The sequence below is a fragment of the Mucilaginibacter sp. P4_E8 genome (genome assembly GCF_056401495.1).
Genome location: NZ_JBFUJG010000013.1, coordinates 57,672 through 115,342 on the forward strand (window position 1 = coordinate 57,672; position 57,671 = coordinate 115,342).

The window sequence follows — 57,671 nt, forward strand, 5'->3', positions numbered from 1 at the left end:
CTGATGCAAAAATATCCTGCGATGAAGCTTTATCTCCATAAAAATTAGCATTCGCGGTTTTATCAATAGCTAAGTTGGAGCCGTTGATAGTGATACCGGCAAATAATCCGCGGCTGCGTGAGTAAGAGTAAACCTCGGCCTGTAGTTTATAATCGGTACTTGCTGTTGAGCTGCGACCAACCGGGCCTGCAGCGGCAGATATATCACCACCAATGGTGAAATCGCCATTTTTAACCTTGGTTAACACACCTTTATGGTGGAATACCAGTATCAGATCAACAGATTGTACACCTATCTGCAAGCCAAAGCTACCTCCTGTTAGGGTTACAAAAACAGGATCGCTCCATTTGCCATTGGCTAATTTTACCATGGCAACACCTCTGCCTCGTTTACCACCAATACCAAAACCGGCATTGATCAGTTTAGGGATAATAACAATTCCTTCGCTCTGCTCCATCAGCTGATGCGGGATGGTTTCTTTCATTTTGCTGAACTCCTTTAATACGTTTGCCGCATTATGAACGCGTTCCGTCTCCTTATCCGGAGACTTGGCCGATATCAGCACGAAGAAAAGGCTTAATATCAGCGGGAACTTCAAAAATTTTAATGTTTTCATGGGGTCAATCTTTAAATTACGATTTATAGTATGTTGTTAATATAATCAACTCCAAAAATGTATACTTGTTTTTATATATCATGTAATTCAGATATCATATTATTTTTTCGTCTGAACCGGGATTGCAAATCAAATCCCAAAACCAGACTTACGAAGTTTTAAAAACTTCGTAAGTCTTACGGATAATCTGCACATCCTAATATCTATCTTTGCAAAATAATGAACACACCGGGTAAGCAACAGGTATTTTCCATCAATGGCGCAGATGATTTTAATTCAACAGCCCTGCAAATTTTTCAGCACCAGGCAAAAAACTGTACTGTTTACAAGCAGTTTATTTCAGGCTTAAATATTGATATATCCACGGTCAGATCAATTGAAAAGATACCTTTTTTACCAATAGAGTTTTTTAAGTCGCACCGGGTACTCAGCACTAATCAACCGGCCCAGGTAACATTTACCAGCTCAGGCACTACTGGCGTAACAACCAGCAGCCATTTTGTTACAGATAAAACCTGGTATGAGGATAGTTTCCGTAATGCTTTTAACTTGTTTTATGGCGATATTAGGGATTATACCGTACTGGCCCTGCTGCCCTCCTACCTGGAGCGCGAAGGCTCGTCATTGATTTACATGGTTGATGACCTGATCAAACAATCTGAAAACCCGGATAGCGGATTCTTTTTATATAATCACGATGAGCTGTATCATCAGCTTAAAAAACAGCAGGATGCCAAAAAGCCTACACTTTTAATTGGTGTTACCTTTGGTTTACTCGATTTTATAGAAAACTACAAGGTAAATTTCCCCGAACTGATTGTGATGGAAACCGGCGGTATGAAGGGCCGGCGCAAAGAAATGATCCGCGAAGAACTGCATACCGTTTTATGTAACGGCTTCGGTGTTAATGCCATTCACTCCGAATATGGGATGACTGAGCTGCTATCACAGGCTTATTCAACAGGTGTGGGAATTTTTATATGCCCGCCCTGGATGAAAATCATCATCCGCGATACTAACGACCCCATCAGCACGTTACCAGATGGCAAAACAGGCGGTATCAATGTAATCGATCTGGCCAACATCAACTCCTGTTCGTTCATTTCAACGCAGGACCTGGGTAAAACCTTTGCTAATGGCTCATTTGAGGTTTTAGGCAGGTTTGACCAGTCGGACATTAGAGGGTGTAATTTGCTGATTGCTTAAAACTTATAGGCAACTGAAGTATTATTATTATTTTTGTACGCATCATAAATGCTGAAAACATGATTGAGAAATTTTTGAACGAGGAACAAGATCCTAAAACAGTAGAAAAAGTTTATTCCCGTTTAGTCGACCTGCTTTCTTCTGGTGAAGAGATCATTTATATAGCGGTTCAGAAAAAGCCATTGGTAAACTTATTTCCTGACTGTATAGCCATAACAAACAAACGCATATTGTTTTTTACACCGGCCAATCTGGGCTTATCCATCAAGTTTGTTGATTTTGTTTGGAAAGATATTGTTGACGTACATACCAAGGAAGAAATTATAGGTGCCGTATTTAGCGTAAAAACTACCAACGGAGCCGAAATGGCTGTGGATTACCTGCCTAAAATTCAGGGCCGCAAGCTATACCAATACGCGCAGGAACGCAAGGAAGTAGAGCGTGAAGCCCGCCGTCAGCGCGACCTGGAGCAAAAACGTGCCGAGTCGGGTTCTATACAGTTTGATAACCCGGCTGCTGCCCATGCGGCAACAGCACAGCAAACTTATGCCGCGCCTGCCCCGGTAGCCGTTCAGCAACCCGCACCTCCACCAACTCCAACTCCTCCTCCCATAGTGCATGAAGCGCCAAAGCCTGATGAGCTTACAGAGAAATTAAAAAAACTTAAAACACTGTTTGATAACGGCCTGATATCGCAGGAAGAATACAACCATAAAAAACTTGACCTCCTGAGTGACTTATAACAGTCATTAGGTCATTATAAAAAAGGGCGATGGATTTGAGATTCATCGCCCTTTTTTGTCATTAAATCATTGGCTATTGAGCTATTCAATGACTTAATGTCCAATGACTTTAAATAAGTCTTTCATCAAAATTAAAAGATTCTTTATTAATGATTCTTATGTTTTTAGCCTCGGGATGCAACGGATTAAGTACATAATTATACTCTGCCGGTACAACTGCCGATGGTACTTTCATTAACAAATGCTCTTGTTTTTTTAAAAAAGCATCGCCCATTTCCCTTAATGCAACAGGGCCGGATACATCCTGCCAATTATGAGGCAGTAAGGCGGTATCCAATAGGGTTATACTATGATCAAGAACTTCAATTTCGGTAAGGCAAAAATTTTCAGGGATAATTAAGGGGGATAAATGCACCAACACTTCCAGTACAGCCAGCGCTCTTGATGATGCCAGGTAAAGCATAGGCTTGCCTTCACTATTCCAGCGGCCGCCATATAGGCGGGCGCCTGTGCCACTTAGGTCATTAGCATAATGGCAATTAACAATACGGTATAGTATCATCAGGCAAAAATACCATGTTCAATGCGGCCCAATTCCTTAAAAACCATATCAAAACCGGCAGAAGTATCAAGGATAGTAACCGGGGCCTCGCCTTTAAAAACATGGCTGGGTGTTTTTATCCATATTTTAAATTTATCCATGGAGCCAAAAACTTCATCGCCGCGGGTGTAAAGACGTGCAAGCTCAACAGCCTTTTCGGCATATTCAGTTTTAATAATGGCATCATCATCATAACGCTGCAAAGTGCGCTCAGATATGTGCAATATATTGGCCAGCTCCTGTATATTTAAAGATATTTTTTTAGCCAGGGAAAGTAAAACACTTTTAGGAAAACCTTTACGAGCCAGGTTTATGATGTCAAAATCAGTAGAAAGCTTAACAGATTTTGCGCCACCCAGTAAATTATAAAACGAAGGCACAGCACCCTGCACTGCATAAGCCATCATTGGCTCATTAAGTTCAGTTTTAGTATTTTGCTTTGATTTATACGACATATATACAAATATAATTACCATTTGTCGTATTTACAAATATTTACACAATAAAAAAGCGATGCAGTTTTCGGCTACATCGCTTTAATACCATCAAACAATTAATGACTACTCAGCAACTATTAAAAAATAGTTCTTCTTACCTTTTTGTACCACCAGGAATTTGTTGTTGATCAGTGCATCAGCCGAATACACATCATCAGCGGTAGCAATTTTTACTTTGTTAATAGCTGCACCACCACCCTGTATCATCTTTTTAGCTTCGCCTTTTGAAGGAAAAACCGCGGTTTTGGCTGCCAGCAGATCGGCAACATTAATCCCCTCCTGCAGTTCGGCTAAAGCTACAGTAAAGTTGGGTACACCGGCAAATAAAGCCATCACTTCAGCATCGTTCAGTTCACTTAAAAACTCAATACCAATGTTACCAAACAAAAACTCAGACGATTTAATAGCCTTTTCGTATTCAGCCTCACCATGTACACGTATGGTAATATCTTTTGCCAGTGCTTTTTGCAATACGCGCGTATGCGGCGCTGCATCATGCTCCACTTCTAATGCTTCAATAAATTCTTTATCAAACAAAGTAAATATTCGAATGTAGGCCTTAGCATCAACATCAGTAGTATTTAACCAAAACTGGTAAAACTGGTATGGCGATGTACGTTTGGGATCAAGCCAGATGTTACCACCCTCGCTTTTGCCAAATTTAGAACCGTCGGCCTTTTTGATAAGCTGGGTAGTTAGGGCATAGGCCGTACCACCATCTTTACGGCGGATAAGCTCGGTACCGGTAACAATGTTACCCCACTGGTCGCTTCCACCCATTTGCAACATGCACTGCTTGTTTTTCCATAAGTAGTAAAAGTCATAGCCTTGTACCAACTGATAGCTAAATTCAGTGAATGACATTCCGGTATCGCCACCGATACGGTTTTTTACCGAATCTTTGGCCATCATATAGTTAACAGTAATGTGCTTACCTACATCACGTATAAAATTCAGGAATGAAAAATCCTTAAACCAATCATAATTATTAACCATTTCGGCACTGTTGGCGCCGCAATCAAAGTTTAAAAACTTTTCCAGTTGGCTCTGGATGCCTTGTAAGTTGTGCTGCAAAGCGTCTTCAGATAATAAGTTACGCTCCTGTGATTTACCCGACGGATCGCCAACCATGCCCGTGGCACCGCCAACCAGTGCAAATGGTTTATGGCCCGCGCGCTGAAAATGTATCAGCGTCATGATCTGGGCAAGGCTGCCTACGTGTAATGAATCGGCAGTAGGATCAAAACCTATATAGCCTGCAACCATACCTTTATTTAACAGGTCTTCGGTTTCGGGCATTATATCATGCAGCATACCCCGCCAGCGTAATTCTTCAACAAAGTTCATATTAAGTGTTGTTTCAAAAGCTGCAAATATAAAAGAATAATTGGCTGGGCAGATAGTTGAATAATGGTGATAATGCATTAACCACAGGTAAAATCTATTTCAAATAATTACTTATTTTTTGTAACTTGATCAAAACAGGGTATTTTGCAGAACACCGCCTATGAATTTTTTATCGCATTATTATTTTGATCGCCACAGCAACAACTGTTACCATATATTAGGTACCGTACTGCCTGATCTTTTAAAGAATGCCGATAAAAATATTATCCTGCACCCCGAAAAGCTACAACATACAGATAGCAACATCAACTCCATTATAGCGGGCTGGAACAAACACCTGGCGGTTGACCGCTATTTCCATTCATCTGATTTTTTTACAGTCCATTCGCACGAGTTAAAAAAAAAACTACTGCCAGCTATTGAGGGTTCGCCTGTAAAGCCATTCTTTTTGGGGCATATAGCCCTTGAGCTCATTATTGATAACCTGCTGCTCACCACCAGTAAAATACAGGTGGATGATTTTTACGCGCATTTATCGGGCTGTAAAACAGCAGTGATCAGTGAGTTTTTAACCTTTTCAGGCTTAAAGGACGGTACCCGGTTCTTTAAGTTTTATGAAGATTTTAAACGCAGCCAATACCTGCACACCTACGCCGAAACCCACCAGATAGCTTACGCCCTGAAACGCATTTGTATGCGGATATGGCAAAACCCCTTTACCCCACAACATGAAGCACAAATGAATGAGGTGCTGGGTAATTATCGTACCCTTCTGTTTCCAGATTTCATGTCGATTTTTGAGGAGATTGACAATAAACTGATTGATATTTAGTGTGATGATTATGTAAAGCGCAGGTTAAAAACGCGTAATGAAGCGTTCTTTTTCCTTTGAAGAAAGGTTAAAATCAGGACAAACTGGTCTATTTCCCTCAAAAAGGCTTAAATATCAGCAATTAACATTAAAATATTCTTTTTCAAATAAATTAATATACCTACCTTTGCAGTCCCAATTAACAAATTGGGAAAAGGAGAAAATTTATTTAATGGCAAAAAAACAAGAAGCAGAAAAAGAATTAAAAGCGAAAGAGGCTGAACTGGGTACAGTTACCGCATCTGGCGAAAAAGAAACGATTGAATCAGAAGCTGATTCAATATCTATCGAAGAGATCAAATCAAAAATTGCATTAACACCAAGTACCGATTTTGACTGGGATGCTGATGACAAAAAATTTGGTAACTATAGCGATAGCGACCGTGAGAAATTCGAGAAAATGTATGATGGAACTTTCAGCTCTATCACCAAAGGCGAAATCATCACCGGTACCGTTGTTAATGTTAACAACAAAGATGTGGTACTGAACGTAGGATTTAAATCTGACGGTTTAGTTTCAGTATCAGAATTCCGTGATACACCTGATCTGAAGATCGGTGACACAGTTGATGTATTTGTTGAATCGCAGGAAGATGCTAACGGTCAGTTAGTACTTTCACGTAAACGTGCAAAAACTCAAAAATCATGGGAGCGCATTAATTCAGCACTTGATAATGATGAGATCATCACTGGTTTTGTTAAGAGCAGAACTAAAGGTGGTTTAATTGTTGATATAATGGGCGTTGAAGCCTTCTTACCTGGTTCACAGATCGATATTAAACCTATCAGGGATTACGATGTGTACGTAGGTAAAACAATGGAATTCAAAGTTGTTAAGATCAACCACGAGTTTAAAAACGTAGTGGTATCGCACAAAGTGCTGATCGAAGACGATTTAGAAAACCAAAAAACAGAAATTGTTGCCCGTCTGGAAAAAGGACAGGTATTGGAAGGAACTGTTAAAAACATTACTGACTTTGGTGTATTTATTGACCTTGGTGGTGTTGACGGTTTATTACACATTACTGATATTTCATGGGGTCGTATTGAGCATCCACGCGAAATTTTGGCATTGGATCAAAAGATCAACGTTGTTGTTCTTGACTTTGATGACGAGAAGAAACGTATTGCTCTGGGCTTAAAACAATTAACTCCACATCCTTGGCAAAGCCTTGACGAAGGTATCGTTGTAGGATCTAAAGTTAAAGGACGTATTGTTACTGTTGCTGATTATGGTGCATTCCTTGAAATCATCCCTGGTGTTGAAGGTTTGATCCACGTATCAGAAATGTCATGGTCACAAAACCTGCGCAACCCTCAGGAATTCCTGAAAGTTGGTGACGAGATTGAAGCACAAGTGTTAACACTTGACCGCGACGAGCGCAAAATGTCATTAGGTGTTAAACAATTAACTCCTGATCCATGGCAAAATGCCGGCGAGAAATACGCTATCGGCACTCAGCACATCGCTACAGTTAAAAACATGACCAACTTTGGTGTATTTGTTGAACTGGAAGACGGTATTGACGGCTTGATCCACATCTCTGACCTTTCATGGTCTAAAAAAGTAAATCACCCTAATGAATTCACTAAAGTTGGTGAAAAATTAGACGTGGTTGTTTTAGAACTTGATATCGAGAACCGTAAATTAAGCTTAGGCCACAAACAGCTTGAAGAAAACCCTTGGGATACTTTTGAAACCATCTTCACTATTGATTCAGTACATGAAGGTACCGTTATTAAAGTAACCGACAAAGGTGCTATCGTAGCTTTACCTTATGGTGTTGAAGGCTTTGCGCCAACCAAACACCTGGTTAAAGAAGACGGAAAAGCTTTAAAAGCCGAAGAGTCTGCTGAATTCAAGATCATTGAATTTAACAAAGAAAACAAACGTATAGTTATTTCACACTCACGTATATGGGAAGAAGCTCGTGCTGACGCTCGCGTACAGGAATTTGAAAACCGCAAAAAAGAAGCAAAATCTGCAAGCAACGCGGTTAAAAAAGTGAAAGAATCAGTTGAAAAATCAACTTTAGGTGATCTTAGCGTATTGGCTCAATTAAAAGAGCAAATGGAAGGTGCTGAAAACAAAGCCCGCAAGGCAACAGCAGCTCCTGCAGCTAAAAAATCAGAATCTGAAGAAGAAGAAGCATAAGCTTTAAACTGACGTCAATATTCTCACAAGCCCTTCCGATTAATCGGAAGGGCTTTTTTTATGCCTCACCCTGCCCTCTCCAAAGGAGAGGATTCAACTTGTATATTTGTACAATGACTGGAGAAACAAACCTCAATACCTTACTAAAAAACATGACGCCCATACTCAATGCGGGTGATTATGTTTACTGTACCGTACCTGCTACTAATTCGGTTGACACCGCCGATATCTTAGGCCTTTTCAAAGAAAAAGAAGGCCTTACCGTAATCCTTAAAAAAGAAGTAGCCGACCAACTCCATTTGGAATACAGTTATATAGCTGCCTGGATAACCCTAACTATACATTCATCATTAGCAGCAACCGGGTTAACGGCTGCCTTTGCTACCGCATTGGCTCAGGAAAACATAAGTTGTAATGTGGTTGCCGCTTATTACCATGACCATATTTTTGTAGCCCGGAAGGATGCGGATAAGGCTATGGAAGCACTTAAAAGATTATCAAACCAATAAATATCACTTAAAGTATATAAGATTTAAACCCATATTTTTTAAAAGTCTCCCCTATCGGCGGAGATTTAGAGAGGGCTTTTCAAAACTATTTACYATTTTTGCCCAAATCCACCCATACGATGCAAAATCTTACACTGCTCGACGGACAGAAGTTTCAGATCACCATACAACGTTTATGTCGCCAGTTGATTGAAAACCATAACGATTTTTCAGGATCGGTATTAATTGGTATCCAGCCCCGTGGCATTTACCTGGCCAGGCGTGTAGCCGAAGAATTACGGAAGATACTCCCCGGCAAAACCATTCTGCACGGCGACCTTGATATCACCTTTTACCGCGACGATTTCCGCAGACAGGGATCGCCGCTGGTTCCTAATCAAACCAAAATAGATTTTATTATTGAAGGTAAAAAAGTGATCATGATGGATGATGTGCTTTGGACCGGTCGCACCATACGCGCTGCTATGGATGCCATGCAAGCCTTTGGTCGCCCGGAAAAGATAGAGTTGCTGGCCCTGGTAGATCGTAGGTACTCGCGCCACATACCGGTATCAGCCGACTATGTAGGTATCGAGGTGGATTCCATAGCATCGCAAAAAGTAGTAGTAAGCTGGAAAGATACAGATGGCGAAGATAAGATAGTGCTGGTATCAGAATAATTTCGGAATTCGGATTTTCGATTTCGGATTTTAGAATAACCGATGATTTATAACCATGGATAAAATAGAGTTAAAACGCAGAACACAAAAATTTGCGGTTGACGTAATAAAGTTCATTGAAGAACTTCCACGTAAACATTCACTCGATGTTTTATCCAAACAATTATTAAGAAGTTCAACATCAATTGGAGCAAATTACAGATCGGCTTGCAGGGGAAAATCAACTGCTGATTTTATAAATAAAATAATTATAGTTGAAGAAGAAGCTGATGAATCAATCTATTGGTTAGAGTTAATTGAGCAATCAGCTCTCACAAACTCAAACAGTTTATCATCGCTGAAAAAAGAAGCAAATGAACTTACAGCTATATTTACCGCAATAGGCAAAACTGCAAAAGAGAAACAACGAATTAATAAATCAGAAATAACGAAATAAATAATTCCGAAATCGAATATCCGAAATCCGAAATAAAAAAGATATGGCAGGACTAAGCACAAGGCACTTATTAGGCATAAAAGATTTAAACAGGACAGATATTGAACTGATATTTGAAACTGCCGATAMTTTTAAATCCGTTTTAAACCGGCCGATAAAGAAAGTGCCTTCGCTGCGCGATGTAACTATTGCCAACATATTTTTCGAAAACTCCACCCGTACCCGCCTGTMATTTGAGCTGGCCGAAAAACGACTCTCGGCCGATGTGGTAAACTTTGCGGCTTCCTCATCATCGGTAAGCAAAGGCGAAACGCTGATAGATACGGTAAACAACATTTTGGCCATGAAGGTAGATATGGTGGTGATGCGTCACCCCTACGCCGGGGCTGGCATCTTCCTTTCTAAGCATGTAAAAGCCCAGATCGTTAACGCCGGCGATGGTGCGCATGAACACCCCACCCAAGCCCTGCTCGATGCCTTTTCCATTCGTGAAAAATATGGCGATGTAGCAGGTAAAAAGGTAGTGATCGTAGGCGATATACTGCACTCACGCGTTGCGCTGTCAAACATACTTTGTTTGAAACAATTAGGCGCCGAAGTGATGGTTTGCGGACCAACTACCCTGATCCCTAAATACATTGGCTCTCTGGGTGTAAAAGTAGAACATAACCTTATCAAAGCACTTAACTGGTGCGATGTGGCCAACATGCTGCGCATCCAACTGGAGCGCCAGGACATTAAATATTTCCCTTCCCTTAGGGAATACACCATGCTTTTCGGTCTTAATAAAACTATCCTTGATTCTCTGGATAAGGAGATCACCGTAATGCACCCCGGCCCAATTAACCGCGGTGTGGAGATCACCAGCGATGTAGCCGACAGTAAACAATCCATCATACTTGACCAGGTTGAAAATGGCGTGGCTATAAGGATGGCAGTACTATACTTGCTTGCCGGACAAACGCCGTAAGGGTGTTCAATTTCATTTGTCGTATATGACGAGCGCTGTTATTGCCGTTGTTATAAATAAGCATGACAAAGAAATGCTACCCCTTGTCATCCTGAGGAACGAAGAATCTATTTGTACGCGTTGAATGCCGCAGAATAGATGCTTCACCATGTTCAGCATGACAAACATTATTTTATAAATAATGAAATGCTTAACTTGAAATCAAATTTATTCGCGCCGATGAAGTTTAACCATTCCCATTACTTATACATTATACTCATTATTGTATTTTGCTCATCCACCACCTTTGCCCAAAGCCGCCAGCAGCTTAAAACAGATTCAGTATTCGCACTTGTTCAAAAGTTTTTTAATGCTAAACAAGCCGATTCGCTTTATGCGCTGGGAGGCGACCGTTTCAGGAAAGCATTCAGCCCCGGGGCATTCCGGTCGGTTGCTGATCAACAGCTTTTCCCGTTAAATGATATTAAGGGCTCATCGCTCATCAGTTTTGTTAATAATAATGTAGCTACCTATAAGCTGATATTTGAGGCAGTAACCCTGCAATTGCAAATGGGCCTTGATCAAAATAACAAACTGGATATGTTTCTTTTTCAGCCGTTTAAACAGGTAACTGCGGATAAGATTTCGCAAGCTGCTACGTCAAACAAGCTTTTAACCCCAATGGATAAAGAGATCGAAGCGGTTGTGCGGCCCTATATTCAAAAGGCCAATACCGTTGGTTTAAGCATTGGTGTTTTAAAAGATGATAAGATCACTACCTATAACTATGGCGAAACGATAAGAGGGAATAGTAAGTTACCTACTCCAAATACCATTTTCGAGATCGGCTCCATCACCAAAACATTTACCGCTGCACTTTTGGCTTATTATGTAAACGAAGGTAAAGTAAAGCTAACCGATCCCATCATCAAATATCTGCCCGATTCTGTCACAGCAAATAAGGCGCTAAGCGCGGTCACCTTGTTAACCTTAAGCAACCATACGTCAGGTTTAGACAGGATGCCAAACAACCTTGATATTAAACCCAGTGATGAGCCTAACCCTTATAAAACCTACAACAAGCAGCTGCTTTTTGCCTATTTAAAAACATGTAAGCTTAACAACAAGCCCGGCGAAAGATATGATTACTCTAATTTAGGGATGGGTTTGCTGGGTACTATATTATCGCAGATAAGCGGCAAAACGTTCGATCAGATGGTGGCCGACGTGATATGCAAGCCCTTAATGATGCAAAGTACCGCACAGCACTTAAGCGTAGCAAGGCAGGCTAACTTTGCAAGTGTTTACAACGAGACCGGCAACGTTACACCTGCCTGGGATTTTGACGTATTAGCCCCCTGCGGGGCCCTGCATTCGTCTGTAAATGATTTATTGATATATGCCAAGGCCAACATGGTTTCTGTCAATAATAAGCTCGGAAAGGCCTTTGAGCTCACTCACCAGATAACCTTTACCAAAGATGCAAAAATGGGCCTGGCCTGGCACATTATCCTGGTTGATGGTGTGGAGTATTATTTCCACAACGGCGGCACCTATGGCAGCAGCAGTTTTTTAGCTTTTAATACTCAAAAGAACCTGGCAGTGATTGTGCTGTCAAACGCTGCAGAAAGTACCGACGCTATTGGGACTGGCATTTTGAAAAAGTTGCAGTAGATTTTGTCTGAACCTTGATTTCCGGGATTAAGGGATTGACATGATTTTTCTTACCGTTGCCTGTGTCCTCACAGGCAACTATACCAATGTCTGTGAGGACACAGACGTTGGAAAAAAATAAAAAAAAGCTGTCATGCTGAGCCTGTCGAAGCATGGTGGGCAGGCCTCTGCGCGCGATCCTTCGACAAGCTCAGGATGACAGGCCTGCTTTACCCCTTAAAACATTACATCCCACTCTGCTGGCGCAAAGCGGGATGTAAACGTCAATAAATCAGTCAACGAATTAACTCAATCCAACCCTATCAACTAATTATTATCTTTCACAGTTGATCCGTCCCTTATCTCATCGGTAGCAACTTTTACCAGTTTGTCATCGGCTTTCAAATCGCCGTAAACCTGGATCATGTCGCCTGATGAAAAACCTTTTTTAGCATCAACCCATTGTGCTTTATGGTTTACCACTTTAATTACAAAAACCTTTTCGGTTGAGGTAACCACAGCGGTTTTAGGAACAACAAAAGTACTGTCGCCACCCGGCAAAGGCACATTCACTTCGGCAAACATGTGAGGCAACAATTTTTTATCTTTATTATATACGTCCATTTCCAAACGCTCTGATCTTAGCTTTTCGTCAAGCGCACCGGCAAGGCGTTTTACCTGTGCGGTAAATTTTTCATTTGGCAATGCCTTTACCGTAAAACTTACTTCGCTTTTGTTACTTAAGCCTCCGGTTGAGTTTTCTGGTATTGATACCACCAAACGTAGCCTTTTCTGGTCCTGCAAAGTAAACAACGGATCAGATCCTTTACCACCAGGGCCAACATAAGCGCCTAAGTTTACATTACGGCTGGTGATCACCCCATCAAACGGGGCCCTGATCTCCAGATAAGCGAGGTTGGCAGAAACTTCTGTATAGGCCGATTTTGCAGCTTCAACATTAGCAAAGTCTGAGTTTTTCTTAGCCTCGGCCTGTTCCAGGTCATTTAGTGATACCGTACCTGGAGTTTTACTGGTGCTTAACAACCTGTCATAAGTAGCCTTGCTGGCATAGTACATTGCTTCCTGTTGTTTTATTCTTGACTGTGCCCCTGCCAGTTGCGAATTGATCTCCGGTGCTTCTAAAACCACCAGCAATTGCCCCTGGTGCACTTCAGAACCTATATCAACCAGCAATTTTTTAACATAACTGTTGACCTTGGCAAACAGGTCGACCTGTTGGTAAGGAATCAGTTCGCCGGGAACGGTAACCGTACTGCTCAGCTTCCCTTTTTTAACCGGGGTAAGCTCAACCGAAGGGGTTTCAACAGCTTGTTCCTGTTGTTCTTCCGCGCTTTCTTTTTCTTTTTCTTCTGAATGACAGGCACTCAGTAAGCTACTGATGGCTACCGCTAATACGGCAAGCATGAGGGTTGATTTATTTTTAAGCTTGTTCATGATGATGCAAAGGGACATAAAATTTACTTTCTTTATCTTCAGGGTCTAATGAAACAGATTGAGTGGAGGCATTGCCTTGTACCCAGGCAAAAACCAATGGTAATATTAACAAAGCGGCAAAGGTTGAAGCTATAAGTCCGCCAATAACGGCACGACCAAGCGGCGAGGTCTGATCTCCCCCTTCACCTAAACCTGATGCCATAGGTATCATACCTACTATCATGGCCAAACTTGTCATTAATATTGGCCTTAAACGCAAAGCTACGGCTTCGCGGGCAGATTTTAGCGCATCGCCGTTATGCTTGCGCAACTCTTCGGCATTAGTTATCAACAACACCGCGTTGGATATGGATACACCTACAGACATGATCATACCCATGTACGATTGCAGGTTGAGCGTTGCCCCCGTTATTTTAACCAGGAACAATGAACCAAACAATACCGCGGGCACTGTTGACAATACCACGAACGACATTTTGAACGATTGGAAATTGGCTGCCAGCATCAGGAATATCACCAGGATAGCTACCAGTAACCCAGATTGTAAGCTATCTAAAGTAGATGTCAACGTCTGGCTCATTCCACGCAGCTCAATGGTTAATCCGCGAGGTAGTTTGCCTAAGGAGTTGATGGCCTTTTGCACATCGTCAGTGGCTGTGCCCAGATCCTTATTATTCAAATTTGCAGTAACTGACAGTGTAGGTATAGCGCCAATATTATCATTCTCGCCATTGGTTACACCTGTTTTAACATCTGCAACATCACTTAAAACGGGTCTCGACTGATTGCTTAATACCGGGATCTCTTTAACATCATTTAAACTGGCCATCTGAAACTCAGGTACCTGTACCTGTACCTGGTAACTTAAACCAACCTTTTCATCAAGCCACACATTTTTTTCGGTATATCTTGATGACGACGTAGAAGCAATAAGCGAACGTGAAATATCATTTACCCCTACACCCAGCTGTGCAGCCCTTTGCCTGTCAATATTAATATCGATAGATGGATAATTAAATGACTGGCCTATCTGCGCATCACGCAAATAATCTATCTTTTTTAGTTTATCCAATACTTTAAAGGCGTACTCCTGGTTCTGCACCTTGTTTTTGCCGGATAAGGCAATTTCAATAGGTGTTGGTGATCCCTGGCTTAAAATTTTATCGGTTAACTCTATTGGTTCAAAAGAAAGTTTTATACCCGGCAACTGTTTGTGTATCGCATTCCTGAAACGTTCTTTCAGGTCATCCAGGTTCTTTACTTTATAATCTTCGGTTAAACTGATCTGCATTACGGCTTCCTGCGGACCAGCCATGAACAAGTAAATTGGATTGGTTGAAAACGAAGCTGGATGCGAACCAACCATAGTTGAGGTTATGGCAATATGATTTTTACCCACAATCTCTCCCAATATATGCTGGGCTTTCACTGCAATTACTTCGGTACGTTCCAAACGTGTTCCATCCGGCGCACGTAAGCGAACCTGGAAAGTACCTGAGTTAACTTTAGGCAATACATCGCGTCCTATGATATTGAACAGTAAAAAGGCTAATCCAAATGCACCAATTACATAAACCGTTACCAAAAGTTTTCTTTTAGGCAACATACGGTCCATTAAGCGCATAAAACCATCCCTGAACCTGTCAAAGCGGGTTACTTTGCCTCCGGTATGTTCAAGCGCCCTCTTCATGGCTTTTTCTTTTTGCTCCCAGGGTTCGCCTTCGTCTTCTAAAGCAAAACCATCTGCGTGACTGTGATCCTCATGTTTGTTCACCATGATCCAGTTGGCCATGATGGGCACAAAGGTTTGAGCCAGGAAATAGGATATGATCATGGAGAAACCAATAGCCAAAGCCAGTGGCAGGAACAACGCTCCCGGTATGCCGGTCATGGTAAAGGCCGGCGCAAACACCGCCAGGATACAAAACAGGATCAACAATTTAGGAAAAGCTATCTCCTTACAGGCATCCCATATAGCCAAAGCCTTGGGTTTACCCATATCAAAATGCTGGTGAATATTCTCGATAGTTACCGTCGATTCATCAACCAAAATACCAATAGCCAGCGAAAGCCCGCTCAAAGTCATGATATTGATAGTTTGATGGAAAAGCGACAGGAAAAATATGGCTGATATGATACAGGTTGGGATAGTTAATATTACAATTAATGCCCCGCGCCTGTCGCCCAGGAAAAGTAATACCATCAGTCCGGTAAGTACCGCTCCAATGGCTCCCTCTTCGGCCAAACTTTTTACCGCGTTTATAACGTAAACTGATTGGTCAAACACAAACGACAGCTTCACGTCATCAGGTAATAAAGCCTGGAACCGAGGGAGTGCTTTTTTGAGGTTTTGAACCACATCCCATGTTGACGCCGTGGCCGATTTGGTAATTGGCAGATAAACCGAACGTTTACCGTTTATCAAGGCGTAACCTTGGGTAATATCGGCGCCATCCTCAACAGTGGCCACATCATGTAAAAACACGGTTTGGATACCGTTTTTATATAAAGGGATATCGCCAAAATCCGAGATCTTTTTAATAGTGGTGTTTGTTGGCGCCAGGTAATTATAATCACCTACGCGTACGTTACCTGCAGGGGTGTTCAGGTTATTTTCGCGTAAGGCCGCAACGATCTGGTCGGGTGTTAAGTTATGCGAACGCAGCAAACCCGGATCAACCTTAATTACTACTGTACGCTGGTTACCTCCAAAAGGTGCCGGTGCAACCAAACCCGGAATAGATGTAAATGACGAACGCACGTATACCAGCGCATAATCAAGCAATTCGTTGTTATTACGTTTAGGGCTGCTCAATACCAACTGACCTACCGGCAGGGTTGAAGCATCAAAACGTAAAATAAATGGTGGCTGTGATCCCGGCGGGAACGCGGCCTGGGCCCTGTTGGTGTAACTCGTGACCTCGGCCGCGGCCTGGGCCATGTTAGTACCTTCGTAAAAAGTAACTTTTATTAATGTTAACCCTTGAATGTTCTTGGTTTCGATACTTTTAACACCTGAAACAAATAACAGTAAGTTAACGTATTGCTTACCGAAGTATGCTTCCATCTGGTTTGGGGTAAAACCTCCGTATGGATGGGATACATAGATAACCGGTAAATTAAGATCAGGAAAGATATCTATCTTGATAGTACGTACCGCGTTGATCCCGAAAAAAAACAGTCCGGCTACTATAACCAATATGGTAATTGGTTTTTGAAGCGCCCCTTTTATCATTCCCATTATGTATGTATAATCTGTTATTAAAAATTATTGATGAATATGCCAAAATCGCCGGTGGCAGCCGACTTGAACAGTAAAGCCTGCCATACATTATTTAAAGCTATATAGCGGTCAACCTCGGCCCGGTTCAAAGTAAAAAGAGCCTGCGTAAAATCAACTATATTGGCCAGGCCGTTTTTATACAGGGTGTACTTTTGCTTATACGCATCACTTGCAGCCGAAACTTCAACCGGTACTTCATGATAATTTTTTAAAGCATTTCCTATGCGGGTTTCAGCCAGTATCTCCTGTGCTTCCAGGCGTTGCTCAACAAGGTCATAATCATTTTTAAATTGCTCTGAAGTATACTTCTGCGATTGCACCTGGTAATGCACCCTGAACGGATTAGTCAGGTTCCAGACCATGGCCACACCAAACAGGTAATTATACCGGGTTGGGTTGGCACCGGCACCGTAGCTGCTGCTGTAGCTGTTTAAATTGGTACTATAATCAGAGTTAAAGCCCGATCCCCTGCCCTGGTAAACACCAAACAGGCTGAATGTAGGAAGAGCAAATGTTTTTAAATACTTAGCCTGCTGATCGCTCACACCTATGCGGTTCTTTAAAAACCGTAGTTCCGGGTGATCGCCTAATTGCACGGTGCTTTGTGTACCAAGGTTACCAGGCAGTTTAGTGATAAAAGCACTATCAAGCACAAAATCCTGCGACGGGATGCCCAGGAAAATTGACAATTGATTGCTCTGATCCTGTACCGTTTGTAAAGTGTTGGTTAAAGAAATTTTAGCATTTGATACCTCGGCATTAGCCAGTGACGAATCAACCCCGGGGTTTAAGCCATTTTTAACACGTGCTACTACCACTTTTTGCAAGTCAATGGCACGGTTAAGGTTGTCCTGCTGAGCTTTTGCCAGCTGCTGGGCGGCCAATAAATTAAGATAAGTGCTTGCCACTCTCACTTCATGTTGAAATTGTTCCTGTATCAGGTCGGTTTCATTAAGCGAAACTATGGAGCGCTGTACTTTAACCTTTTCAACAGACTTTCCAAAACTAAAAAAATCCCAGCTTACATTGCTGAGATATAGCGAACCAAATGCCGCGTTCCAGTTTTGCTTGGGCAATGTAGGGCCCGACGAGGCCACAGATAAACCATGATAGCCATACAAAGGCCCGTTTTGGCCGTTGGCAGTTCCGTAATCCTGCTGGGCCGAAATACTTACATCGGGTAAATATTCTGTGCGTGTTTCTTTTAAGTTTGCCTTAGCAGCATTTAGCTGATTTGCTTTGGATTTGATGGTACCGTAATTAGCGAGTGCCATTTGTTCAGCATCTTTGATATTTAAAACTTTTTGCTGAGCCTGAGCATGGAAGACAGAAAAAACACCTACAAACAGAAGTAATTGTTTTGAAGGTAGATTAAACATATTGTGTATTTTGTACACAGCAAAGGTATCAGTATTTTACATTATGAAAAAAATGAATTAAATTTGTTACAATCATTAGCAAAACTAATAATGAATATAGCTCTTCATCATTTTCGTTTGGTTGATACCATATCAAAAGAAGGAACATTAACTAAAGCAGCTACGGCACTGCACCTTACACAATCGGCCCTTAGTCACCAGTTAAAGGAGCTTGAAAAGGAGTTAGATATCGAAGTTTTTCATCGCCAGGGTAAAAAATTACATTTGTCTGAGATTGGTTACCGTTTTTTGCGGAGTTCTGAAAAAATAATTGCTGAGATCAGAGGCATGGAAGAAGATATTAATAATTATAAGAACGGCAAAACTGGTAAACTCAATATCAGCATGCAATGTTATACCGCCTACCACTGGTTGCCCGGGGTAATTAAAACCTTTAAAAGCCAATGGCCCGATATTAATATCAACATCGTATCTGACGCCACCCGCCGCCCGCTGGAATACCTGATGCGCGGCGACCTTGACCTGGGTATAGTGCGCACCCAAATGGTAAATACAAAAATAAATTATGAACCAATTTTTGAAGACAGACTGAATGCCATTCTTCCGGCAGATCATCCGCTTGCTCAAAAAGAGGTGATAGACATTTGCGATTTTAGGGACCAGGACCTGATATTGGCTCTTTATGACCCCTCCTACCAGGATACACCGCTTATTGAAACCCTGATACAGGAACAGCACGTAAAACCTAAAACACTAAATCGCATACATTATACCGATGCCACTATTGAAATGGTGAATGCCGGACTGGGTATAAGCGTAATGGCCGACTGGATTGTAAGACCATACCTGGCTAACAGGAATATTGTAGCCAAACCCCTGCACCATAGCGTTGCCAAAAGAACATGGTATGCAGCAACCTGTAAGGATACGCCAGTTATACAAAATTTTTTATCATGCCTTAAATTGTATTTTGCTGAAAATCAAATGTGCATGGAGCAGGAAAGCTTTGAAGAACTACGGGAACTACAAGTGGTTTAATTACCTGCTGCTTTTGCTTTTTATAAGCGGGCAGGTTAATGCACAAGTGGCGTTAAAGCCGTTTCCACAGCATAGTATATATGCCGCCGGCGCTATAAAACCCAGTCATTTGCCGCAACAGCAACTGGATAAACAGGTGTGTACTTTTTATGACCAATGGAAAACACGCTATGTAAAGCCCGGTTGTAATAAGGAGCAATACTACATTTGGTTTGAAAAAAAAGGCAAGGAATGCGTTTCTGAAGGTCAGGGTTATGGTATGATGATCACGGTACTAATGGCCGGTTATGATAAGGCCGCCAAAACTACTTTTGATGGTCTGTACAATTATTACAAAGCACATCCGGCTAAAACATCCCCCTACCTAATGGCATGGGCGCAAGGTAAAAACTGCAAGGATCTTGACCGCAGCACCGCTACCGATGGTGATATGGATATTGCTTACTCGCTGTTGCTGGCCGCTAAGCAATGGGACAATAAGGGCAGTATCAATTACCTGCAGGAAGCTCTCAATATGATTGCCGCCATCATGCAGCATGAAATAAACCCTAAAACATACGCTGTTTTGCTAAGTGATGCCATTGAGCATGATAGCAAAGATTATTTTGACATGCGCTCGTCAGACTTTATGCCCGCCCATTTTAAGGCTTTTGAAAATGTTTTACAAAACGGAAAATGGCAAAAAACGATCAACAGCAATTACCAGCTTTTTAGCCTGATGCAAAATAAATATAGTCCAGACGCAGGTATAATATCCGACTTTATCAGGGGCATCAATAAAAACCCACGACCAGCACAGCCCAATTACCTGGAATCGCCTTATGATGGTTATTATAATTACAATGCCTGTCGTGTGCCCTGGCGTATAGCAAGCGATTATTTACTATATGGTGATAAGCGCGCAAAAGTGATGGTTGATAAAATAAACCGCTGGATCCGCGAAACTACTGATGGCAATCCGGACAATATTTCGGCGGGATACACACTGGCCGGTAATGATATTAAAGGCAGATATTTTGAAGCGCTGAGCTTTATAGCCCCCTTCACCGTATCGGCAATGGTTGACAAAAGTAACCAGCCCTGGCTCAATAAACTATGGGATTACCTGGTGGCTTTTAAGCTTAAGGATTATGATTATTATGATAACAGCATTAAGATGCTGGATATGATCATCGTATCAGGAAATCACTGGAAGCCATAATATCAGTCTGTTTGTTACTGATAAATTAGTTAAATTTGATTATGCTTACTGTACAAGTAAAATTATCGATAGAAGATATCATAGGTTCTTTACCCAATCTGGAACTAAACGAAGTGGAAAAACTTCAAAGTGCCCTTGCCGATCTAAAAAATGAAATAGCTCTTCAACAAGCGATTAAAGAAGGATTAGAAGACATTAAACACGGAAGAACAACACCTCATGATGTTGTCATGAATGAAATAAAGTCTAAGTACAACTATTGATAAGTAATTTAGCCACATTTTTTCCACTGGTTAAAGCTGCTTCAACCGTACCCATCGCAGCGCCTTCATAAAGATATTCTCCTGTGAAAAATATGGTGTTATCAACCGGAGTATTAAGTATTCCGCGGGCGCTGGGGGCATCCACCGTATCATAAGCATAAGAACCGCGGCTGAAGGATTTGGCTGTCCAGTTAACCACATGCCATGATTTAATTCGCACTTTCAGCGCATCTATACTAAATTTAAAGATATTGGCAACCGACTGCAGACCCTGCACCAATATTTCATCATCACTCAGATCTTTTTTAGCTTCGGCATCCGGGCCACCAATCCAACCGGTAAATATGGTTGAGCGATTAGGAAATTGTGTCCACCAGGTAGGTATATCTTCCTCCGAGAACAGGTAACCCATACTTTTAAGGCTTTTACCCGCCATTGCTTCAGTTTGCTTATTTTCCCAAAAAGCTTCATCAAACTCCAGCACTATTTTTATCACAGCGCCAAAACCCATTTGTTGTATGGCTTCCTGATGCGTTTTAATTGGCGGATGAAATGTTATGCCGCCCTTTTCCCCGCCTCCTGCCTGTAAAACCCCAAGCGGCATAGCCAGTATTATTTTCCCCGCGTGATACGTTATACCATCGGCTGTAATAACATTAACCTTATCCGGTTCCCAGTAAATATCTTTTGCAATGGCGTTTAAATATATTTCGCCGCCATTGACTTTGCATTCGTTTGCCAGGTAGTTCATCAATCTGCAATATCCACCCTCAATGCGGTGCTGGGCATTTTCATCCTCGTTTTGCCATTCCTTGCGCAGGGCAAAGCAACTGGCTTTTTGGGGGTCGGCGGTATCATAGCCAGATACAAATTGTCTTACAGATGCCCTCAATTCTTTGTATTTATCGCCGGGAAATTCTTTTAGCATAAATCCGTTGATATTTGTATCCTGCTTCAATTTGTTTAGCTTATCTATCAACAGGTCCCAATGTTCAATAAAATATTCGTTGGTGGTAAATTTGCCCTGATCATACCTGTACATTGATGCTGATGCCGGGTTGTATTTAATACCTGCTTCGTTCAACAAGCCAAGTGTAACAGGCAGATCGCCATGTACAAACTCGGCACCCAGCTCTATATGTTTTGAAGATGCACCTTCATGATGCGTATGTATACGGCCGCCAATACGATCCTGTGCCTCCAGTACAATTACTTTTTTACCTGCATTAGCCAATTCATACGCAGCCGTCAACCCCGCCGCGCCAGCCCCTATTATCAATATATCGGCAGTGTTCATAGCATTTTATTTTACAAAGTAAAGTTAGGTTTTGTGTTGACGGATGTGGAGATAATTTTTGTTATACCGGGCAGTGTAAAATCGCGCAGCTAAAATACGAGGATGTGTAGACTTACGAAGTTTTAAAAACTTCGTAAGTCTTCTTTTATAATCTTAATCGCAGTTTTACTTAGCCGGCAATATAATTACTTGTTTATCCAGGTTCCAGCCTTCTAATAGCACAGTTGGTGTTTGGTTGCCTAATTTGGCCACTGGCGCACTTACCGATACGATTGTACTTTCGTGCGGAGCCAGTGAAAAATAATTACCCGTCCAGTAGCTTGGCATTACCTCTTCAGTGTTCCTCATGAGTTGCGGGCGAACAAAAAATGCCAGTTGGCCGGAGTTATTGGTAAATTGAATGGTCCACTTGTTTTCGCTTGTACCTTTCTCTGTTTTTAAGACCTTAGCCTGCACCTGCGCGTGTTTCATATCATTTAATGATGTAAAATCGTCATTGGCCGATAGCCAGTAAACATTGTGCGACACTGTTTTGCCGGCTCCATTTTTCAGGTTAAGCACCACAAAACTAACACCCTGTGTACCCGTCAGTATATCTTTTAACTGAATAACTTCCTGTGTGCCGGTTGTAACCAGGCCCACATGTTCAGCTTTTGCTGATTTGATCAGTTTACTGTTGATATCAAAAACATCGGCAGTAGCAATGAGGCTACCGGTGGCATGGTGCGTACGGTTAATAATAGCTACGGATGAGTTATCATAGTTATACTGGATATGTACAGGTTCACAGGCATTTTGCATGGCATAGTAACCCGCATTAGGTTCCAGGTACCAGTCATATATTTGCCATATTACGCTGGGCAGGGCCGCGTTAAGTTTCCAGAGCATTACGCCACCTGTTTCATTAAGTTTATGCCCATCGGCCTCAAAAATGCCCTGGTAGCCTATGGCGTTCATGAGCTGCATCTTGTCCGAAAAATTGACGATGCTGTTTGGCTTGCCATACCTTTTTACCATTTCGTCATAATATTTATCATACTTACCCGCGCCGGTAGCTGCATCATGGTATCCCCAGGTATTGTTAAGGGGGAAGGGCAGTGTGGTATCCCAAACCAGGTTGGGTATTATTTTAGGCAAGGTGGTATAGGGCGGCTGCGATGGCAGTCCGGTTTCATCTTTAAACACCCAATCTTTGCCTGCATTAGCCAGCTTATAGTAATCTTTGGGATCTTTCCACTCATAAGGGCCGCCGCTGTAAACACCAGATGGCATATCATCGGGCCATGAGCCTTTCCAACCTGCAGGCAATTTGGCAAAACCGGATGAACTTGGGATGAACGGTCTTGTACCATCCAGTGTGATGATATCATTACGCATCACATCATATAATTCCTTTCGGGCATGCCCTTCATTACCCCCTGTCCACACCAACAAGCTGGGATGGTTACGGACACGGTAAATGGTACTTTCTATGTTTTTTATAAATACATTTCCTTCCAGCGGCCAATCGGGTGAGCCTTTAAACTCTCCCTGTGTATCGCCGGTGATCCAGAAGTCCGACCATACCATTTGCCCATATTTGTCGGCGGCATTCCAAAAAGCATCGGGTGGTGTAATTCCCCCACCCCAAATGCGTACCAGGTTCACGTTGGCATTACGACAAAGGTGCAGTTCATAATCATAACGGGCCGAATCGCGGTTTACCAACATATCGGGTACCCAGGCGCCGCCTACCAGGTGCACCCGTTTACCATTTACATAAAAATCACGGCGAACAAAACTGTTTACATCAGTTGCCTTTGACGACACCGTGCGAATGCCGAAAACAAAAGTAGTATCATCACTAATACCCTTACCATCGGCATATTGCAAACTGATGCGGTAAAGGTTTGCCCTGCCATAACCATTTGGCCACCATAGCTTAGGCTGCTTAATTAACAGCTGGCTAATCTTATCCGCGTTTAACTCTACCGCTTTAGCCGAATTTGCAGCTACCGCAATAGCCTGGGTAAACTGAACAGGCAGCCCGGCAAAGTTCTCCGGTTTTATGCTGATGCTGAGCTTACCATTACTTGCAGTCGGAGTATTGTTTGATAGCGTTAGGTTTAAGGATAGTTTGGCTATACTGGTATCGGGCAGGTTAGGTAAATTGGTTACCAGCTTTGGCCTGCCTATAGTTACGGCGCCTGTTGTACGCAAAAAAACAGGTTGCCAAATACCCATGTTACGGTCGCGCACGGGTGGTATCCAATCCCAACCGGCTAAGCAAAGCATGGTAACGTTTTTACCAATATCACCCGTTGGACCGCCGTTTTCATAAAACGGACCTAAAGCTTTTAATTGTTCTTTTGCTGGATAACCCGGATAATCGAGGGGATATATTTTTACGGCCAGCGCGTTATCCCCGCCGGCGTTAATAGCGCCGCTAACATCAAGGTTGTGCTCGGCAAACATGCCTGCCATTTGGGTACTATCGGCAATCTGCTTTCCGTTGAGCCAAACAGCAGCGCGATAATTTATACCCTTAAATATGAGTTGAAAGCTACGGCCTTTATCGCCGGCTGGTACTTTGAATGTTGTACGGTACCAGTATGGTTTTTTCCAGGGATTAGGGTCATTGGGCAAATGACTGTACTGCTCCAGGTTGTACTCCTTGTTAAACTGATCAGATGCATCGGGGATCAGCATATTATTTAAACCCTGATATGGATCGGGATAAATATGATTAGCTACCAAACCGGTAAGCACTGTTGAGGGAACTTTTACCGGGAACCAATAAACCGGCGAATGGTATTGTGTGGTTGATAGTTCGGCCCCGGCAGCACTAATCAGTGCAGAGGATTGCAGATCGAAATTACTTAACTTAACCTGTTTTACCGGTACCGATTGTGCAAATACACCAGCAGGCAGTATGCATATGGCAAAAACACCTAAAGCAGCATGAATAGTTTTTTTCATCAAAAATAGTTTTAGAAATATGCCCACCGTAAGCGATTGATCAGCATAAAAATGCAGGATGCTTGCGGTGGCTCAAGAGCAATAAATAACAACCCAAAACTAACTAACCTACAGCAAGTTAATAATGTACTTATTTATCATTTCATTATACTATTGCTGCTTAATGCGCTTTTACAGCCTCTTTTTTAGGGTATTGTGAAGCATGATCAAGGGTTCGTACAGATCCCAGTTGGGTTCAACATCTTTTTGGATCATAAGCCCCTTTGCCCCTGCCGAAAAATTACCCAGGATAATATCCATATTACCATCATGGTCAATGTCGTTCACATCCATTGATATCCAGCGGCCATACCTGCTAATGGGGATCTCATGAACTTTAAACTTACCGGGGCTGGTTTGTTCATGATAAGTAAAGCCTTCTTCAGGATGATATTTAAAATCAGGGAAGAAGGCGATAACGGCTATATCCAGATCGCCATCATGATCAAAATCGGTAGCTACAGCTTTTGAGCAGCCATTAATATGATAAAAATAGGTTTGTTTAAATTTCCAGTTACCCTGGTTTGTAAAAATATATACCCCATGATAAGGCTTAAGCACTGGCGAAAAATCATTATTATCTCCGCAGGTATATAAAATATCCAACTGGCCATCGTGGTTAATATCAATTAACTGAAAACTGCTTGAACCATATACTGATGGAAAGCGAAGCAGGTTTTGAGTGCTAAAACCGCCTTTTTTATCATTTAAAAACAGCCAAACCCCTTCATCGGCCTGGGCAAATAAGCAGGCAATATCCGGCCAGCCATCGTGGTTAAAATCGCCGGTGTATACCTGGGTGGCACCAGGTATGGCCCTTATTACTTTTCGTTTAAACTGATGATTGGCTTGCTGCTGCACCAGGTATAAGCCCCCCTGATTATGCCCAAAGCCGCAAGATACATAGTCCATCAGGCCATCCTTGTTAAAATCGGCGTAGGTACTTTTTACCGGGCGCGGCAGGCTATCTGTAATTACTTTGGTGTTGTTGTTTGTTGATTTGCTGCTCAAGCTAATATTTATCAATTGGCCCTTAAGCTCTTCATTGGGTGGTAATATTCCTACGCAGGTTAAAACAGCGCCATTAGGCTCAGATCCGGTTTTAAAAAAAACGGCATCGGTAACGGGTGAGCGAAGTTGCTTAACCAATGCAGGCTGCAAGTTGCTGTTCCATTTGTATAGTTTACTGCCTACATCACCGGTATAAATATAATTATCGTTGGGGTTATAAGCAACCATGCTTGTCATAGCCTGCAGCCCTTTATGATCAACATGTTGGGGTTGTTTAAGGCTGAATATGGCCCAATCCTTTACAGCATTAGGTTTGGGCATAAGCAGTTTTTTAGGAGATACCGTTTTATACCAGGTTAAAATCTTATACCAATCATTTTTAGATATGGTTGTTGTTGACGATACCAGGTAACTACCCATAAAACTCTTAAATCCAAATTTGGGAGCCATTGCCGGCATAACGCCTGTTTCCCAGGTATAACTATCCAGCAATGACGGATCAGGTAGTTGATGGCAGCTTGAACAATGCACGGCTGCCAATTTTTTACCCTGGGCTAAATATTCTTCATTACTTATGGTATTACTTTTATTACCGCAACTGTTCAGTGTGGCAACTGCAAGCGTCAAAACCATTAATATGCCTAACTTATTTACCGGCAACCTGTAGTTTTTAATCATGTACACATTTCCATTTTGCAAACACAGCAGGGTGCAGCTTTTATATTTATTTTTTGATATGATTTTCGAGCACTATTAAAGGCAAGCTTTTATCCCATGTTGGTTTAAAACCAGGTATGAACATAAAACCGCTGGAATAATTGCCTAATATAATGTCAGGCTTACCATCATTGTTCTGATCGGCTACATCCATGCACATCCAACGGCCATACTGGCTTACTGGAATGGCATGTGGCTTAAAATCAAAGGGGTTGTTCTGTTCAAAATAAATAAACTCCTCTTCCGGGGTATTCTTCATATCGGCAAAAAAGGCTATTGTAGCAATATCCAGATCGCCGTCGCCATCAAAATCAACAGCTACAGCTTTTGTACAGCCGTTAATTGGATAAAACCAACGTTGTTTAAAGTTCCAATTGCCGGTATTGGTATAAATGTATAAGCCATGATAAGGTTTTATCCTTCGAGAGTCTTTATAATTATAACCACAGGTATATATCAGATCGGGATTACCATCATGGTCCATATCAGCCAGCTGAAAACTGGTAGATCCGTATACCGGCGGGAAACGTAACAGGTTCTTTGTGGTAAAACCACCATTGTGATCGTTTAAAAATTGCCACAGGCCTTCATCGGCACTGCCTATCAACACCATTACATCGGGCCAGCCATCTTTATTAAAATCGCCGGTTACGGCTTGTACTGCACCTGGTTTATTAAAAATAGTTTCCTGTGTATACGAATGATCACGATTTTGTTTTAGCAGGAAAACCCCGCCTTTAAGTTTACCCTGCCCGCAAACCACCATATCGGCAAGGCCATCTTTATTAAAATCGGCAAATACGGTTTGCTGCGGCCGTGGCAAATCAGATGCCACAAATGTTTGGTCGTTATTTAACTCTTTGGCATCAAGGTTAACTTTTACCACTTTGCCATTAGGAAAATCAGCAAGCTCCAAACGGCCAACACATGAAAAGTATCCCGCATTATTACCGGCAGTATCTTTGGCAAAACCCACATTTATTGCTGGCGATGGTAAGGTACCCAATGAATCTGGCTTTAAATTACTATCCCAGCCCAGCAGTTTCGCATTCGTAAAGTCGGCACTATATAGCTTATGTGTATACGGATTAACTGCCACCATGGTGGTAAAACTTGTATAGTTTACTGGCGCTGGTTTTTTTAAGGTAAATCCGGCCCAATCAGCCAACAAAGGGGTGGGCTTTTTGGCTGCCACGATGGTATCCGGAGCGGCTTTTTTATAATATTCAACTATGGTGAGCCACTCTTGTAAGGTTGCACCGGTAGTATCAGCCACATTTCTTTTAAAATAAGTAGGTCCGTAAAGTGATATATGCATATAACTGGCCATGTAGGGCAGCACATGCCTTTCCCAAACATCTTTACTCAGGGCATTTACCGGTACAAGAGCATGGCAGCGCGTACACTTTAACTGTGCAAGATTTTGTCCGTCAACCAAAACATTACCGGTTAATTTATAGGGTTCACTGGTTTTTCGTTTACAACCGTTCATGAGCGTTATGCCCGATAATAACACGGTGAACAGTAATAGATAAGATGTAATTAAGTAATTCTTCTTAAAACTCATAAGGATAGAAAGCCTGTTATTTCTTTAGTTTTAGTTTTTTCCAAATGTATTCGCCCACTTGACGACCCTGCACTGCTCCCTGATCAACACTGTTGCGATAATGAATACCGCCATAAAACCTGCTGATGGAGGTTTCGTCTGATGCCTTTAAAAAAGAATCGAAATGGCGTTGCATACCTATGTACCGCAAATCGCTGGTATCCTGGTAAGCAAAGTTATCGCCAAACAAATGGGTTAGTACAACAGCCGACGCACCGCTGATGTCGCTATGCCCGCTTGGATACTCAGGAAAAGGCGGGGTTTGCAGCATAGGCAGCCAGTCGTGGTCAATTTTATCATTAATAACTGTTACCGGTCTTATATAATTCAGATCGTATTTTACCTGCCAGCCGCAAATAAATGCATCAAAAAGCGCTATTGATGTAAGGGCATAAGCCTGAGCGGTTTTTACCACATCGGCATGAGTTTGTTTACAGGCAATAGCTGTAATACCTATCCAGTGACCGCCAGGTGTAATTTTTTTATTGGCAAACATCATGTGTCCGTTGTGCTGAATTACAAAAGGGTTATCATCCCAAAACCGCGCGATATCCTTTTGCTCCTGGGTAAGGTTTTTACTCTGCTCATAAACTTCTACATTTTGCTTAAAATAGGCGCTGTTCTTATCTTCGCTGAAAGGTGGCGGAGGGGGCAGCGGAAAATTAGTTGAAGTATCAACAGCAAAAGTATGCATGGTGCCCCAACAAAATTCCACACCATCCAAATAATCGGGTGGTGTAGGATGCCATTGCCCAGGGCCGTCGTTACCCAAAAAACGAGGTTTGCCACGCGTTTGGGGATAATTATCCGTAGCGCTGCGTTTTAATACATATTTGCCAATTTGTTCACCAAACGCAACAGAACGCGCATAGGTTGAATCGTCGAGATTATCCTTGTAACTGGCAAATACCTTGTCTTCGTACTTTTTAAGTGTATCAACCGAAAAGGTGATCTTATGGGCTACTGTAAAAAATGCTTTGGTAGCTGCCAGGGTATAATTATAAGTTTTGTTTTTTTGTGGCTTGGGTGGCTCACCAAACCCCTTCAACTGCGCTGTAATTGAATTATAATCAGGGTTGGCATAACGTACCGCTTCATAGGCTGCCAATGCGGTGTAACCATAAATACGGGCGGCTACGGGCGGCGTAAACACATCATATATAATTACCTGGGTTAACTGGTCAATATTTTGGTGTATCACATCGGCATCATTCATTAAAGCTGCCTTTTTTTTATGCCCGCAACTAAAAATCAAAAAAATACCCGCAACGGCTATAAATATTTTAAAGCATCTCATATATCAAATGATTAATTAAGCTGTATATTTCTTTGGTGGCCATAGCTATCAGTTATGGTTACTGATGCCATATTGTTTTCAATATTAAAAAATCTGCCCGACTGTGACAAGAAAGAACTACCATTATAAAATTCCTGCCTGGTTGTTTTACCATTTTTATATTTTATAGTAGCATAGGCATCCAGCGGTTGCAGATTGACTGTTTTAATCTGTCTTTTTAATTCAAATAATTTCATTGCATCCCTGTTTTGGGTAGCAGCCAACAGATAATTACCTTTTGCGCCTTTTAATTTAACCAAAGCCTTTCCATTACCCGGGATGTAAAGCCCCCCTTGTAACAAGCTCAGTGGTTTAAATCCGCCTTTGCCATCGCCTTTAAGTATTAAACCATTAAAAGCATCGTAACGGCCGGTTGTAACCTCGGTACCATAATCATTACCGTTTATGGCCACATCAAGGTTGCCATCGCCATCAAAATCATCAACAGTAATGCCGCATAGCTCAGATACCTGTGCTTCAACAGGTAAGGGTATAGCGGTAAACTTACCATTGCCATCATTACGCAGATAACAGGATTGCAGGTAATTTGCCTTTAATCTTACTGCCCCTTTACGCATTTCCGGGGTTATTACGGAGTCCATTGTTGCTATAGCAAATGATTTGTAATTCTGATATCTGACGCGCATACTGATCATTTGTTTTATGATATCATCACGTCCCTGGGCCGGAAATTCCTGCATCACTCCCTCCTGATCTTTGAGGAAAACCGAGGGGAAAGCATCATAACTGCCATTATTATCAAAATCTTTAGCGGTAATATATATCGGATACTGTTCTGTGGCTTTGTAAAAAGTGTTCAAGCCTGTATTACCAACTATATAATCAATATCGCCATCATGGTCAAAATCGCCGGCGGCAATGGTATTCCACCAGCCCAGCTTATTTTCAACGCCGGTATTATTGGTCACGTTTTTAAAGGTGCCTTTATCATTTTCAAGAAAAGTGATAGGCATCCACTCGCCGGTAAGTATCAGATCGGGCCAGCCATCATTATTAAAATCAGTAAATGTGGCATCACACACCAGGCCAACATCTTTTAACGCTTTAGCCGCAGTTGCCGACACATCGGTAAACTTAATTACCCCGTTTTTACTGTCATTACGTAAAACAAAGCTCGAAACCGGTTTAGGATAATTCCAGGGGTCAACACGACCTGAAACAAACAAGTCAAGCTTACCATCCCGGTTAAAATCTGCAGCCTTAACACATAATTTACTGGTGAGGTTTTTAGGCAAGGCATCTGGTTGTAGTTTAAAGTTGCCTTTACCGTCATTTATATACAGCCTGTCCTGGTAATTTGACGATCCTGGTTCACTTTCAAATCCGCCGCTGGCTATATACAGGTCCGGGTGGCCATCGCCATCGGCATCAAACAATAATATCCCCTCATCTTTAACCCTTACCTTGGGCGCCAGATAGTCATTATGCGCCGAGGCCGCGTTGGCGGTTAACGGAACTTCATGTGCCTGTGGTAACAGGTCGCGTTGTATAAATTTACCACTTGCCTGCTGCAATAATACCTGAGCAGGATATTGGGTTGTACCGCCAATTACCATATCATCAAAGCCATTGCCATCAACATCGCCAACAGCTATGGCCGGGGCATATTCTGATAATTTATGAGGTATTAGTTTTTGAATGTTAAAATCAACATAATCCCTATCCTGATGTTTATAGGTAATGCCTGCCGATCTTGTTATCTCCCTAAACAATGACGCCTTGTTAATTACAGGCTGAGTAAAATTATAGTTCTCCTTAGCATCGGCAATGTTTACTTTAAGGGTTTGATTAGCTTTTACATTGCGCAGGGTCTGTTTCTTCCCATTGTCCCACCTGATCACCACCGAATCGAGGCTGGTTACTTTGCCCAACCCAAAATGTGCTATATTTTGTATGGATGATAAATACCCCCGGTAAGGTGTATTTTCATACACCTGCTGTTTGCCATGGTCATAATAAATATTGGCCCAGGCACCAATACCATCAAGATTTTGCCCGTTGCCATGAAATTGTATATGTAAATAATTATTATTGTTCTTATTCTTTTCCCTTGCGGTATTTTTGTATATAAATGCTTCATCATCAATATTGTTGATGATCATGTCCATAGTACCATCATTGTCAAGATCGGCATAAGCAGCACCATTTGAAAACGATGGAATACCAAGTCCCCAGGTTTTAGTTACATCTTCAAACTGTAACCCATTGGTATTTTTAAATGCATAATTAGGTATTTTTACAATAGGTATCTGATCAAGCACCTGTTGTGTTGATGCCACCGAATAAGCTTGTTGCCTGAACATAATAAAATCATGATCGGTTACATCGCGCGGATAGCCATTGGTTATTATAATATCGCGATATCCGTCATTATCAAAATCGGTGATCATTGGGCCCCAACTCCAATCAGTTTGACCTACACCACTTAAAAAAGCGGTTTCGCTAAAGGTTGGGTCGCCGATGGAATCGTTTTGCCCCAGGCGCGGCCCCTGGTTAATTTGTAAAGTATTGCGTGTGTATTGATATTGGTATTTATAGCGATCAAAGTTTTGATAGATCTGATAATTATTTGATGGCATGAACATTTTTTTCCGGTAATTATCCTCGGGATTCATATCCACCTCAAATACATCAGCCAGTCCGTCATTATTCACATCTTCAAAATCCTGCCCCATTGAACTAAATGCGGTATGCTTAAAATACTCCTGTGCCCTATCAGTAAAAGTACCATCGTGATTGTTGATGTACAATATATTGCTTGGCAAAAAATCATTGGTTACATAAATATCTTTCCAGCCATCTTTGTTGATATCAACAATGCTGGCGGCATGGCCATATCCTTCAATAGTGATGCCTGCCTGTTTTGATACATTCGTGAATACGGCATGTTTTAATCTCTGATCCCAGTCATTACGGTAAAGCCTGCCGGTACTGCGGTGGCTGCCATCTGTTATTATTGGCCTGAATGTACTTTGATTATCGCTTGCTACAGCCTCGTTAACTGTGAGGTACATATCCAGATCGCCATCATTATCATAATCAAAAAAAGATGCCATGGTAGAGTGAACATTAATATCTAAACCATAGTCCTTAGCCATTTCTTTAAAACGGGGTACTCCGTCCTTACCTACGCCCTGGTTAACATACAGTAAGTTTGTTCTTTTAACAGAATCGTCTAATAAAGTATTACATACATAAATATCAGGTAAACCATCACTGTTAATATCAACAATGGCAACTCCGCGGCCCCAGCCCCCTTTACCACCCACACCAGCCTTTGTAGTTACATCTTCAAACTTCATATCGCCCTTGTTAAGATATAACCTATTGGGCACGGCATTGCCAATAAAATAAATATCCTGCAGGCCATCATTATTAAAATCCCCTACGCCCACACCGCCACCGTTATAAATATTAAGCATGGTGAGTGGATTTACCTTTGCGTTTTCGACTATAGTATTACTAAAAGTTACCCCTGAGTGCGAAGACGGTATCTTTTCAAAAAGGGTTGTTTTTTTGCAGGCCGATAACACACATGCAAACAAGCAAATATAGGGGAGTAAGTACTTCATTAATTTAAACAGTAGGCTATAAAAAAGGTGGAGATAAATATCTCCACCTAAAATTACACTTTTATAAATTTATAACAGATTTTAATTAATAACCATTGTTTTGTACCAATATAGCTTTACCACCCAATGATTTTGATAAATCTATTTGTGAGCCAGGAATTGGATAGTATTCATTTTTATTTGGAGAGAAATGAGCTCCTTGTAATTGTGAATTTATCCTTATATCGTAGGTAAAGAAAGCATTAATTGCTGCAGCCATGCTACCATCGCTTGTTAATTTACCAGGAAGGCCTGCCGAAGCACCATCGTAGCGTTGCAGATCAAAGAAACGCATACCTTCCATACCAAATTCAAGTTTCCTTTCAAACCTAACTGCTTTGCGGGCGTAAGTTTTATCGCCAAATGAACCGGCAGGATAAGGGCTTACTTTATACTTATCAGCGGGAGTTGCATTTATAGCATAGGTTGAAGATCCCGGAGCATAGGTTGAATTTTTGTAAACCCATCCTTTTACATTAGCAGCACGGGCCCTAACTAAATTAACATCCGTTTCAGCAGCAGCAGGGCTTCCCACCTCAATTTCAACCTCGGCAGCCATTAACAAGATATCAGAATAACGCATCAGGTTAATGTTGTTTGATACCAGCTGAACGTTGTTCCACACACCTGGGGTAACATCTGAGTTTGAACCTCTCTCAGACAGTGAATAAACGTTTTTACGTGGATTAAAAACACCATTTGTAGCATCACGTATCCAGTTTGGTTTTGGATTTCCCCAGTCAAGATAAGGAACATTTGGACGGCCAACAGTAATATCCAAACGAGGGTCAACATTACCACTCCACGGAGTAGCACCGTTGCTCACATCCTGACCTACTGTATTGTATGTATCCAATAATGGCAGTCCGTTAGCATCTGTTTTAAATGAGTTACCCAATGTTTGCGATGGGTTAAACCATCCGCAGCAGCCACCGGGGGCACCATCGCCATAAGGGAAATTCAAATCATCTCCGGCGTTACCGTTTTGACCATTGGCACCATCATTTACAGAACTTTGTGCAGCAAATACTGACTCGGCACTGTTTTTCTGCGCAGCCTCAGGGCTAAAGTTTTGCTGAAACACTTCATTAAGGGCGTATTTTTGGCCACGGGTAGTAACACCGTTTGCTATTAAATCGCGCAATATAGGTAAGGCTTCGGTAAACTTATGCTCACACATGTATGTTTTTGCTAAATAAGCTTGTGCAGCCCATTTATTAGCACGACCCGCCTGCAGCTGTGTGGCAGGCATGTCTGCCATAGCGGCTTTAAAATCAGCTTCAATCTTAGGATAAATTTCTGCTGTATTAGGTACGTTGGTATCAGTTGTTGTTTCATCAACATAAGGTACCTGTCCAAAAGTTCTCCTTAGCTCCAGGTAATAGAAAGCACGCAAGAACTTTGCTTCCGCAGCTAATACTTTTGCCTGATCAGCAGGAAGGTCTTTTGCCAACGGTATAGTACGCAATACGTCGTTTGACCTTGCAACACCATCAAATAATACTGTATACCTGTTTTGAATGTAAACATTAAAGGTATTTGCAGTAAAGTTTCCAACCGGCAAAGCATCCTGGCCACCATCTGATGGCTGTGAACCTTTGTACGCGTCACCACCGGCAACGCTACCAAACATCCAGTTTGAGCCTGAGGCGTTTGAACCACCGCCAATACCTCCTACACCATCTAACAAGGAGTAGGCACCTATTAGTATCCCATTTACACCGGCTGCATTTGAAAGCGTAGTCGGACTTAAATTTCCTATGGGGTTTTGATCTAAAAGGTTCTTTTTACAACTATATGCTAAGCATAGCGCCACTAAGACCAGGGGAACTATGACTTTTAAATGTATTTTTTTCATAATTTTTTTGCTAAAAACATTAAACATTAAAACGTTGCCTGAAGACCTACGCTATATCTCTTTTCGTTCGCCGGGTAGTTACCAAAGTCAATACCGAAACTGGTGTTATCACCGGCCGCATTATTATTAAGTGTTGAGTTTGGTAATTCCGGATCTAAACCTGTGTATTTTGTAATGGTGAACAAGTTGTTCCCTAATACAAAAATCCTGATTTTGGAGATACCGATCTTGTTTAATTTTGCAGCTGGAATGGTGTAGCCTATTTGTAATGATTTTAACCTCAGGTATGAGCCGTTTTCAATATATGACGAGTTGAAAGCGCCGGTATTACCTATACTTGCTGCTCTGGTTAAAATTGGTATAGTAGCATTGCTGTTATCAGCACCTGCATGCCATGAATCTGTTATGATGTTAGCACTTACGTTGCCATCAAATACAGCAGGGAAGTTAGTCCAGTATTTAACATAGTTAACTACTTTGTTGCCATACACGCCATATAGGAATGCACTCAGATCGAAACCTTTATAATTTGCGCTCAGGTTAAAACCACCAGTAAATTTAGGGTTTGGATTACCGATAAATGTACGGTCAGACAAATCTATCTTACCATCGCCGTTAACATCTCTTATTTTAAATAAACCTGGTTTGGCGTCTGAATATTTAGGACCTGCATCAACCTCGGCCTGAGTTTGGTATAAGCCATCTACCTGTAAGCCGTAAAATTCGCCCACTGCCTGACCTGGCTGTAACCTTACAAAGTTTTGCAAGCGGGTTGAACCACCGCTGTTAACATCTAAATAAGGCTGGCCTGAATTTAATGCTTTAACTAAGTTACTGTAATGGCTAAAATTAATACCTAAGGTATATTTAAAATCGCTGATGCTGCCATGATAGTTTACATTGATATCATAACCATTGTTACGTAAATCACCGGCATTAACATAAGGAGGATTTGGAACACCCGCAGGAGCAAGCAATTGTGATTTGAATAACAAGCCTGTTACTGTTTTTCTGTAATACTCAAATGAAATATCGAGAGAGTTGTTCAGGATAGTCGCGTCAAAACCAACGTTTAACACCTTATCTGTTTCCCAGGTAGTTTCTTTATTACCTTTTTGGGTAAGTGAAGAACCTAAGTTAGCAGTATTACCTTTTCCTTCAATATCATAATATTGAGTACCCGGGCCTGCAGTATATAAATCGAACGCGTTATATGGTTGGGTTTGTACACCACTTAGTGATCCTAATGATCCGTAACCACCACGGAATTTCAAGTCATTCAACCAGCTTACACCTTTCAGGAAATCTTCCTGTGAGGCTCTCCAACCAGCTGTTACTGAAGGGAACGTTCCGTAACGACGGCCGGGAGCAAAGAATGATGAACCATCACGTCTGATAGTAGCGGTTATCAAATACTTATCTGCAAATGCATAGTTTAACTGAGCAAAGTATGATTGCAGTGTATTGGAAGTAAGCGCACGGTTAACGCTGTTATTGGTATTTTGCACACCAGCAGGTGATCCTGTATCCAGGTTAATATAGTCAGGATCAAGCGATGCGCTGTAATTACCCCGGCTACCTTGTACCTGACGGGTGTAATTACTGGTATTTTCCTGACCTAATAACAAGTTAATGCTATGTTTACCAAATAGTTGGTTATACTTCAACGTATTGGTCCAGGTATAAAACGATCCGTAACCGGCAACCTCGGTGTATGAATTTGCACCGGTATTACCTTCAGCATTTTCGTATGGCGTAGGGTTAAAGAAGCGGTTGTAAGTATTTTGAAGGCGTCCACCAAATTGAGTGCGCAGTGTTAGGTGTTTCAGGAAGTCAACCTCGCCAAAAACATTACCGATTACTTCCCAATCCTGGTTGTTTCCTCTAAGCTTGCTGTTAGCCAGGTTACGCTGAACAATAGCATAAGGGTTTGAGGAGTTACTTAAACCTGGTGATCTTGAACCGGCATAATTACCTTTAATATCAAAAACCGGGATTATAGGTGGTTCACGATATATGTACGAAACCGGGTTACCTTCGTTTTGGTTATTGATCTGTGGGTTGTTCTTGTTAAAGAAGTATATATTTTCACCCACACGAACATGGTCGGCAATGTTAAAAGCGGTATTAGCCCTTATAGAGTACCTTTTTTCAAAGGTTCCGATCAATGTACCTTGCTGGTTAAGATAAGCCACTGACATTAAATAAGTGCTTTTATCACTACCGCCACTTGCTGTAACACTGTGTGATTGCAGGGTAGCAGGCTTAAATACTTCATGGAACCAATCGGTACCCTGCTTGTTTGCCAAAGTTACCTGGTTACCAACACCGGTTTGAGGATTAAGCGTATAATCAGCAAGGGTTGTACCCGGATCGCCAATACGAGCACCAGCTGGTGAAATAAAATCAGGGATGGTATAAGTACCTGTTCCTTTAGGGTCAAATTGCTTGTTAACGTTTCCGTTAATACCACCGCCTATTTTACCATCATTTCTGTATGATTCAAATTCGGCCTGCATGTAGGTTTTGGTATCAGCCAGTTTGAATCCGTCAGATAGCGGTCTTGTAGTACCATAAAGGCCATCATAAGTGATTTGAGCTTTACCGGCTTTACCTTTTTTGGTGGTTATTACAATTACACCATTAGAAGCACGCACACCGTAAATTGATGCAGAACCCGCATCTTTCAATACCTGGATTGATTCGATATCGTTTACGTTGATATCATCCATTGCACCTGGGCTACCATCAATAATTACCAATGGAGCGGTACTAAAGATTGAACCGATACCACGAATGTTAACCGCGGAAGCTCCGCCTGGTGAACCTGAATTAGTAACGGTAACACCAGCAGCCTGTCCTTGTAACAAGGAAGTACTGTTACCTGCAGGTACCGACTTTAACGTCGTTACGTTAACAACAGCTACCGAACCGGTGATGTCCTTTTTACGTTGAGAACCGTAACCAGTAACAACAACTTCGTTCAATGCATTATTGCCCGCCTGTAGCGTGATCCTCAGATTGGCATCAGTACCTACCTGTATTTCGGTAGTTTGATAACCGATATAAGAAACCACCAGTGTGTTGCCCGGGCTTAGGCTTAGCGTAAATTCGCCGTTAACATCTGTTACAGCGCCTGTAGTAGTACCTTTGATACGTATTGACGCACCAACTACGGGTAATTTGTCATCGCTTCCGATAACCTTCCCCTTGTACTTTGTTTGGGCTGTAACTACCAATGAAGAGATCAGGCAGCATAATAGCACACCCAGAAACCTTCCTTTTAGGAGTAAACTTTTAAACATGAGATTGAGATTTAGTTGATTAATATATTTGATTTAAGATTTTAAGTCGATAACTGGTATTTTAAGTTTACAATGGACAATAAAGTATTTCAGGATAAGCAGTTTGCGGGACGCAAAAAAAATGACATTGCTGCTTTGGTTACGCAGCCTTTTAAAACTTGAAGACTTGAAAAAGAATGAATGTAAAAGTTTTATCATATGATCTTCTCGTAATAAATTTTTAACCTCCCCCCTGCTTCACCCGCTTTTTTAAATGCCCGCCTGATGAGCGAACATTAAAACTTAAATGTTATAATAATATTAGATTCTGTATAATTCCGGTTGTTCCAGAAATTTATATTGGCTATGGAACTAATGTAACGAGAGTGTACTGTTTACACAAGTGAAAAATGCAGATTTGCAAATTAATTATTGGTAAATCATTATAGCAGCCAAACATTACAAATTGCAGGTGTTTTATTAGTAAAATATTAACAAATGTGCCTTTTTTATAAAAATATAGCAATGTAAAAATATTGATACTAATGATAATGCATCCTAAAAAGTTGAAAACAAGCTATAATAATGAATGWAAGGAACTCAAAACCCTCTATTTTTTTTGTCATTAAGCACATTAAATTTTTGTACCCGCAATGCTCCTTTAGTGTTAAAATATCATTACAATCTGTCAATAATGTCATTACAACATTTATTATTTTCAATTATTTATAACTGTAATACAAACATTTATAAATAATATCTTAAAATAATAAATGTTTACTTTACAATTATTAATTCCATACTTTAAGCATAAAAAATGCACCAGCTAATAAAAGAGCACCGGTATTGTAAATACCGGTGCTCTTTTATTAGCTCAACAATTAGTTACTAATTATTTATCCCATTGCACTGATGCACTGTGCGTATCACTGGAGTTAGTACCAATTTGTACAATGAACTTACCCGGTTCCCAGTCATATTTAAGCTGGGTATTGTAAAATTTCAATTCTTCTGGAGTAATGTTAAAGGATACTTCTTTTTGTTCGCCTGGTTGCAGGTTTATCTTTTTAAAGTTCTTTAATTCTTTTACCGAGCGGCTGATACTGGCCACCGGATCGCTGATGTATAGCTGTACCACTTCTTCACCTGCATATTTACCGGTATTGGTTACCGTAACAGTTGCTGTAAGTGTTTCAGTACCTTTAAGCTTTGTTTTATTGAGCTTAACATCGCTGTAACCAAAAGTTGTATAGCTTAAGCCATATCCAAATGGATAAAGCGGATCATTCGATATATCAAGGTAATTTGATTTGAACTTTGACGGCCCTTTACCATCATATGGTCTGCCGGTGTTTTTGTGATTGTAGTAAATTGGTATTTGCCCTACACTGCGCGGAAAGGTGGCAGTTATTTTACCGGCGGGATTATAGTCGCCAAACAATACATCGGCTATGGCATTACCGGCCTCGGTGCCAGGCGCCCAAACATCTAATATGGCGCTGGCATGTCCATCTTCCCAGGTTAAGGTAAGCGGCCGGCCGTTAAACAATACTATAACCAATGGTTTACCTGTTTTAGCCAGCGCCTTCAGCATGTTTTTCTGACTTTCAGGAATATCAATATCCGCCCTGCTTGATGATTCGCCCGACATGCTTTGCGATTCGCCTACTACAGCTACAATCACATCTGATTTTTTAGCGGCTTCAACAGCTTCGTTCAATAGTTCATCAGCTGGTTTCTTATCAACAGTTACCATTTGCTGGCCAAAAAAGTTAAGCCTTTGTATAAATGAGCTGTCTTCGGTAATATTGGCACCTTTGGCATAATTAATAGTAACCCCGTTACCTACCAGGTTTTTAATACCCTGCATTACACTGATTGATTTTTCCCAGTCGCCGGCAACAACCCAGGTACCCAGCATATCGCGCTGGTTATTGGCCAATGGCCCTACCAATGCAATTGAACCCGTTTTTTTAAGCGGCAAAGTTTGCGCGCTGTTTTTTAGCAATACAAATGAATGTTTGGATATATTTCTGGCCTCGCTACGGTTTTCTGGTGTTAATACATCTTTTGTTTCCCTGGTGGCATCTATTGATTTATAGGGATTATCAAAAAGGCCCAATTTATACTTAGCTTCCAGCACCCGGCGGCAAGCCAGGTCAATTTCCTGTTTGGTTACTTTGCCTTCTGCAAGTGATTTTTTTAAGGTGGTTAAAAATCCTTCGCCTACCATATCCATATCAAGCCCTGCTTTTAAAGCCAATGCCGATACCATTTGCAGATCGCCAAGCCCATGGGCCTCCATTTCGTTAACAGCTGTATAATCTGATACTACAAAACCTTTAAAACCCCATTGCTTGCGCAGCACATCGGTTAGCAGCCATTGGTTACCTGTTGCAGGCACACCATCAATAGTATTAAACGAGCTCATGAAACTACCCGCACCTGCATCAACAGCGGCCCGGTAAGGCGGCAGGTAATCCTGATACATTTTAATACGGCTCATATCAACCGTATTATATTCACGACCGGCCTCGGCGCCGCCATATAAGGCAAAGTGTTTTACGCAAGCCATTACCGCATCGGCATTTTTCATGCTGCTGCCCTGGTAACCTTGAATCATTGCTTTAGCCACCTGCGACCCGTACCACGGGTCCTCGCCCGATCCTTCTGAGATACGGCCCCAGCGTGCATCACGGGCAATATCAACCATTGGCGAGTAAACCCAGTTAAGCCCTTCGGCAGTAGCCTCTTTTGCTGCAATTTGTGCCGATCGTTTGATCAGGCCCATATCCCAGGAAGCTGATAGCCCTAACGGAATAGGAAAAATAGTACGGTGCCCATGTATCACATCAAGGCCAAAAATAAGCGGGATATGTAATCTTGTACTTTTTGTTGCCAGGTCCTGCACTTCTTTTACTTTATCGGCGCCCCAAATACCAAACACGCCGCCAATGGCGCCTTTTTTAATTTTATCTTCAACTCCTTTATTTACTACCGAGCCCGTTGTAGCTGCACCTATGGTTACCAGGTTAAGTTGCCCTATTTTCTCGTCAATGGTCATTTTGTTTATCAGACCAGTAACAAAAACATTCATTTTGGTATCTTCCGTTTTGGTTTGGGCCAGTACCTTATTAAAAGGCAGCAATACAACAACACAAAGCGGAATAACCCTGTTAATAATTCGGGTTGAAAAATACTTTTTCATTTTTTTAATTTAGGTATAACGGAAATTGGATAAACAAATATGGGTATAATAAAAGCTAAGTAACTGTATGTTACCAACTTATTTTACTAAAAATTTAATGATTATAACTGGCTAAAACAAACAACAAAACCATGGTGTATAAAGTACACAATTGTAATTATTATAATTAAATAATCAAAGTATTTTTGTACAATAGCACAAATGTTAACTAAAGAACAACTTATTGAATTCAGCGATGATGCCCGCAAAAACTACCTCGATCATGTTTCTATTGATTGTGTGGTTTTTGGTTTTCATGAAGGGCAAATGAAAGTGCTGCTGTTAAACCCCCATAATGAAGAACGGTGGTTACTGCCAGGCGGCTTTGTATTAAAGCAGGAGCCTATTGAAATGGCCGCCAATCGCATATTAAAAGAACGTACCGGGCTTGATAAGATATTTTTACAGCAATTTCATGTTTTTGGCGATCCTGATCGCGCGAAATTCCACAGCGACCTCTATAAAGATATGGTGCCCGATCATGAAAACTGGTTTTCAAACCGCTTTTTATCAATAGGTTATTATGCGCTGGTTGATTTTTTTGATGTCACCCCCCAACCCGATCAGTTTTCGGATTCATGTACCTGGCGAGATCTGGATGATATGCCCGAACTACTGCTTGATCATGAACAGATATTTAAAGCCGCTTTAGATGCCCTTCGCCTGCAGCTAAACTACCAGCCTATAGGTTATAACCTGATGCCAAGAGAATTTACCATGCCCGAGCTGCAAAAACTGTATGAAACCATATTGGGTAAAAAGCTTGACAGGCGTAACTTTCAGCGCCGTGTACTGGGTTTTGGAATACTAAACCGTGCCGAGCAGCCACGCAAAGGCGGCGCGCATAAAGCCCCTTACCTATACTCTTTTGATCTGGAAAATTACAAAAATGCTTTAACCGAAGGTTTTAAAGGCGGTTGGTAGTTGCAAATAAATAAAGATACTTTATTCAACTATGTACTCCAGTTTTACCTGTATGTGAAGGTCTTCGTTCATTTTGGCAAACTGCCGGGGATTGCGTGTAAAATCGGCATCGGTATCCATGTACATATTAATTATTTTAACCTCTTCGGGGTTTTTATCGGTACCTATGTTATATGTAAGGCCTTCACCACTCTCCAGGCTTTGTTTTAATTCCAGGTATTGCTTGCCTGTTATCATGATCATTTTTTCTGCAGTCATTGGTTTATTTTAGTTGTTTAGTATAGTTATTCAGGCTTCGGGGCTTTTCAATTATTAATGTGTTAAAATCACTTATTTGCCAGGTTTGCGTTCCTGTTTATCCTGTTTACTATATTTACCCCAAATATAACTGATATAACTTCGCTTAATGCTCAATCCTAAAAAATTACTCACTATAGTTTTATTATCAGGCAGTACGCTTTCATATGCCCAGGTTAAACTGCCAATTGCCGTTAACCTGCAAAACACCTACTTAAAAGGCACACGCACAACAGGCGGCGCGCCGGGTAAAAATTACTGGCAAAACACCGCCGATTATGCTATCAAAGTAAGTTTTAATCCGCAAAACCTAAATCTTAGCGGTACCGTAGCTATTGATTACATCAATAACAGCCCTGACACTCTTACCACAGTACAGTTTAAGTTGTATCCTAATTTATATAAAAAGGGCGTGATACGTGATATGCCTGTTGCAGCTGCCGATCTGACCGATGGTGTGCACATCCAATCCCTTAGTATTAATAACCAGCTACAGGATAGCACTAAGCGCAAAATTGACGGCACAAACATGATGTTGCATGTACAGCCCATACTACCAAAGCAGCATGTTCATTTTGATATTGCCTATGCTTACACGCTCAACAAAACATCGCATATCCGTACAGGGCAAATTGATTCAGGAGCTTTCTTTGTTGCTTATTTTTTCCCGCGGATTGCTGTTTATGATGATATTGACGGTTGGAATCAATATCCATACCTGGGTTCGCAGGAGTTTTATAACGATTTTTGCCACTTTAATGCCGAGATCACCGTACCCGGCAATTACCAGGTTTGGGCTACCGGGAACCTGAAAAATACCGATGAGGTGTACCAGCCCAAATATGCCAAGCTAATAACCCAGGCCGGCGCCAGCGATCAGGTGACCGACATTATTACCGAAGCTGATGTAAAAGCCGGCAACATTACCAAAAACAATGCTACCAATACCTGGAAGTTTGAGGCAGATAGCGTAACCGACCTGGTTTTTGCTATGAGCAAGCATTACATCTGGAAAGCATCAAGCCTGGTGGTCGACCCAAAAACCAATCGCCGTACCCGTGTCGACGCGGTATTTAACCCGGTTCATAAAGATTATTTTGAGGTGGTGAACTATGCCCGCAAAACTGTGGAGACCATGAGCTACAAATTCCCGAAATGGCCATACCCCTACCCGCACGAAACCGTTTTTGATGGCCTTGATCAGATGGAATACCCCATGATGGTTAATGATAATCCGCTTGAAGAAACTGCCGATGCCATTGAGCTTACCGACCATGAGATATTTCATACCATGTTCCCCTTTTACATGGGCACCAACGAAACCAAATACGGCTGGATGGACGAAGGCTGGGCCACCATTGCCGAGTGGCTCATCAGCCCGGTTATCGACACGAAAATTGTGGATACTTATGGCGTAGGCCCTACTGAAAACAGCGCAGGCAACGAGCAGGACGCCCCCATCATGACGCTTACTCCGCAGCTTACCGGCATAGCCAAATTTACCGATAGTTATCCTAAACCAGCCCTGGCCTATCTGTATGTAAAAGACATGCTGGGCGATGAGCTGTTTACCAAAGCGCTGCACTACTACATTAGCCAATGGCATGGCAAGCACCCCATGCCTTATGATTTTTTCAACTGTATCAACACCGGCTCAGGCACCAACCTCAACTGGTTTTGGAAAAACTGGTTTTTTGATAGCGGCGTGCCAAACCTGGCTATCAGCAAAGTAAACAGCCTGCAGCAAAAATATACGGTAACCATTACCAGCATAGGCACCAAACCTGTACCGGTAAACCTAACCGTATACTATACCGACGGCAGTAAACAACTGGTACATCAAAGCATTGCCTGCTGGGCCAATGGCAATAAATCCACCACAGTTAAATTTACGGCCATAAAACCGGTTAAACAAATGATACTGGGCACCACCTATGACCCTGATACAGATAAGAAGGATAATATCTGGCATCCCTAAATGGTGCTTTTAAGATATGGAAGCCACCCTGTAATTTAACCCGGCGGTTGTGCCGCCGGTAACATCAACAGTAACCCCCGTAATCATGCCTGCCAGATCGGATGACAGGAATACGGCGACGTTGGTTATATCTGCCATTAATGGCAGCTTTTTCAGCATAGTATCTTCTTTCATCTTTCTGATGATAGGTTCCATATCTTTAGGGTTACTGTCGATGGCTTCTTTAAACACCTTTGAATCAGGGGAGCCTCCGGAACGGATATTTACCACACGTACCCCATATACACCCAACTCCGAAGCTAAATTCCGGGAAAAGCATTCTATGGCGTAGCATGCCGGCGCGAAACCACCCGTATAAGGATAGCCTATTCCCCCGGGTGTCGCGGTAAGGGATAAAATAACCCCTGATCCTTGTTTCATCATTACCTTCCCAGCAGCTGTTGCCGTTAAGAAATGAGTTTGCATGGCAATAGTTATCGGGCGTGTAAAATCATCTGCCTTCATAGTCACCAAAGGGATACTTTGTATAACCTCAACTCCTATGGCATTAAACATGATATCTATTGTGCCTGCTTTATGTAATACCCCATCTATATGACTGTTGATTTCCTTTTCATTCAACGCGTCCACCTGATCCGCTTCGGCACTGCCACCGGAAGCAAGGACCTCATCTGCTACTTTTTTAACGGAGGAAAGATTGCGCCCGGTTAAAAATACCCTGGCACCAGCACTGGCAAGGGCTTTGGCAACTGCGCCTCCTAAGGAACCACCGGCCCCGTATATAATTGCATTTTTGTTCTGAAGTATCATCGTATTTTGATTTTATTTAATATGAAGTACCATCGCCAGACCATCCGATATAATTGACCATTGACAGGCTTTAGTCATCACTTACCATCACCCAAAGCAACACTCAATTTGGCAGCATCATTATGACGTTATTGGTTGATTATTAGGGTTATTAAAGGTAAATAATTTTGAAACTTAATAAAAAATCTATTGGCATAAGTTAGCATATGAAGGTATTTCTGCACAGAGATCGATGATGCATTTTATAGCTGGATTTTCCCTGTAGCGGATTTAGATCGGGCATTTTTTATAACCGCTAAATCAATTTAACTTGATTAATTAATTACTTTTTCCGACATTTATAAAATATTTATATGTATATACATAAATACATATTGATTACGTTATAAATTAATAAACCAATTTTAAATTTTAGCGAATGGACTTTTTAGAGGCAGTATTTAAACAATTCACAGGCTTTTTTGGCTTCGGTAATTTAATAACTATTATTAAATCAGGCGATTACGACAAACTACTTACTTATGAGGGTTTTGTAGCTGTTCTGATACCTATTATGCCGTTTTTACTGGTAATAGAAATTATACGAGGTGCGCTTTTCAAAAAGTTTAAAGTTATACACTATAAGCTAACTTTTTTCTCTTACGTTTTTAATGCTTTTATAGGCCGGGTGATAGCGATTGCCATGGTTGGCCTTTGTATTGGACTGTTTGAAAAATATGCCATTTTTAAACTCTCCTTTACCTGGTACTGGTTTATTTACGGTTATATAGTTTGGGAGTTCGGGCATTTTATATACCATTATTTAGGTCATAAAGTAAGGCTGTTCTGGTGCTTGCATTCCACCCATCATGCTCCCGAAGCAATGAATCTTTCGGTAAGTTATGCGCACTTCTTTTTGGAGGGCCCTTACGCCGATTTCATCAGAACAACTGTTTGTATTTTGCTGGGCGTTCCGCCGGCCATGTTATTTGTTATTATGTTTATCGACGGCTTTTGGGGCGGCATGATCCACATCGGCGAAAATTTGGTACAAGATGGCCGATTAGGCTTTTTAAATAAAATTATACTTACCCCGTCGCACCACCGGGTGCACCATGCCAAAAATCCACTGTACATGGATACTAACTTTTGTAATCTGCTTAATATATGGGACAAAGTATTCGGCACTTATCAGCCCGAAGACCGCAACATCCCTATTGAATATGGCATTAGCAGACCCATGATAAAAAACAGCTTTCTGGACGCTTATTTTGGCGAAATAGTGGCACTGGCAAAGGATGTGTATAGAGCCCCCGGTATAAAAAACAAATTCCTGTATCTGGTTATGCCCCCAGGGTGGAGCCATACCGGCGATCATAAAATGACCACTGTAGTAAAGAAAAAATATTTTGAAGAACTACAGCATCAGGAAATGCAACCAAAGGATCATCAAAACCTGTCCGAACCTACAAACGAACAACCTGCGTTGTCATAAACCGGCTGCATCTTTTGCATATCTGTTTTGCTTTTAATTTAAAATAGCTTTACTTTCATTACCGATAATGAGTGATCCTAAATTTAAATTAAACGGCAGGGTTTGGATAGAAACCGGCGACGAAAAGATACTTGGCCACGGGCGGGTTGAACTGCTGGAACGTATCCAGGCATCAGGCTCCATCAGGCAGGCCGCCCTGCAAATGAAAATGTCATACAAACAAGCCTGGGACCTTGTTAACCACATGAATGATCATTTTGGACAACCCTTAATAATATCACAACGTGGTGGTAAAGGTGGCGGCAATGCCGTAGTGACTGATCATGGATTAAAAGTGATCAGTCAATTTCATTTATTGAACCAAAAGCTTCAGGAGTTTTTAAAGGAAAATACCAAAACGCTAAATCTTTAAGCTCTTTATACTCAAGCTCCTTAAATAATTTCTTAAAAAGCTTAAATATCACATCTGGGAGCGTTTTACTTAGCTAATGTTAAAGCGCACATTAGCCTGCTCAAAGGTTTTGCATACGAATTTCCATATCGTATAAGATTTCTCCTTCGTCGAAATGACATTTTTATAAATATAAAAAGCGGTAATAATAAAGGCGATATGCAAGTTGTATATCGCCTTTATTATTTTAAATACACTACCCACCTCTTACTTTTTCTTCTGTCGCAAGATTGATACATGCCATGTTAATATCCTACAATACATGGAGAAAATATTATATGAAACCGATTGGCCCAGCATAGATATTTGATGTAAATATAAGCCTGACAACTGGAATATTTTAATAAAAAGGGACATCCCACGTATTTGGTGGGAGATGTTGCCTGTACATTCCGGTGAGTTCATATGGTATGTTTCTATATTTTTTTATCATCACAATTATAAACCAATGAATAAGTATTTAGCAAGCGTAGCCGCAATAGCCATGTCGCTCACCATAGCGAATAAGGCCAGCGCGCAATATCCGCGCATACCACCTGCCGTACAGGCCAAATCAGACTCGGCCCTTGACGAGGCCAAAAAACGCTCAGACGTAGCCTGGCAAAAGGCCCTACCCACTATTGAACGCGACGAGAAGAACGGCAAACCTTATGTGCCCTGGGCAAACAAACCTTCAGATCTGCCGCAGGCAAAAATAGCGGCTTTTCCGGGTGCCGAAGGCGGAGGCATGTATACAGCAGGTGGCCGTGGGGGTAAAGTATTTGTAGTAACCAGCCTGGGCGATCACGGTCCGGGTACGCTGCGCGAAGCCTGTGAGGAGGGCGGCGCACGCATTATTGTTTTCAATGTGTCGGGCATTATTAAACTTACCGAACCTATCAGTATACGTGCACCGTATATTACAATCGAAGGCCAGTCGGCTCCTGGTGATGGCATTTGTGTGGCCGGCGAATCGGTTTGGATAGATACCCATGACGTGTTGATCCGCTTTTTACGCTTCCGCAGGGGTGCTACTGATGTTGCCCGCCGCGACGACGCGCTTGGTGGCAACCCGGTAGGCAATATCATCATCGATCACGTTTCGGCCAGTTGGGGATTGGATGAAAACATGTCCATCTATCGCCATGTTTATGACCGTAAGGGCGCTAAACAGGAAAAAATGGCTACTGTGAATATTACTATCCAGAATTCGATTTTTTCTGAAGCGCTGGATACTTACAACCACGCCTTTGGCAGCACCATCGGCGGTCATAACAGCACCTTTATGCGTAACTTATGGGCCAATAACATTGCCCGTAACCCATCAGTGGGCATGAATGAAGACTTTGGTTTCTTTAACAACGTAGTATTTAACTGGTGGAACCGCAGCGCAGATGGCGGCGATAATACTTCGTTCTTCAATTTCATCAATAATTATTACAAACCAGGGCCAATCACCTCGCTGAATGAGCCAATCGGCCATCGCTTCCTGAAACCCGAAGCAGGCCGCGACCCAGCCCACAAAGGTTATTACGGTAAAGTTTATGTAAGCGGCAATATTATGGAGGGTAACGAAAAAGTAACTAAAAATAACTGGGATGGTGGTGTACAGATTGGCGATATGCCTGATGCAGGCCGATACACTGACAGCATCCGCTCAAATGAGCCTTTCCCAATAAAAAATAAAGTGACCATTATACCTACGAAAGAAGCCTACAGCTATGTTTTAACCAACGTGGGCTGCTCATTGCCAAAACGCRACCCGGTTGACCAGCGCATTATTGAGGATGTGCGCACCGGCAAGATCAAATATACCGAAGGCGGCAAACTTCATCTGGGTGCGCAGTATGTTAAAGAGCGGCTGCCCGACTCTTACAAACAAGGCATTATCAGCGACATTAGCCAGGTAGGCGGCTACCCTGAATACAAAGGCACCCCTTATAAAGACAGCGATAACGACGGCATTCCTGATGAATATGAAACTAAACATAGCCTCAATCCACATGATGCTGCAGACTCGCCTAAAATTGCAGCCAATGGCAGCGGTTACAGTAATATTGAGGTTTACCTGAATAGCCTTGTCTCTTTAAAAACGGTTGTTCCTTCAGCAAAATAGTTTTAATTGGTTATATTTTATGGTTGGTTAAGCCTGCTCCGGTTACCGGGCAGGCTTTTTTATTTCGAATACTCCGTTTTGTTATTACACAGCTAAACACAGCTCAATTTTATTAGTTAAATTTGGCCATGGTCAGCTCAAAAAACAACCGGCTATACAGCAGGCTTCCTAAAAGCCGGGTTATGCTTTGCCTGTTCGCGCTGATCATTATTTTATCGGGTTGGAGCTATTCTTCGCTCACTGTTGAAACCGGAGCTTACAATTTGGTTTATCCATCAAATTTTGGCAACCGTATTAATATTCCGGTTGATAATCCTACCACCAAACAGGGTGTTTACCTGGGGCGAATGTTGTTTTATGAACCCAAACTATCGGCCAACAATACGCTGTCATGCAGTAGTTGCCACCAGCAGGATAAAGCTTTTACAGACGGCTTAGCATTTAGCAAAGGAGTGGATAATGTATTAACCAGTCGCAATTCCATGTCGCTGGCCAATTTACTTTGGGCGCGCAAATTCTTTTGGGATGGACGAGCCATTGGTTTGGAAGAACAGGTCGTTACGCCATTAACCAATCCGCACGAAATGGGCCAGTCACTGGAAGTATCGGCACAAAAACTCCGTGAAACACCGGCATATTTGCCTCTTTTTAAGCTGGTTTATGGTGATGAGAATATTACCGGCGATCGTATTGTTAAAGCTATTGCTCAGTTTGAGCGCACCTTAATTTCGGCCAATTCGCGTTACGATCAGTATTTGCGCAAAGCTTATCAACCTACTGCCGATGAATTAAAAGGCATGGAGCTGTTCAATAATGCGCCCCAACCAGAAAAAGGCATCCGCGGTGCCAATTGCACGCATTGCCATGGCGGCGCCAAAACTTATATGGAGCTGTTTCATAACAATGGCCTGGATAGCCTACCCAAAGATGCAGGGATAGCCCAGCTAACAGGCCTACCTGCAGATCGTGGGCGGTTTAAAGTGCCAACACTGCGTAACATCGCCCTTACCGCGCCATACATGCACGATGGCAGATTTAAAACTTTAGCAGAAGTGATTGATCATTACAGCGACCATATCGAGGAATCGGCTTCCTTGAGTTCTTTTTTGCTGGGCGAATCAAATGAACCCGGCGGAAAAAGCCTGAAACTATTACTACAGGAAAAAAAGGAGCTCATCGCGTTCCTGAATATGCTTACTGATTCAGCCTTCATTAACAATCCGGACTTTGCCGACCCGCGTTTACTAACCGCAAAAAATAAAAAGCATTAAAATTACACCTATGAAAAACCAATTCCTGGCAGCCTGTATCGCTTTATTAAGTTTTACAGCTATCGCTTTCACATCGCAAGCACAAACATCTGCTATTAAAGTAAGCGGCGAAGTAAGCACACCGTTGACCATTGATGCCGCTTATCTGCAAAAGTTTGCTCAAACAACCGTTACCCGTAAAGACAGGGATGGCAAGGATCATACTTATTCGGGAGTAATAGTAGCTGACATCCTAAAAAATGCCGGCGTTACCTTAGGCCCTGATCTTAAAGGCGAAAACCTGACCAAATACCTGCTGGTGGAAGCCAGTGACGGCTACCAGGTTATCTTCGCCCTGGCCGAGCTTGATAAAGGCTATACAGACCGTACCATTATACTGGCCAACCAGGTTGACGGGAAGCCCCTGGCCCCCGGCGATGGCCCCTACCGCATCATTGTACAGGACGAAAAGAAACCTGCCCGGTGTATAAAACAGGTTACCGGTATGCAGGTGCACTTTGTGAAGTAATATATAGTTATATATTCGACTCACCCGGTCATCACTTTGTTCGACCACCCTCTCTTCGCCTTCGGCGGAAAAAGGGAATTTAGAAGTTCAATATTAAAAATTAAGAAAACATCTTTCGCCCTCTTTCCGCCGCAGGCGAAGAGAGGGCCGACAAGCGCAGCGATGTCGGGGTGAGTCTTCAGCAGGATGAAAGGATCAATCCAGGATCTCGGCAATAGCGTCAAAACCTTTTTCCCTGGCCAGATCTGCCGGTAGCTTTCCGCCTTCCATACGTACATTTATTTCGGCACCATGCTCCAGCAACAGCACCAACAGATCAATATTACCATTTTGCGCGGCAGAATGCAGTGGTGTGGCCCCGGCCTGCTGCTTTACATTTACAAGGGCCCCATGCTCAATAAGCATCATGGCAATCCTGGTATAATTGTCGGCACAGGCCGAGTGTATGGGATAAACATGAAATCCATTGTTTGAGGGTCTGTTCACGTCGGCGCCCTTTTCAACTAAATACCGTGCAACTTCTTCATGACCAAAATAACAGGCCAGTCCTAAAGGAGTAAAACCATCGCTGGCATAGTCGTCTATGGAATTGGGGTCAGATTCGATCAGGTGGGATATAACTTCTAACTTACCTGCCGCTGCGGCCTCAAACAGGCTTATATCGTTTACATAATTCAGTAGTACAGCAGTAACCGCTGGTTTTTTATAATAACAGGATAACATCAGTGGCGAAACCTGGTGGCTTGTAGGGGTGGTTGCCAGCGCAGGTGTTTGCATGAGCAAAGCTTCAAGCTTGCTTAAATCGGCAGTGGTAATATATTCCTCCAGTTTCTCTATACTCATTATTTATGTTTAAATAAATCGCATCTGTATGGGCAATGCGTTTAATAAAAACCCGTTTTACGGTAACGGTATTTGATGGTTACCAATAATACTAAAAAATTAAAAATACACCTAAATATTTGTTTAATCTGCTAACTTTATATTTCATCAATTTATGCTTTTTTTAGGGTTGATGAGCGTACATAAAATTTTATATGTTGTTTTTGCAAAGTTTACTTAGGTGAAATTTTATGTAAGTTTGCATTTAAAAGGATGTTACATCAGCGATGCCGGTAAAAGGAAATCAGTTTAAATCAAATAGTTTTAAGGACGAAAATCAGCCCCGGCAAACGGGTAAAGCTGATAAGGACCGTATTGGAAGGCAGAGGCTCCCAACAATGCCCAGATTTAATCTGGAGAATGGCCGGGCTATAAAAATAGCAGGCTTGCTCTCGCTTTTAATGTCCATCTTTTTCCTCATTGCCTTTACCTCCTACCTGTTTACCTGGCAGGAAGATCAGAGTTATATAGCAACTACCAACGGTGGCTGGCACAACCTGGCGACTGGTAAAACGGTTCAGGAAATTGCCGATAATGGCGGCAATCCGCAAATTGCTCAAAACTGGCTGGGTAAATTTGGCGCACTACTTAGCAACCAGTTTATTTATGAGTGGTTTGGGGTGGCATCGTTCCTGTTTGTTTTTATATTTTTTGTGGTAGGTTATCGCCTGCTGTTTAAAGTAAGGTTGTTTTCTATACCTAAAACGCTTGCTTATTCGCTTTTTTGCATTGTATTTATATCCGTTACCATAGCTTATTTCCATGCGTTTATTATTGATTATCCGCATTATTTAGAGGGAGGCTTTGGCTTTTGGAGCAACCGCCTGCTTGATGCCCAGATAGGCCCTGCCGGTACCGGAGGCTTATTGGTATTTGCAGCGCTTGCCGTTTTGGTAATTGCTTATAATATTGATTTTAAACTCCCGGCACGTAAAAACAAGGCAGTTGCAGAAATGGCCATGGATGATATAGTGCCCGAACCTGTTGACCTGCTTGATGAGGAACCATCTATCCCCGTTGAATGGCCCCGCGGTAACCGGGTTAAAGACAACCTGGCCAATCAGGAAAACATGGTAAGGCCCGAACCGCTTAAACAACAACCTTTTGTACAAAATCCGGTTTATCATGAGCCCGTGGTATTAACACCCAATGCATCGCACGAGCCTGAGGAAGAAACAGAGATACCGCTTACCATTGATGTGAACAGACCGTTGCCTGAGCTGAGTGTTGAAAAAAGCGATGATGATAAAGCGAAAAGCCTGGTAAGTCAGTTTGGTATTTATGACCATAGGCTCGATCTGGCCTCCTATAAATTCCCACATCTTGACCTGCTGGAGAACCACGGATCCAACAAGATCTCTGTTAATGCAGAAGAACTGGAAGCCAACAAGAACAAAATTGTTGAAACGCTGAACCATTATAATATCGAGATAGATAAGATCAAGGCTACTATTGGGCCAACGGTTACACTTTACGAGATCATCCCGGCACCGGGTGTGCGGATCTCCAAGATCAAGAACCTGGAAGATGATATCGCGCTGAGTTTGGCCGCTTTGGGTATCCGTATCATTGCGCCTATGCCGGGTAAGGGAACCATCGGTATTGAGGTACCTAATCAGAACCCCGAAATGGTTTCGATGCGATCCATCCTATCTACCGAAAAATTCCAGAACACCACCATGGACCTGCCCATCGCCTTGGGTAAAACCATATCGAACGAGGTATTTATTGCCGATTTGGCCAAGATGCCTCACTTACTGGTTGCAGGTGCTACCGGTCAGGGTAAATCGGTTGGTATTAATGCTATATTGGTTTCGCTGTTGTTTAAAAAACACCCTGCCGAACTAAAGTTTGTTTTGGTTGATCCTAAAAAAGTGGAGCTTACGCTTTTCCGCAAGATTGAAAGACACTTTTTGGCTAAACTGCCAGATGAGGCCGACGCCATTATTACGGATACTAAAAAAGTGGTGAACACCCTCAACTCCTTGTGTATTGAGATGGATCAGCGTTATGACCTGCTGAAAGATGCTCAGGTACGTAATCTGAAAGAGTATAATGCCAAATTTGTTAACCGTAAAATAAGTGACCCGGAGAAACACCGCTACCTGCCATTCATTGTTCTGGTGATAGATGAGTTTGCCGATTTAATGATGACTGCCGGCAAAGAGGTGGAAATGCCGATAGCCCGTATTGCCCAGCTGGCCCGTGCGGTGGGTATCCACCTGGTTATCGCTACACAAAGGCCGTCGGTTAATATCATTACAGGTACTATTAAAGCCAACTTCCCATCAAGACTGGCGTTTAGGGTGCTGTCAAAGATCGACTCCCGTACCATACTGGATGCCGGCGGTGCTGATCAATTGATTGGTCGCGGGGATATGTTGTTTTCAACCGGCAGTGATCTGATACGCCTGCAATGCGCCTTTGTGGATACGCCTGAGGTTGAAGCTATATCGAACTTTATTGGCGAACAGCGCGGTTATCCTACCGCTATGCTCCTGCCTGAATATGTAGGCGAAGGCGAAACCAGCAGCGCCAAAGAATATGATCCTGATGACCGCGATCCGATGTTTGAAGAAGCTGCCCGTTTAATTGTAATGCACCAACAGGGTTCTACCTCGCTCATTCAACGTAAAATGAAACTGGGTTATAATCGTGCCGGTCGTATTATTGACCAGCTGGAGGCCGCCGGTATTGTGGGCGCGTTTGAAGGCAGCAAGGCCCGCGATGTTTTATACCCCGATGAATACAGCCTGGAAAGGTATCTGGAAACGCTTCAAAAACCTAAAGATTAAACCTATTACTATTTATTTGCTCTAAACCAGTAACTATTAACAGTAATAGTTATTGATGAAAAAACTACCAATGAAAAAGATATTTTTATATACCGTTTTAGCTATAAGCACCTGCAGCACCGCTTTCGCTCAAAAAGATACACAAGCCAAAGCTATATTGAACCAGGTAAGCCAGAAATACAAATCGTACGATGCGATAAAAACAGATTTTACTTTTACTTTGGATAATCAACAAGCCGGTGTTAAAGAAACCCAAAGCGGTACTTTAATTTCCAAAGCCAAAGCGGGTAAATATAAAGTTACCCTTTATACTTCAGCGGCGACTAAAGATGTAGACAAGGAGATTATCAGTGATGGTAAAAGCCAGTGGACCTATCTTAAAAAAGATAAGGAAGTACAAGTAAGTGAAGCAGCCAAAGGTGGGGATGGAATTAATAACCCTTCTCAAATTTTCACCATTTATGAACGTGGTTACAAGTACCTGTACACCGGCGAGCAAAAGCTGGGCGGCAAAGTGTACCAGGCCATTGACCTTACTCCTGAAAATGCCAAACAAAATATTTTTAAAGTACGTCTGCTGATCGATAAAGTAAAAAAACAGATCTACAGTGCGCAGCTGTTTGACAAGAACGGCAATAAATACAACTATACAGTAAGCAGTTTTACCCCTAATGCACAGGTAGCCGATAACGTATTTGCCTGGGATGCCAAAGCTCATCCGGGTGTTGAGTTGGTGGATTTAAGGTAATTTCACATTAAATATCAAACAAAAAGAGCGATGGGTTAAACCATCGCTCTTTTTGTTTGATATTACTGTCATGCTGAACTTGTTTCAGCATCCCACAGGGCAAGTAGCCGCTATGTTGAACACCCCTACATGTGAGATGCCGAAACAAGTTCGGCATGACGAACTGTTTTAAACAAACCTATTTAGCTTCAGGCTTAGGCCCCTTATCTTCCGACTTTGAAGCTCGCTTATCAGGCATTGGGCCGCGTTTATAAATGATAAGGCCGTTCAGAAAATTACGAAGGATCTGATCGCCGCAGGGTTTAAAGTTGGGGTGATCATCAGCGCGGAATATGGCGCCCAATTCGGTTTTGGTGATCCTGAAATTTGCCAGTTCTAAAACCTTTATAATATCATCATCGGTAAACTTCATAGCTACCCTAAGCTTCTTCATGATATCATTATTGCTCATGCTATTTGTATTTAATTATATTATATGGAGATATCTATTTTAACTTTTTTGTTTTTGATCTTTTCACCTTTTATCAGCTGAACAGCGCGTTCAATGTGGTTACGCTTTACAGCCGCGTATGATGAATGATCCAACACTTCAATCAGGCCAACATCTTCTTTAGCAAGTTCGCCTTTTTTAAGCAGCAGACCCACAATATCAATTTTATTCACCTTATCCTTTTTACCTGCGGCTATATATAGCGTGGCCCATGGTGATAGTTGCGGGATCACCGGGTTTTCGGGCAGTTGCTCAATCTCCGGCATCTCCCTCAAATAAGCTGGCTTTTCATCTGGCGACAATATGAGATACGAGGTACCTTTGGCGTGCATCCGGGCTGTGCGACCGTTACGGTGCAGGTAAGCTTCTTCATTATGTGGCAGCTGGTAATGCACCACATGCCCAATCTCCGGAATATCCAACCCGCGCGACGCCAGGTCTGTAGTGATCAGTAAGCGATGGCTTCCATTCCTAAACTTCAATAAAGCCCGCTCACGGTCATCCTGCTCCATGCCTCCATGAAATATATCGTGCGGCAGGCCGCGGTCATACAACAAATCACTGATACGCTCAACCGCTTCACGGTGATTGCAGAAAACGAGCGTAGCCTCATCCCCTATTTTACAGATCAGGGCAAACAGTGCGTCGAGTTTATCAGCGGCTTCGGCTATTACAGCCTTTTGCTTAATATCGGGCGCTGATGCAGCATTGGTCAAATAATCCAGTTCGATAGGTTTGGTTATGCCAGTAAAATCAGGGATCTCCTGCATTTTGGTGGCTGATGTAAGCATGCGCTTTTTAATGGCCGGCATTTGCTTAATAATGTAAGCCATATCCTCCTGAAAACCAAATTCAAGGGCCTTATCAAACTCGTCCAATACCAGTGTATGGATAGTATCGGTACTAAAACTATAACGGCGTAAATGATGGGCTATGCGGCCCGGGGTGCCAATTAAAACAGCCGGCGGCTGCGACAGGTTGTTCCGCTCAATTTTTACCGGGTGACCACCATAACAGCAATTTACCTTAAAACCAGTACCCATAGTTCTGAAAACCTGCTCAATTTGTAAAGCCAGCTCACGCGATGGCACCATGATGAGCG

The 57,671-nt window shown here is 42.1% G+C and carries 42 protein-coding genes (2 of these 42 cut by a window edge); 21 read left to right on the forward strand and 21 right to left on the reverse strand.

Features of this window, described 5'->3' with window-relative positions; translation table 11 throughout:
* Positions 1-616, reverse strand: the 5' portion of a protein-coding gene (locus AC1DRQ_RS08190) for a lipid-binding SYLF domain-containing protein (protein WP_477423522.1). 56 nt of this gene lie to the left of the window's left edge; the window shows 616 of its 672 coding nt (coding positions 1-616); its start codon is at positions 614-616; its stop codon lies beyond the left edge, outside the window.
* Positions 617-835: 219 nt separating this feature from the next.
* Here AC1DRQ_RS08190 and AC1DRQ_RS08195 point away from each other — a divergent pair, with 219 nt between their 5' ends.
* Together AC1DRQ_RS08195 and AC1DRQ_RS08200 are read left to right on the forward strand one after the other, a co-directional pair.
* Positions 836-1,822 (forward strand): LuxE/PaaK family acyltransferase, encoded by a 987-nt coding sequence (locus AC1DRQ_RS08195; RefSeq protein WP_477423524.1) that lies wholly within the window; start codon positions 836-838, stop codon positions 1,820-1,822.
* Positions 1,823-1,881: 59 nt separating this feature from the next.
* Entirely contained in the window at positions 1,882-2,565 is a 684-nt protein-coding gene (locus AC1DRQ_RS08200; protein ID WP_477423526.1) for a PH domain-containing protein, read from the forward strand.
* A gap of 109 nt (positions 2,566-2,674) precedes the next feature.
* Here the strand turns inward: AC1DRQ_RS08200 and AC1DRQ_RS08205 are convergent, their stop codons facing one another.
* The 3 genes from AC1DRQ_RS08205 to tyrS all read right to left on the reverse strand — a co-directional run bounded on the left by AC1DRQ_RS08205 (position 2,675) and on the right by tyrS (position 5,010).
* The gene (locus AC1DRQ_RS08205; RefSeq protein ID WP_429394908.1) at positions 2,675-3,127 is read right to left on the reverse strand and encodes an RES family NAD+ phosphorylase; all 453 of its coding nucleotides are present in this window, start codon (positions 3,125-3,127) and stop codon (positions 2,675-2,677) included.
* A complete protein-coding gene (gene parS / locus AC1DRQ_RS08210; RefSeq protein ID WP_477423528.1) occupies positions 3,127-3,621 on the reverse strand; it encodes a type II RES/Xre toxin-antitoxin system antitoxin in 495 nt (164 codons plus the stop codon). Before parS ends, AC1DRQ_RS08205 begins: the two co-directional genes overlap by 1 nt.
* A gap of 105 nt (positions 3,622-3,726) precedes the next feature.
* A complete protein-coding gene (tyrS, locus tag AC1DRQ_RS08215; RefSeq protein ID WP_477423529.1) occupies positions 3,727-5,010 on the reverse strand; it encodes a tyrosine--tRNA ligase in 1,284 nt (427 codons plus the stop codon).
* Between the two features lie 160 nt (positions 5,011-5,170).
* Here tyrS and AC1DRQ_RS08220 point away from each other — a divergent pair, with 160 nt between their 5' ends.
* The 7 genes from AC1DRQ_RS08220 (at position 5,171) to AC1DRQ_RS08250 (ending at position 12,263) form a co-directional block, all read left to right on the forward strand.
* A complete protein-coding gene (locus AC1DRQ_RS08220; RefSeq protein WP_477423531.1) occupies positions 5,171-5,842 on the forward strand; it encodes an ACP phosphodiesterase in 672 nt (223 codons plus the stop codon).
* 211 nt (positions 5,843-6,053) lie between these two features.
* Positions 6,054-8,036, forward strand: coding sequence for a 30S ribosomal protein S1 (rpsA, locus tag AC1DRQ_RS08225; RefSeq protein WP_429396340.1), 1,983 nt, complete (start codon positions 6,054-6,056; stop codon positions 8,034-8,036).
* Between the two features lie 113 nt (positions 8,037-8,149).
* A complete protein-coding gene (locus AC1DRQ_RS08230) occupies positions 8,150-8,545 on the forward strand; it encodes an ACT domain-containing protein (protein WP_477423533.1) in 396 nt (131 codons plus the stop codon).
* 119 nt (positions 8,546-8,664) lie between these two features.
* Positions 8,665-9,204 carry a bifunctional pyr operon transcriptional regulator/uracil phosphoribosyltransferase PyrR gene (gene pyrR / locus AC1DRQ_RS08235; protein WP_429394898.1) on the forward strand — a complete coding sequence of 180 codons (540 nt, stop codon included), beginning with the start codon at positions 8,665-8,667 and terminating at the stop codon, positions 9,202-9,204.
* Between the two features lie 55 nt (positions 9,205-9,259).
* Positions 9,260-9,640, forward strand: a complete 381-nt coding sequence (locus AC1DRQ_RS08240) for a four helix bundle protein (protein ID WP_429394895.1) — start codon at positions 9,260-9,262, stop codon at positions 9,638-9,640.
* Positions 9,641-9,683: 43 nt separating this feature from the next.
* Complete coding sequence (locus AC1DRQ_RS08245; RefSeq protein ID WP_477423536.1) at positions 9,684-10,610, forward strand: aspartate carbamoyltransferase catalytic subunit; 927 nt, start codon at positions 9,684-9,686, stop codon at positions 10,608-10,610.
* Positions 10,611-10,796: 186 nt separating this feature from the next.
* A complete protein-coding gene (locus tag AC1DRQ_RS08250) occupies positions 10,797-12,263 on the forward strand; it encodes a serine hydrolase domain-containing protein (protein WP_477423538.1) in 1,467 nt (488 codons plus the stop codon).
* Positions 12,264-12,569: 306 nt separating this feature from the next.
* Here AC1DRQ_RS08250 and AC1DRQ_RS08255 read toward each other — a convergent pair whose 3' ends face one another.
* The 3 genes from AC1DRQ_RS08255 to AC1DRQ_RS08265 are packed head-to-tail and all read right to left on the reverse strand — an operon-like array spanning position 12,570 to position 18,359.
* Positions 12,570-13,697 (reverse strand): efflux RND transporter periplasmic adaptor subunit, encoded by a 1,128-nt coding sequence (locus AC1DRQ_RS08255; protein ID WP_429394889.1) that lies wholly within the window; start codon positions 13,695-13,697, stop codon positions 12,570-12,572.
* Positions 13,684-16,938, reverse strand: coding sequence for an efflux RND transporter permease subunit (locus AC1DRQ_RS08260; RefSeq protein ID WP_477423539.1), 3,255 nt, complete (start codon positions 16,936-16,938; stop codon positions 13,684-13,686). The genes AC1DRQ_RS08255 and AC1DRQ_RS08260 overlap by 14 nt, the downstream gene beginning before the upstream one ends.
* A gap of 20 nt (positions 16,939-16,958) precedes the next feature.
* A complete protein-coding gene (locus tag AC1DRQ_RS08265) occupies positions 16,959-18,359 on the reverse strand; it encodes a TolC family protein (RefSeq protein WP_477423541.1) in 1,401 nt (466 codons plus the stop codon).
* Between the two features lie 90 nt (positions 18,360-18,449).
* Between AC1DRQ_RS08265 and AC1DRQ_RS08270 the strand changes: the two genes are divergently transcribed.
* The 3 genes from AC1DRQ_RS08270 to AC1DRQ_RS08280 are packed head-to-tail and all read left to right on the forward strand — an operon-like array spanning position 18,450 to position 20,861.
* On the forward strand, positions 18,450-19,397 hold the full coding sequence (locus tag AC1DRQ_RS08270; protein ID WP_429394883.1) for a LysR family transcriptional regulator: 948 nt from the start codon (positions 18,450-18,452) through the stop codon (positions 19,395-19,397).
* Entirely contained in the window at positions 19,330-20,598 is a 1,269-nt protein-coding gene (locus AC1DRQ_RS08275) for a family 8 glycosyl hydrolase (protein WP_477423542.1), read from the forward strand. The genes AC1DRQ_RS08270 and AC1DRQ_RS08275 overlap by 68 nt, the downstream gene beginning before the upstream one ends.
* 41 nt (positions 20,599-20,639) lie before the next feature.
* On the forward strand, positions 20,640-20,861 hold the full coding sequence (locus tag AC1DRQ_RS08280) for a hypothetical protein (RefSeq protein ID WP_429394879.1): 222 nt from the start codon (positions 20,640-20,642) through the stop codon (positions 20,859-20,861).
* Here the strand turns inward: AC1DRQ_RS08280 and AC1DRQ_RS08285 are convergent.
* The 9 genes from AC1DRQ_RS08285 to bglX form a co-directional block, all read right to left on the reverse strand.
* Positions 20,845-22,158 (reverse strand): flavin monoamine oxidase family protein, encoded by a 1,314-nt coding sequence (locus AC1DRQ_RS08285; RefSeq protein ID WP_477423543.1) that lies wholly within the window; start codon positions 22,156-22,158, stop codon positions 20,845-20,847. The genes AC1DRQ_RS08280 and AC1DRQ_RS08285 overlap by 17 nt on opposite strands.
* Positions 22,159-22,323: 165 nt before the next feature.
* Positions 22,324-25,116: a glycoside hydrolase family 2 protein gene (locus tag AC1DRQ_RS08290; protein WP_477423545.1), complete on the reverse strand. Its 2,793-nt coding sequence runs from the start codon at positions 25,114-25,116 to the stop codon at positions 22,324-22,326.
* Between the two features lie 171 nt (positions 25,117-25,287).
* On the reverse strand, positions 25,288-26,844 hold the full coding sequence (locus tag AC1DRQ_RS08295) for an FG-GAP-like repeat-containing protein (protein ID WP_477423546.1): 1,557 nt from the start codon (positions 26,842-26,844) through the stop codon (positions 25,288-25,290).
* A gap of 46 nt (positions 26,845-26,890) precedes the next feature.
* A complete protein-coding gene (locus AC1DRQ_RS08300; protein ID WP_477423547.1) occupies positions 26,891-28,450 on the reverse strand; it encodes an FG-GAP repeat domain-containing protein in 1,560 nt (519 codons plus the stop codon).
* Between the two features lie 16 nt (positions 28,451-28,466).
* Positions 28,467-29,786, reverse strand: coding sequence for a vanadium-dependent haloperoxidase (locus AC1DRQ_RS08305; RefSeq protein ID WP_477423548.1), 1,320 nt, complete (start codon positions 29,784-29,786; stop codon positions 28,467-28,469).
* 11 nt (positions 29,787-29,797) lie between these two features.
* A complete protein-coding gene (locus tag AC1DRQ_RS08310) occupies positions 29,798-33,418 on the reverse strand; it encodes a VCBS repeat-containing protein (RefSeq protein ID WP_477423550.1) in 3,621 nt (1,206 codons plus the stop codon).
* Between the two features lie 85 nt (positions 33,419-33,503).
* A complete protein-coding gene (locus tag AC1DRQ_RS08315) occupies positions 33,504-35,315 on the reverse strand; it encodes a RagB/SusD family nutrient uptake outer membrane protein (RefSeq protein WP_477423551.1) in 1,812 nt (603 codons plus the stop codon).
* 26 nt (positions 35,316-35,341) lie between these two features.
* Positions 35,342-38,620: a SusC/RagA family TonB-linked outer membrane protein gene (locus tag AC1DRQ_RS08320; RefSeq protein ID WP_477423552.1), complete on the reverse strand. Its 3,279-nt coding sequence runs from the start codon at positions 38,618-38,620 to the stop codon at positions 35,342-35,344.
* Positions 38,621-39,491: 871 nt separating this feature from the next.
* Entirely contained in the window at positions 39,492-41,807 is a 2,316-nt protein-coding gene (bglX, locus tag AC1DRQ_RS08325; RefSeq protein WP_477423554.1) for a beta-glucosidase BglX, read from the reverse strand.
* Between the two features lie 201 nt (positions 41,808-42,008).
* Here bglX and AC1DRQ_RS08330 point away from each other — a divergent pair, with 201 nt between their 5' ends.
* Positions 42,009-42,770 carry an NUDIX hydrolase gene (locus AC1DRQ_RS08330; RefSeq protein WP_477423555.1) on the forward strand — a complete coding sequence of 254 codons (762 nt, stop codon included), beginning with the start codon at positions 42,009-42,011 and terminating at the stop codon, positions 42,768-42,770.
* A 21-nt stretch (positions 42,771-42,791) separates the two neighbouring features.
* On the opposite strand, the gene AC1DRQ_RS08335 is transcribed toward AC1DRQ_RS08330, so the two are convergent.
* Positions 42,792-43,028, reverse strand: coding sequence for a hypothetical protein (locus AC1DRQ_RS08335; RefSeq protein ID WP_429394855.1), 237 nt, complete (start codon positions 43,026-43,028; stop codon positions 42,792-42,794).
* A 148-nt stretch (positions 43,029-43,176) separates the two neighbouring features.
* Here AC1DRQ_RS08335 and AC1DRQ_RS08340 point away from each other — a divergent pair, with 148 nt between their 5' ends.
* Positions 43,177-45,045 carry a M1 family metallopeptidase gene (locus AC1DRQ_RS08340; protein ID WP_477423557.1) on the forward strand — a complete coding sequence of 623 codons (1,869 nt, stop codon included), beginning with the start codon at positions 43,177-43,179 and terminating at the stop codon, positions 45,043-45,045.
* Positions 45,046-45,054: 9 nt separating this feature from the next.
* On the opposite strand, the gene AC1DRQ_RS08345 is transcribed toward AC1DRQ_RS08340, so the two are convergent.
* The gene (locus tag AC1DRQ_RS08345; protein WP_477423559.1) at positions 45,055-45,855 is read right to left on the reverse strand and encodes an SDR family NAD(P)-dependent oxidoreductase; all 801 of its coding nucleotides are present in this window, start codon (positions 45,853-45,855) and stop codon (positions 45,055-45,057) included.
* 418 nt (positions 45,856-46,273) lie between these two features.
* Here AC1DRQ_RS08345 and AC1DRQ_RS08350 point away from each other — a divergent pair, with 418 nt between their 5' ends.
* The 5 genes from AC1DRQ_RS08350 (at position 46,274) to AC1DRQ_RS08370 (ending at position 51,654) form a co-directional block, all read left to right on the forward strand.
* The gene (locus AC1DRQ_RS08350) at positions 46,274-47,329 is read left to right on the forward strand and encodes a sterol desaturase family protein (protein ID WP_477423561.1); all 1,056 of its coding nucleotides are present in this window, start codon (positions 46,274-46,276) and stop codon (positions 47,327-47,329) included.
* Between the two features lie 67 nt (positions 47,330-47,396).
* Positions 47,397-47,741, forward strand: coding sequence for a winged helix-turn-helix domain-containing protein (locus AC1DRQ_RS08355; protein WP_429394846.1), 345 nt, complete (start codon positions 47,397-47,399; stop codon positions 47,739-47,741).
* A gap of 487 nt (positions 47,742-48,228) precedes the next feature.
* Positions 48,229-49,875 carry a pectate lyase family protein gene (locus AC1DRQ_RS08360; protein ID WP_477423563.1) on the forward strand — a complete coding sequence of 549 codons (1,647 nt, stop codon included), beginning with the start codon at positions 48,229-48,231 and terminating at the stop codon, positions 49,873-49,875.
* 128 nt (positions 49,876-50,003) lie between these two features.
* Positions 50,004-51,146 carry a cytochrome-c peroxidase gene (locus AC1DRQ_RS08365; protein WP_477423564.1) on the forward strand — a complete coding sequence of 381 codons (1,143 nt, stop codon included), beginning with the start codon at positions 50,004-50,006 and terminating at the stop codon, positions 51,144-51,146.
* 10 nt (positions 51,147-51,156) lie between these two features.
* Complete coding sequence (locus AC1DRQ_RS08370; protein WP_477423565.1) at positions 51,157-51,654, forward strand: molybdopterin-dependent oxidoreductase; 498 nt, start codon at positions 51,157-51,159, stop codon at positions 51,652-51,654.
* Between the two features lie 195 nt (positions 51,655-51,849).
* On the opposite strand, the gene AC1DRQ_RS08375 is transcribed toward AC1DRQ_RS08370, so the two are convergent.
* On the reverse strand, positions 51,850-52,497 hold the full coding sequence (locus AC1DRQ_RS08375; RefSeq protein WP_477423567.1) for an ankyrin repeat domain-containing protein: 648 nt from the start codon (positions 52,495-52,497) through the stop codon (positions 51,850-51,852).
* A 266-nt stretch (positions 52,498-52,763) separates the two neighbouring features.
* On the opposite strand from AC1DRQ_RS08375, the gene AC1DRQ_RS08380 reads away from it, so the two are divergent.
* Positions 52,764-55,331, forward strand: coding sequence for an FtsK/SpoIIIE family DNA translocase (locus AC1DRQ_RS08380; RefSeq protein ID WP_477423568.1), 2,568 nt, complete (start codon positions 52,764-52,766; stop codon positions 55,329-55,331).
* 55 nt (positions 55,332-55,386) lie between these two features.
* Complete coding sequence (gene lolA1, locus AC1DRQ_RS08385) at positions 55,387-56,079, forward strand: outer membrane lipoprotein periplasmic chaperone LolA1 (RefSeq protein ID WP_477423569.1); 693 nt, start codon at positions 55,387-55,389, stop codon at positions 56,077-56,079.
* A gap of 178 nt (positions 56,080-56,257) precedes the next feature.
* On the opposite strand, the gene AC1DRQ_RS08390 is transcribed toward lolA1, so the two are convergent.
* Entirely contained in the window at positions 56,258-56,530 is a 273-nt protein-coding gene (locus AC1DRQ_RS08390; protein ID WP_429394830.1) for a DUF1456 family protein, read from the reverse strand.
* Positions 56,531-56,550: 20 nt separating this feature from the next.
* Positions 56,551-57,671 carry the 3' portion of a DEAD/DEAH box helicase gene (locus AC1DRQ_RS08395; RefSeq protein WP_477423572.1) on the reverse strand. 181 nt of this gene lie beyond the right edge of the window, so only the last 1,121 of its 1,302 coding nucleotides appear in the window; its start codon lies off the right edge, out of view — the gene reads right to left on this strand; the stop codon is at positions 56,551-56,553.

Coding starts and splice junctions, on each gene's coding strand:
- rpsA (WP_429396340.1), top strand. CDS start 6,054: ATGGCAAAAAAACAAGAAGCAGAAAAAGAATTAAAAGCGAAAGAGGCT.
- AC1DRQ_RS08200 (WP_477423526.1), top strand. CDS start 1,882: ATGATTGAGAAATTTTTGAACGAGGAACAAGATCCTAAAACAGTAGAA.
- AC1DRQ_RS08240 (WP_429394895.1), top strand. CDS start 9,260: ATGGATAAAATAGAGTTAAAACGCAGAACACAAAAATTTGCGGTTGAC.
- AC1DRQ_RS08295 (WP_477423546.1), bottom strand. CDS start 26,844: ATGATTAAAAACTACAGGTTGCCGGTAAATAAGTTAGGCATATTAATG.
- AC1DRQ_RS08255 (WP_429394889.1), bottom strand. CDS start 13,697: ATGAACAAGCTTAAAAATAAATCAACCCTCATGCTTGCCGTATTAGCG.
- AC1DRQ_RS08390 (WP_429394830.1), bottom strand. CDS start 56,530: ATGAGCAATAATGATATCATGAAGAAGCTTAGGGTAGCTATGAAGTTT.
- AC1DRQ_RS08370 (WP_477423565.1), top strand. CDS start 51,157: ATGAAAAACCAATTCCTGGCAGCCTGTATCGCTTTATTAAGTTTTACA.
- AC1DRQ_RS08365 (WP_477423564.1), top strand. CDS start 50,004: ATGGTCAGCTCAAAAAACAACCGGCTATACAGCAGGCTTCCTAAAAGC.
- AC1DRQ_RS08315 (WP_477423551.1), bottom strand. CDS start 35,315: ATGAAAAAAATACATTTAAAAGTCATAGTTCCCCTGGTCTTAGTGGCG.
- AC1DRQ_RS08195 (WP_477423524.1), top strand. CDS start 836: ATGAACACACCGGGTAAGCAACAGGTATTTTCCATCAATGGCGCAGAT.
- AC1DRQ_RS08375 (WP_477423567.1), bottom strand. CDS start 52,497: ATGAGTATAGAGAAACTGGAGGAATATATTACCACTGCCGATTTAAGC.
- bglX (WP_477423554.1), bottom strand. CDS start 41,807: ATGAAAAAGTATTTTTCAACCCGAATTATTAACAGGGTTATTCCGCTT.
- pyrR (WP_429394898.1), top strand. CDS start 8,665: ATGCAAAATCTTACACTGCTCGACGGACAGAAGTTTCAGATCACCATA.
- AC1DRQ_RS08380 (WP_477423568.1), top strand. CDS start 52,764: ATGCCGGTAAAAGGAAATCAGTTTAAATCAAATAGTTTTAAGGACGAA.
- AC1DRQ_RS08340 (WP_477423557.1), top strand. CDS start 43,177: ATGCTCAATCCTAAAAAATTACTCACTATAGTTTTATTATCAGGCAGT.
- AC1DRQ_RS08300 (WP_477423547.1), bottom strand. CDS start 28,450: ATGAGTTTTAAGAAGAATTACTTAATTACATCTTATCTATTACTGTTC.
- AC1DRQ_RS08290 (WP_477423545.1), bottom strand. CDS start 25,116: ATGAAAAAAACTATTCATGCTGCTTTAGGTGTTTTTGCCATATGCATA.
- AC1DRQ_RS08345 (WP_477423559.1), bottom strand. CDS start 45,855: ATGATACTTCAGAACAAAAATGCAATTATATACGGGGCCGGTGGTTCC.
- AC1DRQ_RS08260 (WP_477423539.1), bottom strand. CDS start 16,938: ATGGGAATGATAAAAGGGGCGCTTCAAAAACCAATTACCATATTGGTT.
- AC1DRQ_RS08270 (WP_429394883.1), top strand. CDS start 18,450: ATGAATATAGCTCTTCATCATTTTCGTTTGGTTGATACCATATCAAAA.
- AC1DRQ_RS08230 (WP_477423533.1), top strand. CDS start 8,150: ATGACTGGAGAAACAAACCTCAATACCTTACTAAAAAACATGACGCCC.
- AC1DRQ_RS08265 (WP_477423541.1), bottom strand. CDS start 18,359: ATGTTTAATCTACCTTCAAAACAATTACTTCTGTTTGTAGGTGTTTTT.
- AC1DRQ_RS08205 (WP_429394908.1), bottom strand. CDS start 3,127: ATGATACTATACCGTATTGTTAATTGCCATTATGCTAATGACCTAAGT.
- lolA1 (WP_477423569.1), top strand. CDS start 55,387: ATGAAAAAACTACCAATGAAAAAGATATTTTTATATACCGTTTTAGCT.
- AC1DRQ_RS08330 (WP_477423555.1), top strand. CDS start 42,009: ATGTTAACTAAAGAACAACTTATTGAATTCAGCGATGATGCCCGCAAA.
- AC1DRQ_RS08250 (WP_477423538.1), top strand. CDS start 10,797: ATGCTTAACTTGAAATCAAATTTATTCGCGCCGATGAAGTTTAACCAT.
- AC1DRQ_RS08350 (WP_477423561.1), top strand. CDS start 46,274: ATGGACTTTTTAGAGGCAGTATTTAAACAATTCACAGGCTTTTTTGGC.
- AC1DRQ_RS08355 (WP_429394846.1), top strand. CDS start 47,397: ATGAGTGATCCTAAATTTAAATTAAACGGCAGGGTTTGGATAGAAACC.
- AC1DRQ_RS08305 (WP_477423548.1), bottom strand. CDS start 29,786: ATGAGATGCTTTAAAATATTTATAGCCGTTGCGGGTATTTTTTTGATT.
- AC1DRQ_RS08320 (WP_477423552.1), bottom strand. CDS start 38,620: ATGTTTAAAAGTTTACTCCTAAAAGGAAGGTTTCTGGGTGTGCTATTA.
- parS (WP_477423528.1), bottom strand. CDS start 3,621: ATGTCGTATAAATCAAAGCAAAATACTAAAACTGAACTTAATGAGCCA.
- AC1DRQ_RS08280 (WP_429394879.1), top strand. CDS start 20,640: ATGCTTACTGTACAAGTAAAATTATCGATAGAAGATATCATAGGTTCT.
- AC1DRQ_RS08335 (WP_429394855.1), bottom strand. CDS start 43,028: ATGACTGCAGAAAAAATGATCATGATAACAGGCAAGCAATACCTGGAA.
- AC1DRQ_RS08310 (WP_477423550.1), bottom strand. CDS start 33,418: ATGAAGTACTTACTCCCCTATATTTGCTTGTTTGCATGTGTGTTATCG.
- AC1DRQ_RS08285 (WP_477423543.1), bottom strand. CDS start 22,158: ATGAACACTGCCGATATATTGATAATAGGGGCTGGCGCGGCGGGGTTG.
- AC1DRQ_RS08220 (WP_477423531.1), top strand. CDS start 5,171: ATGAATTTTTTATCGCATTATTATTTTGATCGCCACAGCAACAACTGT.
- tyrS (WP_477423529.1), bottom strand. CDS start 5,010: ATGAACTTTGTTGAAGAATTACGCTGGCGGGGTATGCTGCATGATATA.